This window comes from Clostridium sp. UBA7339, assembly GCF_002470865.1.
Taxonomy (GTDB): domain Bacteria; phylum Bacillota; class Clostridia; order Clostridiales; family Clostridiaceae; genus Clostridium_J; species Clostridium_J sulfidigenes.
In genome coordinates this window covers 519,044-576,714 of sequence record NZ_DKPI01000014.1, presented here as the reverse complement: position 1 = coordinate 576,714, position 57,671 = coordinate 519,044, and the positions used below count along the sequence as shown (strand labels likewise).

General features: G+C 29.4%; 52 protein-coding genes, 4 riboswitches and 1 other annotated feature (1 of these 57 cut by a window edge). Of the genes, 32 read left to right on the top strand and 20 right to left on the bottom strand.

The window, feature by feature from the left end; all coding sequences use genetic code 11:
- The first annotated feature begins 106 nt into the window (after window positions 1–106).
- The gene (locus B2S02_RS16975; RefSeq protein ID WP_346847612.1) at window positions 107–601 is read left to right on the top strand and encodes a hypothetical protein; all 495 of its coding nucleotides are present in this window, start codon (window positions 107–109) and stop codon (window positions 599–601) included.
- Between the two features lie 108 nt (window positions 602–709).
- Here B2S02_RS16975 and B2S02_RS16970 read toward each other — a convergent pair whose 3' ends face one another.
- Entirely contained in the window at window positions 710–1,465 is a 756-nt protein-coding gene (locus tag B2S02_RS16970; protein ID WP_346847611.1) for a creatininase, read from the bottom strand.
- Window positions 1,466–1,850: 385 nt separating this feature from the next.
- Between B2S02_RS16970 and zupT the strand changes: the two genes are divergently transcribed.
- The 6 genes from zupT (at window position 1,851) to B2S02_RS16940 (ending at window position 11,044) form a co-directional block, all read left to right on the top strand.
- A complete protein-coding gene (gene zupT / locus B2S02_RS16965; RefSeq protein ID WP_346847610.1) occupies window positions 1,851–2,675 on the top strand; it encodes a zinc transporter ZupT in 825 nt (274 codons plus the stop codon).
- A 21-nt stretch (window positions 2,676–2,696) separates the two neighbouring features.
- Window positions 2,697–3,944, top strand: a complete 1,248-nt coding sequence (uvsE, locus tag B2S02_RS16960) for a UV DNA damage repair endonuclease UvsE (protein WP_346921057.1) — start codon at window positions 2,697–2,699, stop codon at window positions 3,942–3,944.
- 140 nt (window positions 3,945–4,084) lie between these two features.
- Window positions 4,085–4,183: riboswitch (NiCo riboswitch) on the top strand.
- 99 nt (window positions 4,184–4,282) lie between these two features.
- Window positions 4,283–6,823 carry a cation-translocating P-type ATPase gene (locus tag B2S02_RS16955; RefSeq protein ID WP_346921056.1) on the top strand — a complete coding sequence of 847 codons (2,541 nt, stop codon included), beginning with the start codon at window positions 4,283–4,285 and terminating at the stop codon, window positions 6,821–6,823.
- 347 nt (window positions 6,824–7,170) lie between these two features.
- A complete protein-coding gene (locus B2S02_RS16950) occupies window positions 7,171–7,401 on the top strand; it encodes a hypothetical protein (protein ID WP_346878190.1) in 231 nt (76 codons plus the stop codon).
- A 286-nt stretch (window positions 7,402–7,687) separates the two neighbouring features.
- Window positions 7,688–9,628 carry a sigma-54-dependent Fis family transcriptional regulator gene (locus B2S02_RS16945; RefSeq protein WP_346876618.1) on the top strand — a complete coding sequence of 647 codons (1,941 nt, stop codon included), beginning with the start codon at window positions 7,688–7,690 and terminating at the stop codon, window positions 9,626–9,628.
- A gap of 336 nt (window positions 9,629–9,964) precedes the next feature.
- Window positions 9,965–11,044, top strand: coding sequence for a 2,3-butanediol dehydrogenase (locus B2S02_RS16940; RefSeq protein WP_346847607.1), 1,080 nt, complete (start codon window positions 9,965–9,967; stop codon window positions 11,042–11,044).
- A 111-nt stretch (window positions 11,045–11,155) separates the two neighbouring features.
- Here the strand turns inward: B2S02_RS16940 and ric are convergent, their stop codons facing one another.
- The 7 genes from ric to B2S02_RS16905 form a co-directional block, all read right to left on the bottom strand.
- The gene (ric, locus tag B2S02_RS16935) at window positions 11,156–11,872 is read right to left on the bottom strand and encodes an iron-sulfur cluster repair di-iron protein (protein ID WP_346878191.1); all 717 of its coding nucleotides are present in this window, start codon (window positions 11,870–11,872) and stop codon (window positions 11,156–11,158) included.
- Window positions 11,873–11,999: 127 nt separating this feature from the next.
- Window positions 12,000–12,707 (bottom strand): Crp/Fnr family transcriptional regulator, encoded by a 708-nt coding sequence (locus B2S02_RS16930; protein WP_346921055.1) that lies wholly within the window; start codon window positions 12,705–12,707, stop codon window positions 12,000–12,002.
- A 20-nt stretch (window positions 12,708–12,727) separates the two neighbouring features.
- Window positions 12,728–13,753 carry a fructoselysine 6-phosphate deglycase gene (gene frlB, locus B2S02_RS16925; RefSeq protein ID WP_346878193.1) on the bottom strand — a complete coding sequence of 342 codons (1,026 nt, stop codon included), beginning with the start codon at window positions 13,751–13,753 and terminating at the stop codon, window positions 12,728–12,730.
- Between the two features lie 20 nt (window positions 13,754–13,773).
- Window positions 13,774–14,514: a GntR family transcriptional regulator gene (locus tag B2S02_RS16920; protein WP_346878194.1), complete on the bottom strand. Its 741-nt coding sequence runs from the start codon at window positions 14,512–14,514 to the stop codon at window positions 13,774–13,776.
- The gene (gene frlD, locus B2S02_RS16915; RefSeq protein WP_346921054.1) at window positions 14,514–15,296 is read right to left on the bottom strand and encodes a fructoselysine 6-kinase; all 783 of its coding nucleotides are present in this window, start codon (window positions 15,294–15,296) and stop codon (window positions 14,514–14,516) included. Before frlD ends, B2S02_RS16920 begins: the two co-directional genes overlap by 1 nt.
- Window positions 15,297–15,308: 12 nt before the next feature.
- Window positions 15,309–16,061 (bottom strand): GntR family transcriptional regulator, encoded by a 753-nt coding sequence (locus B2S02_RS16910; RefSeq protein WP_346878196.1) that lies wholly within the window; start codon window positions 16,059–16,061, stop codon window positions 15,309–15,311.
- Window positions 16,062–16,292: 231 nt separating this feature from the next.
- On the bottom strand, window positions 16,293–16,901 hold the full coding sequence (locus B2S02_RS16905; protein WP_346878197.1) for a nitroreductase family protein: 609 nt from the start codon (window positions 16,899–16,901) through the stop codon (window positions 16,293–16,295).
- 134 nt (window positions 16,902–17,035) lie between these two features.
- Between B2S02_RS16905 and B2S02_RS16900 the strand changes: the two genes are divergently transcribed.
- The 6 genes from B2S02_RS16900 to bioA all read left to right on the top strand — a co-directional run bounded on the left by B2S02_RS16900 (window position 17,036) and on the right by bioA (window position 22,377).
- The gene (locus B2S02_RS16900; protein WP_346847599.1) at window positions 17,036–17,362 is read left to right on the top strand and encodes a helix-turn-helix domain-containing protein; all 327 of its coding nucleotides are present in this window, start codon (window positions 17,036–17,038) and stop codon (window positions 17,360–17,362) included.
- A 165-nt stretch (window positions 17,363–17,527) separates the two neighbouring features.
- Complete coding sequence (locus B2S02_RS16895) at window positions 17,528–18,421, top strand: AraC family transcriptional regulator (protein WP_346878198.1); 894 nt, start codon at window positions 17,528–17,530, stop codon at window positions 18,419–18,421.
- A 289-nt stretch (window positions 18,422–18,710) separates the two neighbouring features.
- On the top strand, window positions 18,711–19,271 hold the full coding sequence (locus B2S02_RS16890; protein WP_346878199.1) for a biotin transporter BioY: 561 nt from the start codon (window positions 18,711–18,713) through the stop codon (window positions 19,269–19,271).
- Window positions 19,272–19,295: 24 nt separating this feature from the next.
- A complete protein-coding gene (bioB, locus tag B2S02_RS16885) occupies window positions 19,296–20,279 on the top strand; it encodes a biotin synthase BioB (RefSeq protein ID WP_346921053.1) in 984 nt (327 codons plus the stop codon).
- Window positions 20,272–20,997: a dethiobiotin synthase gene (gene bioD, locus B2S02_RS16880; RefSeq protein WP_346847595.1), complete on the top strand. Its 726-nt coding sequence runs from the start codon at window positions 20,272–20,274 to the stop codon at window positions 20,995–20,997. The genes bioB and bioD overlap by 8 nt, the downstream gene beginning before the upstream one ends.
- A gap of 18 nt (window positions 20,998–21,015) precedes the next feature.
- Window positions 21,016–22,377 carry an adenosylmethionine--8-amino-7-oxononanoate transaminase gene (gene bioA / locus B2S02_RS16875; RefSeq protein WP_346847594.1) on the top strand — a complete coding sequence of 454 codons (1,362 nt, stop codon included), beginning with the start codon at window positions 21,016–21,018 and terminating at the stop codon, window positions 22,375–22,377.
- Window positions 22,378–22,644: 267 nt separating this feature from the next.
- Here bioA and B2S02_RS16870 read toward each other — a convergent pair whose 3' ends face one another.
- Together B2S02_RS16870 and B2S02_RS16865 are read right to left on the bottom strand one after the other, a co-directional pair.
- On the bottom strand, window positions 22,645–23,748 hold the full coding sequence (locus B2S02_RS16870; protein ID WP_346921052.1) for an anti-sigma-I factor RsgI family protein: 1,104 nt from the start codon (window positions 23,746–23,748) through the stop codon (window positions 22,645–22,647).
- Window positions 23,745–24,470: a hypothetical protein gene (locus B2S02_RS16865; RefSeq protein WP_346878201.1), complete on the bottom strand. Its 726-nt coding sequence runs from the start codon at window positions 24,468–24,470 to the stop codon at window positions 23,745–23,747. Before B2S02_RS16865 ends, B2S02_RS16870 begins: the two co-directional genes overlap by 4 nt.
- A gap of 171 nt (window positions 24,471–24,641) precedes the next feature.
- On the opposite strand from B2S02_RS16865, the gene B2S02_RS16860 reads away from it, so the two are divergent.
- Complete coding sequence (locus B2S02_RS16860) at window positions 24,642–26,345, top strand: ABC transporter ATP-binding protein (protein ID WP_346876611.1); 1,704 nt, start codon at window positions 24,642–24,644, stop codon at window positions 26,343–26,345.
- Window positions 26,346–26,385: 40 nt separating this feature from the next.
- Complete coding sequence (locus tag B2S02_RS16855; RefSeq protein ID WP_346876610.1) at window positions 26,386–28,128, top strand: ABC transporter ATP-binding protein; 1,743 nt, start codon at window positions 26,386–26,388, stop codon at window positions 28,126–28,128.
- A gap of 142 nt (window positions 28,129–28,270) precedes the next feature.
- Here B2S02_RS16855 and B2S02_RS16850 read toward each other — a convergent pair whose 3' ends face one another.
- A complete protein-coding gene (locus B2S02_RS16850) occupies window positions 28,271–29,587 on the bottom strand; it encodes a hemolysin family protein (protein WP_346847589.1) in 1,317 nt (438 codons plus the stop codon).
- A gap of 245 nt (window positions 29,588–29,832) precedes the next feature.
- Window positions 29,833–29,938, top strand: a riboswitch (SAM riboswitch).
- 89 nt (window positions 29,939–30,027) lie between these two features.
- A riboswitch (SAM riboswitch) is annotated at window positions 30,028–30,145 on the top strand.
- Between the two features lie 113 nt (window positions 30,146–30,258).
- Between B2S02_RS16850 and B2S02_RS16845 the strand changes: the two genes are divergently transcribed.
- The 9 genes from B2S02_RS16845 (at window position 30,259) to B2S02_RS16805 (ending at window position 40,422) form a co-directional block, all read left to right on the top strand.
- Window positions 30,259–31,557: an O-acetylhomoserine aminocarboxypropyltransferase/cysteine synthase family protein gene (locus B2S02_RS16845; RefSeq protein WP_346847588.1), complete on the top strand. Its 1,299-nt coding sequence runs from the start codon at window positions 30,259–30,261 to the stop codon at window positions 31,555–31,557.
- A gap of 4 nt (window positions 31,558–31,561) precedes the next feature.
- Window positions 31,562–32,446, top strand: a complete 885-nt coding sequence (locus B2S02_RS16840; protein WP_346878203.1) for a homoserine O-succinyltransferase — start codon at window positions 31,562–31,564, stop codon at window positions 32,444–32,446.
- A 40-nt stretch (window positions 32,447–32,486) separates the two neighbouring features.
- On the top strand, window positions 32,487–33,713 hold the full coding sequence (locus B2S02_RS16835; RefSeq protein ID WP_346876607.1) for a homoserine dehydrogenase: 1,227 nt from the start codon (window positions 32,487–32,489) through the stop codon (window positions 33,711–33,713).
- A gap of 35 nt (window positions 33,714–33,748) precedes the next feature.
- Complete coding sequence (metF, locus tag B2S02_RS16830) at window positions 33,749–34,636, top strand: methylenetetrahydrofolate reductase [NAD(P)H] (RefSeq protein WP_346847585.1); 888 nt, start codon at window positions 33,749–33,751, stop codon at window positions 34,634–34,636.
- A 36-nt stretch (window positions 34,637–34,672) separates the two neighbouring features.
- A complete protein-coding gene (locus B2S02_RS16825; RefSeq protein ID WP_346921051.1) occupies window positions 34,673–35,353 on the top strand; it encodes a methionine synthase in 681 nt (226 codons plus the stop codon).
- The gene (locus B2S02_RS16820) at window positions 35,343–37,721 is read left to right on the top strand and encodes a homocysteine S-methyltransferase family protein (RefSeq protein WP_346847583.1); all 2,379 of its coding nucleotides are present in this window, start codon (window positions 35,343–35,345) and stop codon (window positions 37,719–37,721) included. Before B2S02_RS16825 ends, B2S02_RS16820 begins: the two co-directional genes overlap by 11 nt.
- 111 nt (window positions 37,722–37,832) lie before the next feature.
- Window positions 37,833–38,064: a binding site (T-box leader), on the top strand.
- Between the two features lie 131 nt (window positions 38,065–38,195).
- The gene (gene epsC, locus B2S02_RS16815) at window positions 38,196–38,717 is read left to right on the top strand and encodes a serine O-acetyltransferase EpsC (protein WP_346847582.1); all 522 of its coding nucleotides are present in this window, start codon (window positions 38,196–38,198) and stop codon (window positions 38,715–38,717) included.
- 36 nt (window positions 38,718–38,753) lie between these two features.
- Window positions 38,754–39,683 (top strand): cysteine synthase A, encoded by a 930-nt coding sequence (gene cysK / locus B2S02_RS16810; protein ID WP_346921050.1) that lies wholly within the window; start codon window positions 38,754–38,756, stop codon window positions 39,681–39,683.
- A 154-nt stretch (window positions 39,684–39,837) separates the two neighbouring features.
- The gene (locus tag B2S02_RS16805; protein WP_346847580.1) at window positions 39,838–40,422 is read left to right on the top strand and encodes a hypothetical protein; all 585 of its coding nucleotides are present in this window, start codon (window positions 39,838–39,840) and stop codon (window positions 40,420–40,422) included.
- A gap of 223 nt (window positions 40,423–40,645) precedes the next feature.
- Here the strand turns inward: B2S02_RS16805 and B2S02_RS16800 are convergent, their stop codons facing one another.
- The gene (locus B2S02_RS16800; RefSeq protein WP_346921049.1) at window positions 40,646–41,125 is read right to left on the bottom strand and encodes a TspO/MBR family protein; all 480 of its coding nucleotides are present in this window, start codon (window positions 41,123–41,125) and stop codon (window positions 40,646–40,648) included.
- A gap of 170 nt (window positions 41,126–41,295) precedes the next feature.
- Between B2S02_RS16800 and B2S02_RS16795 the strand changes: the two genes are divergently transcribed.
- The 4 genes from B2S02_RS16795 to B2S02_RS16780 all read left to right on the top strand — a co-directional run bounded on the left by B2S02_RS16795 (window position 41,296) and on the right by B2S02_RS16780 (window position 45,893).
- On the top strand, window positions 41,296–41,817 hold the full coding sequence (locus tag B2S02_RS16795; RefSeq protein ID WP_346921048.1) for a hypothetical protein: 522 nt from the start codon (window positions 41,296–41,298) through the stop codon (window positions 41,815–41,817).
- A 102-nt stretch (window positions 41,818–41,919) separates the two neighbouring features.
- The gene (locus B2S02_RS16790; protein ID WP_346921047.1) at window positions 41,920–42,780 is read left to right on the top strand and encodes a rubredoxin-like domain-containing protein; all 861 of its coding nucleotides are present in this window, start codon (window positions 41,920–41,922) and stop codon (window positions 42,778–42,780) included.
- Window positions 42,781–42,907: 127 nt separating this feature from the next.
- The gene (locus B2S02_RS16785) at window positions 42,908–43,558 is read left to right on the top strand and encodes an FMN-dependent NADH-azoreductase (protein WP_346921046.1); all 651 of its coding nucleotides are present in this window, start codon (window positions 42,908–42,910) and stop codon (window positions 43,556–43,558) included.
- 346 nt (window positions 43,559–43,904) lie between these two features.
- Window positions 43,905–45,893, top strand: coding sequence for a methyl-accepting chemotaxis protein (locus tag B2S02_RS16780; protein WP_346847575.1), 1,989 nt, complete (start codon window positions 43,905–43,907; stop codon window positions 45,891–45,893).
- An 81-nt stretch (window positions 45,894–45,974) separates the two neighbouring features.
- Here B2S02_RS16780 and B2S02_RS16775 read toward each other — a convergent pair whose 3' ends face one another.
- From B2S02_RS16775 to B2S02_RS16765, 3 genes are read right to left on the bottom strand one after another with little or no spacing between them, the layout of a single operon-like run.
- On the bottom strand, window positions 45,975–46,739 hold the full coding sequence (locus B2S02_RS16775; RefSeq protein ID WP_035132043.1) for an ABC transporter ATP-binding protein: 765 nt from the start codon (window positions 46,737–46,739) through the stop codon (window positions 45,975–45,977).
- Window positions 46,739–47,827, bottom strand: a complete 1,089-nt coding sequence (locus B2S02_RS16770) for an iron ABC transporter permease (protein ID WP_346876712.1) — start codon at window positions 47,825–47,827, stop codon at window positions 46,739–46,741. The genes B2S02_RS16775 and B2S02_RS16770 overlap by 1 nt, the downstream gene beginning before the upstream one ends.
- An 8-nt stretch (window positions 47,828–47,835) precedes the next feature.
- Window positions 47,836–48,861 (bottom strand): ABC transporter substrate-binding protein, encoded by a 1,026-nt coding sequence (locus tag B2S02_RS16765; protein WP_346847573.1) that lies wholly within the window; start codon window positions 48,859–48,861, stop codon window positions 47,836–47,838.
- A 133-nt stretch (window positions 48,862–48,994) separates the two neighbouring features.
- Window positions 48,995–49,163, bottom strand: a riboswitch (cobalamin riboswitch).
- 255 nt (window positions 49,164–49,418) lie between these two features.
- Here B2S02_RS16765 and B2S02_RS16760 point away from each other — a divergent pair.
- Together B2S02_RS16760 and B2S02_RS16755 are read left to right on the top strand one after the other, a co-directional pair.
- Window positions 49,419–49,739, top strand: a complete 321-nt coding sequence (locus tag B2S02_RS16760) for a (2Fe-2S)-binding protein (RefSeq protein ID WP_346847572.1) — start codon at window positions 49,419–49,421, stop codon at window positions 49,737–49,739.
- A 159-nt stretch (window positions 49,740–49,898) separates the two neighbouring features.
- Entirely contained in the window at window positions 49,899–50,075 is a 177-nt protein-coding gene (locus tag B2S02_RS16755; RefSeq protein ID WP_035132038.1) for a (2Fe-2S)-binding protein, read from the top strand.
- A gap of 77 nt (window positions 50,076–50,152) precedes the next feature.
- Here B2S02_RS16755 and B2S02_RS16750 read toward each other — a convergent pair whose 3' ends face one another.
- Complete coding sequence (locus B2S02_RS16750) at window positions 50,153–50,434, bottom strand: hypothetical protein (protein ID WP_346847571.1); 282 nt, start codon at window positions 50,432–50,434, stop codon at window positions 50,153–50,155.
- 535 nt (window positions 50,435–50,969) lie between these two features.
- Between B2S02_RS16750 and B2S02_RS16745 the strand changes: the two genes are divergently transcribed.
- Window positions 50,970–52,331 carry a short-chain fatty acid transporter gene (locus tag B2S02_RS16745; protein ID WP_346876602.1) on the top strand — a complete coding sequence of 454 codons (1,362 nt, stop codon included), beginning with the start codon at window positions 50,970–50,972 and terminating at the stop codon, window positions 52,329–52,331.
- A gap of 193 nt (window positions 52,332–52,524) precedes the next feature.
- Here B2S02_RS16745 and B2S02_RS16740 read toward each other — a convergent pair whose 3' ends face one another.
- From B2S02_RS16740 to B2S02_RS16725, 4 genes are read right to left on the bottom strand one after another with little or no spacing between them, the layout of a single operon-like run.
- The gene (locus B2S02_RS16740) at window positions 52,525–53,439 is read right to left on the bottom strand and encodes a DUF4097 family beta strand repeat-containing protein (protein ID WP_346878211.1); all 915 of its coding nucleotides are present in this window, start codon (window positions 53,437–53,439) and stop codon (window positions 52,525–52,527) included.
- Window positions 53,440–53,467: 28 nt separating this feature from the next.
- Window positions 53,468–54,184 (bottom strand): hypothetical protein, encoded by a 717-nt coding sequence (locus tag B2S02_RS16735; protein ID WP_346921045.1) that lies wholly within the window; start codon window positions 54,182–54,184, stop codon window positions 53,468–53,470.
- A gap of 9 nt (window positions 54,185–54,193) precedes the next feature.
- Window positions 54,194–54,961, bottom strand: coding sequence for an ABC transporter ATP-binding protein (locus B2S02_RS16730; RefSeq protein ID WP_346878212.1), 768 nt, complete (start codon window positions 54,959–54,961; stop codon window positions 54,194–54,196).
- 2 nt (window positions 54,962–54,963) lie between these two features.
- On the bottom strand, window positions 54,964–55,329 hold the full coding sequence (locus B2S02_RS16725; protein WP_150841796.1) for a GntR family transcriptional regulator: 366 nt from the start codon (window positions 55,327–55,329) through the stop codon (window positions 54,964–54,966).
- Window positions 55,330–55,720: 391 nt separating this feature from the next.
- On the opposite strand from B2S02_RS16725, the gene B2S02_RS16720 reads away from it, so the two are divergent.
- A protein-coding gene (locus tag B2S02_RS16720; RefSeq protein ID WP_346876599.1) for a PAS domain S-box protein crosses the window boundary here: on the top strand, window positions 55,721–57,671 show its 5' portion. It continues 467 nt past the right edge of the window; only the first 1,951 of its 2,418 coding nucleotides appear in the window; its start codon is at window positions 55,721–55,723; its stop codon lies beyond the right edge, outside the window.

Here is a 57,671-nt window from a genome sequence, read left to right as displayed (position 1 = left end):
AGGTTTATTAAGTTAATAAGATTTAGCACTTATTTCTTTGTAACACAAGTTTTTTCAATCCATAATATAATAACAACACAGTATGTTATTATATGGAGGAATAATAGTGAAAGAATTTTTAAGTATTGAAGGAGTAGTTAAAAGTATAGAAGTGATGAAAACATCAGTAAATGACACATCGGCATGTACAATGATAATGTCAGTAAGAGGAAGAAGAGATGATGATTTTAACTTAGTAGTTAGCCGAGATACTTACTTTGTAGACCATGTTAATATAAGACCTGGTGATTATATAATTGGATTTTATGATGCATTGGCGCCTGTTCCATTAATATTTCCACCACAGTATAGAGCTATTGTTATAGCCAGAAAATCAAAAAAAGAAAATGTCAAAGTGTCTCATTTCAATAGAAGATTAGTCAGTAGAGATGATTCACTTAGACTTAATATTAGTAATAGAACACAAATATTACTTGAAAATGGCCAGAGCTTTTTGGGCAATATAGAAAATAGAAATCTTGTGGTTGTATATGGAATGAGTACCAAGAGTATACCTGCAATTACAACACCATCACAAATTATAGTTTTATGTGATAATTAGATATTTTATAAATAAGTTTGCCTAGTATGAATAATTATAATACTAGGCAATTTTATTATATTAAATAGAAGCATAATAATTTTATAAATTAAGCGATAATTCTTAAATTTATCTGAAAGCTTCTTCAACTATTTTAACAATGTTTGGAATAACGTCATCTACAATTATTTTTCCTCTTGCAGCTGAAGAGGATTTAGCTGATGCAAGTATTCCAGTTTCGGGAACGATATCTTTTTCTATAGGATATCTAAAATAAGTTGTTGGACTAGCATTTTCAGTATCTAATATTTTATCTTCTCTAACAAGCTCTGGTGCAAAGTACATCATTAATGAGGTCTCTGTAACGGCAGCATGTTCTAAAGCCCATCCTGGGAATGGTACTTCATCAAAAACTTTATCAATTACATCAGGTGACATTGGATCCCACCAGTTAGTAAGAAGAAGCTTTACCTTGTCTCCATATTTTGCAGAACATAGATCCATAGCTTCTACAATAAATGCTTCATTTTCAAAGTGAGCACTCAAAATAAATATTTTTGTAAAGCCATCACGAACAAATTCATCTATTATATCCATTACTAAGGCTTGTAATGTAGCACCATTTAAGTCAATAGTTCCAGGAAATAATGGGCCACCACCACTTAATGGTTTTGATTTATATCCATAAGAAATTGTTGGAGCAACTACTCCATTTATTTTTTCAGCTATGCGGTAAGCAAACTCTCTTGCTAATACAGAATCTACACAGGTAGGTAAGTGAGGGCCATGTTGTTCTGTAGCACCTATTGGTAATATAATTACATCATCTTTTTTCTTTGCAAACTCTTGCCATGTCATATTTTCCATTTTAACATTTTCGTACATAATTAATGTCTCCTATTCTTAAGTGTAATAAAGTTTTTTGCTAAGTATTTATATAATAAAAATAAAGTTTACATAATATTATTGTAACATAAGTATGCTTTTACATAATATCCATATTATAAACAAAAATATAAATAGAACTATTGAAATACTAGCATAAGTATTATTTTATATAGAATAGCATAGTAGTGATTTTTAAATTGATTATGATATAATAATTATACTATTAAAGGAAAATAGAGTAATTCATCCTATGAAAATAATTAGGTTTAATTAGGGTGAAAGTTAGTAAAAGTTGCAGTAATTGATATTGTATTGATTAAACAAGTTTGTGTAAGTTATTGATAAGTATATGAATAAAATATAGGAATTAGGGGGAAAAGATATGGAACAGGTTTTTATTGCCTTTGCATTAACGTTATTTGCAGGGCTATGTACAGGAATTGGAAGTGCTCTTGCGTTTTTTGCTAAAAAGACCAATACAAAATTTTTATCAATTAGTTTAGGATTTTCTGCAGGAGTTATGATATATGTTTCTATGATAGAAATTTTTGTTGAAGCTAGGAACTTATTATCCGTTGAACTTGGATTTAAATTGGGTTCTTGGGTTACAGTAGGAGCTTTCTTTTTTGGTATGTTAATTATAGCGATTATTGACAAACTTATACCAAGTGGTGAAAATCCTCATGATATTTATAAAATTGAAGAATTAGAGGGAACGGAAAATGAAAATTTAAAAGATACATCAAAAGATAATACAAAATTGCTTAGAATGGGATTACTTACAGCACTAGCAGTGGCTATTCATAACTTTCCAGAAGGATTGGCTACTTTTATTTCTGCATTACAAGAACCATCAATAGCCATACCTATAACAATTGCTATTGCTATTCATAATATTCCTGAGGGTATCGCAGTATCAGTTCCAGTATTTTATGCTACGGGTAGTAGAAAAAAAGCTTTTCTATATTCTTTTCTATCTGGACTGTCAGAGCCCTTAGGTGCTATTATTGGTTATTTGGTATTGATGCCATTTATTAATAATATTACCCTTGGAATTATTTTTGCTATAGTTGCTGGTATTATGATATTTATTTCTCTTGATGAATTACTTCCATCGGCAAGAGAATATGGTGAACATCATTTATCTATCTACGGACTAGTAGCGGGAATGGCTGTAATGGCAATTAGCTTATTACTTTTCATTTAAGTAAAAGGATGGTGTTGTAAGTTGCTTGAAAAAAATAGAATTGGATATGCATGTACACCTGCATCTATTCCATATAAAACTTCAAGAAGCTTTTTATTAAAAAATTTTAGTGATAATGTTTTTAATCAGTGTGTTAGAAGTAACATTGATGATTTAATGAATATATTAAAGTGGAATATAGAAAATGCAATATATTTATTTAGGATAAGTTCAGATATAATTCCCTTTGGTAGTCACCCAATTAATAACCTAAAGTGGTGGGAGACCTATAATAAAGAACTTACAGAGTGTGGAGAATTTATAAAAAATAATAATATTAGGGTTTCTATGCATCCTGGTCAATATACAGTTCTAAATTCTCCTAATGAGGAAGTTGTTGAGAAAAGTATTATGGATCTAGAGTATCATTGCAAATTTTTAGATAGTTTAGGTGTGGACTATTCTAACAAAATTATACTTCATGTTGGAGGGGTATATGGAGATAAAATTTCTGCCATGGAACGATTTAAGCATAATTTTAATAGACTATCAAACTCTTTGAAAAAAAGATTGGTAATTGAGAATGATGATAAAAGTTATACCATAGAAGATGTATTAAATATTTGTAATGATATTAAAATACCAGCAGTGTTTGATAATCTTCATCATCAGCTCAATCCTTGTTTTTTAGAGTGGAAGGATATTTTATACTCTGTTAAAAATACATGGAAGGTTGAAGATGGTCCAGTAAAATTCCATTATTCTGATAGAGATATAAGTAAAAAAGGAGGAGCTCATTCTAAGTTTGTTGTTACTAGTAATTTTTTAGATTATATGAAAAGTATTTCAGAAATTAATTCAGATGTCATGCTTGAAGTTAAGGATAAGGAAATATCAGCAATGAAGTGTATTTACACTCTTAATGAAGACTTGCCAATTTCAATAAGGACAGAGCAATGGGCGAAGTATAAGTATTCTTTAATGGAAAAGGATTATTCTTATTATAAAAAATGTAGTAGCTTAGTAAATTCTCCTATACCAATGAGAGAAGTGTATATGTATATAGATCAGTGTTTAGAAAAGCCTTTTAGTAGAGGAAATTTTATTAACACAGCACAACATGTTTATGGATATATAAAAGATGAAGCAACATTAAAAGAAAAGAACAGATTTAATGAACTTTTAAAAAATCCAGATGAAAATAATATTAAGGTAAAAACTTTGTTAAAGAAACTAAGCGAAAAATATGGAGTGGATTACATCAATAATTCTTATTATTTTATTTATTAGATTTAATTTTAAATGTAGAGTCAAGGTAAGAAATGTGCTTATTATTTATAATTAGCATATATCTTATTTTAAAATTTATTTACAAATCATAGTATGCATGTTATTATTAAGGTATATCTATTTGCACTGCATATAAATCTACAGTACAAACTGAGCAGGCGATGAACTTTTTGGGAGTTCGTGGGGCCGGGCCTTAATTGGCAACAGGATAATTATGATTATATACCTGTGGGACAGTAAAATGTTCTACAGGTTTTTTTTGACCAATTTTAGAACATTTCTGAGGTTTGCAATGCCATAGAGCTATCTTAAATAATTTTAAATTGGAGGTAACTAGTATGACAGAACAACAAATCAAAGCTATGGAAGGGATTACAAGTGATGAGGCACATTACCGTCAGAAAAAATATGGAAAGAATGAACTTATATCAAAAAAGAAAGAGGGCTTTTTAAACAAAATCTTAAAGGTTATTAGTGAACCAATGTTTTTATTACTAATTGTTGCAGCTGTAATATACTTCATCTTAGGAGAACCGAGAGATGGTAGTATTATGCTTATCTTTGTCGTTGGAATTATTAGTATTGAAGTAATACAGGAATGGAAAACTGATAAAACCTTGGATGCATTAAAAGATTTATCAGCACCTCATATAACTGTATGTAGGGATGGAGTTAAAAAGGTAATTAAGAGTGAAGATTTAGTTCCTGATGATATAATGTACATTGAGGAAGGTATTAAGATACCAGCAGATGGCATAATTTTAAAAGAAAGTACACTATGTATTGATGAGTCATCTCTTACTGGAGAATCGGAAGGTGTATGGAAAATATCTAAACAAGATGATAGAGTAGAAACTAATGATTATTGGCGACGTGATTATTGTTATGCTGGAACATTAGTTATACAAGGATCAGGTACAATATTAGTAGACAAAATAGGGTTATCTACTGAATATGGAAAAATAGGAAAGGATATTGTGGAAGCATCAGATAGCCCAACTCCACTCCAAAAGCAAACGGGTAAATTAGTAAAGTTATGTGCATTAATAGCAGCAGTTCTATTTATATTTGTTGGAATAGTAACTTATTTTAACATTTCAGACCATGCTTTTATGGATAGAATTATAGAAAGTATTTTATCTGGTGTCACTCTTGCAATGGCTATGATACCAGAAGAATTCCCAGTTATTCTAACAGTATTTTTATCAATGGGAGCTTGGAGATTAGCTAAAAAGAACTCAATTGTTAGAAGATTACCTTCTGTAGAGACCTTAGGAGCAGTTTCTGTGCTTTGCGTAGATAAAACAGGGACGATAACAATGAATAAGATGAAAGTTAGAGATGCTTGGAGTTTTGATAATAATATAAAGTCAGTAGTTAGTACAATGGGAATGGGATGCAAAATAGATGCATATGATCCTATGGAAAAAGCGATGATATCCTATTGTGAGGAAAATGAAATTACTGAAGATATGATTTTTCATGGTGAATTAATTAAAGAATATGCTTTTAGTAATGAAGACAAAATGATGGGGAATGTTTGGTTAAAAAATAATCAAATAATGATAGCAGCTAAGGGATCACCTGAGAGTATCATTAAAATATGCAAGTTAACAGAGAAAGAACAAAAATTAATTCAAGATAAAATTATAGAAATGTCCAGAAAAGGACTTAGAGTTATAGCTATCGGTAGAACAAAATATGATAGCATAAGCAATGTACCAGATATTTTAAATGAGTGCGTTTTGCAATTTTGTGGAATAGTTGGACTTGCAGATCCTCCAAGAGAATCTGTAAAGGAAGACATAAAAACGTGCATAGAGGCTGGAATTAGAGTTGTAATGATAACAGGAGATAATGGTATAACTGCAAGCTCTATTGCTAATCAAATTGGAATGGAGAACATTGATAAAGTAATTACAGGTGATGACATTAACAGAATGAGTGACGAGGAGTTATGTGAAAAAGTTAAACAAGTTAGCATTTTTTCTAGAGTTGTGCCGGAACACAAAATGAGAATTGTTAAAGCTTTTAAGGAAAATGGAGAAATAGTAGCAATGACTGGAGATGGAGTTAATGATGCTCCCGCACTTAAACATGCAGATATAGGTATTGCAATGGGGAAACGTGGCTCAGAGGTTTCAAGGGAAGCTGCGGATTTAATATTACTTGATGATAACTTTTCTACTATAGTAGATACAATAGAAGATGGCAGAAGAATTTATGATAATATAAGAAAAGCTGTTGGCTATGTATTTACAATTCATATTCCTATAGCATTTGCTTCAGTACTTGCTCCTTTATTAGCAATAAGTCCTACAAGTCTTTTGTTACTTCCACTACATGTGGTTTTACTTGAACTTGTAATTGATCCTACATGTTCTATTGTGTTAGAGCGCCAACCAGCAGAGTATGATATCATGAAGAGAAAACCTCGTGATCCTAATGAAAAATTGTTAACGTCTAAAATGCTTTTTAAAAGCATACTTCAAGGGGTTATTATATTTGGAGCATCATTCGGAACTTATTTTACTTTTTTAAGTAAGTATCCCAATAATGCATCACTTGCAAGAGCAATGGGGTTAACTATTATACTGATGGCTAATATATTATTAGTTCAAGTTAATAGTTCAGATTCTGAATTGGCTATTAAATCTGTTAAGAGGTTAGCTAAAGATAAAATAATGTGGGGTGTAAGTTTGGGTACAATAGCAGGTCTTTTATTGATACTTTATACTCCAATAAATGTTTTTTTAAAGCTTTCACCTTTATCTTTGAAACAATTTGGGGTAGCTATTTTCATGTCTATAATTTCAGTAAGTTGGTATGAAATTGTAAAAGTAGTCAAGGCCACCAATAAAAATCATAAAACTATGTAAAGAGCGAATTAATAAGTTATAGTAGCAGAATACTTTATAAAGTTAGATGAAAAATAGAGTGCTACCATTATGGTAGTACTCTATTTTTCATTCGTAATTATACTAAAAGTTATAGGTTACTGCGACGTTTAAACTTAGCCTTCGATTAAGGATGTTGTTATATGTTATTTTAAATGCTCAATGGTACCATCATAGTATCTTATATTATCTATATTATGATTTAAAAACATGTTACATACTCAACAGAAACATTATTCAATATATTCAATTAGGATGATATTATAGAAACAAGTAGTTTAAAGAAAAATCAAGAAGAATTAGGTAATTTAGTAATAGTTAAATTAATAATGAAATTTTCTATTCCTGCGATTATAGGCATGGTAGTAAATATGATGTATAATGTGGTAGATAGAATTTATATTAGACCATTAATCCAAGGAACTTTATTTAATTTATGTACATTTGGATTAAATCACTCTATAAACTCTGATGGGAATCCTAATATATATATGTTTACAATGAGAATTGCAACAATTATAAATATAATTTTAGAACTTGTTTTCATATTTTGTTTGTGAAACAAGTTTGATTTTTTAGTTGGATATTTATACAAATATACCCTAACATACAATAAGCATGTTTAGTAACGATCTTAAACTGATAGAAATAGCTGTAATTATATCAGGCATTGTTATTTTTAGGGAAGTTAAGTCATTAGGGAAATATAAAAAAAAACGAGGATGGGTTTATGGATACGGCTATAAAGTACAGTTATATATTTTTTCTATGGTGATATAAAACAAATACTAAAATAATAAATTTATTGTTTTAAGTATATATTTCTTAAGGGGTGGGAGTGTAAGAATGGATAATTATACGGAATTAATTACAAAAGCATGGAATGAATTTGTGAAATACGGTATAGATAATAAAAAAGTTAAAAAAGATATAAGAGATTCATGGATAAGATGTAAAGAGTATAATGTAGACTATATGGATGGAAGAGGTGTTGAGAAATATAAAGCTCCTGTAGGAATTAAAGTTAAAGAGAATATAGATTTAGTTTCAGTAGCACATTCTATAATGGAGAATTTGTATAACACCATATCAGGTTCAGGCTTTGCTTTATTCCTTGCAGATAAAGATGGATATATAATAGATGTTATTGGTGATGATAGTATTTTAGAAAAAGCTAGGGATTTAAGATTTACAAAGGGAGCCTTATGGTCAGAAAAAGCAGTAGGAACTAATGCTATAGGAACTTGCTTATATCTAAATAAACCAATTCAAACTATTGGGGCTGAGCATTATGGTATACAACAACATTCTTGGACGTGTTCATCAGCACCTATACATGATAGTGATGGGAAAATAATAGGGTGTATAAATATGTCTGGCATATGCAAGGATGCACATCTGCATACTTTAGGAATAGTTATTGCAGCAGCTGAATCCATAAAGAAACAGTTAGAACTTATATTATCCTATAATTTATTAAATATAACTTTTGATTCCATTGTAGAGGGAATGATAGTAATAGATGAAAAATTTAATATTAAGAGAGTGAATCATAGAGCAGAAAATATTTTAGATATGAATCAAGATGAAATATTTGAAATAAATATAAAAGAAGCTCTAGGTAATTTAAATTTTGATTACATTATAGAAAATTATGAGGAAACGTATAATAACATAGAATGTGACTTTAATATTAATAATAAAAGAATAAAATGTATATTAAATGTTGTACCTATGAATGTTAATAATAGGTCCATGGGAGTAGTTATAACTTTTAGAGAAAGTAAATCTGTACATAGGTTTGTAAATAAAGTGGTAGGATATAAGGCTAACTATAAGTTTAAAGACATTGTAACTAGTAACGATAAAATGATAAATATGATAAATTTTGCAAAAAGGGCTTCAAGAAGTGATTGCAATATATTAATAGAAGGACCTAGCGGTACGGGAAAAGAACTGGTAGCTCAAGCTATACATAATTATAGTCAAAGAAGTGATGGACCTTTTGTAGCTGTAAACTGTGCTTCAATTCCTAGAGATCTAATGGAAAGTGAATTTTTTGGTTATGATAAGGGCGCTTTTACTGGAGCTGCTAAAGAGGGACATCCAGGGAAATTTGAATTAGCAGATGGTGGAACAATTTTCTTAGATGAATTAGGAGAACTTCCTTTAGATATGCAATCGAAATTATTAAGAGTTTTAGATAACAATACCATAGTTAGAGTAGGCGGAAATTACGAAAAGAAATTAGATGTAAGAATAATAGGAGCAACTAATAAAGAGTTAAAAGAAGAGATAAGTAAAAAAGCTTTTAGAGAAGATTTGTATTACAGGTTAAATGTAATGAATATAAAAACCATCCCTTTGAAGGAAAGAAAGGAAGATATAGAGACACTAGCAAGACACTTTGTTAATAGTCTTAATTTTAAAAATAAAGCTAAATATAAACTAATAACAACAGATTATATAAATGAACTAAAAAAACATGATTGGCCTGGAAATGTAAGAGAACTTAGAAATGCTATAGAAAGGGATTATTATTCTAGTGAAAAGGATATAATTTGTGTACAATCTTTGGAAAAGTCACAAATAATAGAAGCTAATTTTAATAATGAGAAAGCAAGTGATGTAGATGAAATAGTACCTATAGATATTTTAGAAAGAGAAAGTATAATAAAAGCTATTAACTTTTGCGGAGGTAACATATTAAAGTCTGCGGAAATGCTAGGTATAAGTAGAGCTACTATTTATAGAAAGATAAAAAAATATAACATAAATGACCTATAAATTACTTTGTTTTTTTATTATCAATGATTAGAATTATATATGTATCAAAATGAGAATTTAAAATAGTAAATCTCAAGATGAGACACTGAGTTGTGTATCATTTTGAGATTTTTTAGTTTGCTATATAAATTAAATTTTTGAATAAGGTTTAAAGTAAATTTAATTAGAAATGTAGAATGGGACTCAATGTAGTCATTTTCATAGCTGCAGGCAAAATAGGATGAATAATGTTTTAAAAAGTATTTTAAACAATGATTTTGGCATAAGTCTTGCATAATAAATATGTGAGAATATTAACAATATATTAGATTATATTTTTTAGGAGGTACTTTTATTATGAAAGCAGCATTATGGTATGCTAAGAAAGATATTAGAGTTGAAGAGGTAGATGAACCAAAGGTTACTAAAGGAAATATAAAAATTAAAGTTAAATGGTGTGGAATATGTGGTTCAGATTTGCATGAATATTTAGGAGGACCTATTTTTATACCTGTTGGACAACCTCATCCTTTAAGTGGGAATATAGCACCAGTAGTTCTAGGGCACGAATTTTCAGGGGAAGTTGTAGAAGTAGGAGAAGGAGTAACAAAGTTTGAAATAGGTGATAGAGTTATTGTAGAACCTATAGTGGCTTGTGGAGAATGTCCAGCATGTAGAGAAGGTAAATACAATCTGTGCTCTTCATTAGGATTTCACGGACTTTGTGGTAGTGGTGGAGGACTTGCAGAATATACTGTATTTCCAGAAGAATATGTGCATAAAATGCCAGAGGGGATGACTTATGAACAAGGAGCTTTAGTAGAACCAATGGCGGTAGCACTTCATTCTATTAGAATTGCTAATTTTAAAACAGGAGATACTGCCATAGTACTTGGTTCAGGACCAATAGGTCTTGCAACTATTGAATGCTTAAAAGCAGCAGGAGCAAAATTAGTAGTAGTGTTACAAAGAAAATCAATAAGACAGGAATATGCAAAGAGGGCAGGAGCAGATGTTGTTCTTGATCCAAATGAAGTTGATATAGCTATGGAGGTTAAAAAACTCACTGGTGGAACAGGTGTAGATGTTGCCTTTGAAACTACAGGAGCAAAGATAGGCTTTGATATAGGCATAGATAGTCTAAAATATGAAGGAGTTATGGTAATAACAAGTATTTGGGAAGATGAAATAAACTTTAACCCTAATGTCTTAGTATTTTCTGAAAAGAAAATAGTAGGAACTTTAGCCTATAGACATGAGTTTCCAGCAACAATTGCGCAAATGAGCGATGGAAGAATTAAGGCAGAAGGATATATAACTAAGAAAATAGCACTTGAAGATATAGTTGAAGAAGGATTTGGAGCTTTGACCGGTCCTGAAAAGAAAAAACATGTGAAAATTCTTGTAACTCCAGATAAAGCTCTTTTAAATAAATAAGAAATCAGAGAAAATGTAAAGATATAAAACAAGTATGGAATAAAATGATAAAAAGCCTAAGGAAATAAATTATCCTTAGGCTTGTAAATTTTTTTATTTTAAGAAAGTTACTTATTGATGTTTGTTAATATCCAAGTTCATTCTCTTAAATAGAATATTGTTTTCAAGGTGAATATGCTGGAATAAATCACTCTCTAGTTCTTCAATAATTTTAAAGGTTATAACATAGGTATTACAACCGTCATTAGGAACTTTGAAATCATTGGTAATTTTTCTAAGTTCCTTTAAAATATCTCCAGCACCTTCATGCTCCTCTTCGATTTCATTAATTACTTCATTAATTTTTTGAAGTTGATTAACACTTGGATTTTTATCATATTCTTTAATTAATGGGAAAAGAATTTGTTCTTCTTTAAGCAAATGTTGCTCTAACTCAGTTTTAAGCATTGAAAAGAGCTTATGGACTCTGAATAGTACATTATGGTTTATACCATGAACTCTCATTATTTTTGTTGTTAACTCTCCTAATTCAGGAAGTACTCTCTTAGTATAGGCATGATGAGTATTTTCAATATGGTCAATTAATTCACTTGATGTCAATGCCCTAAAATCTATGAATACTTCTTTTGTATTATTACTTTCTTCAAAAATCTCATTTATTTTATTTAATATTAGATTTTCATCAAGATGTAATTCATAGAGTACCTCTTCAAGGGGTCTATTACCTCCACAGCAAAAATCAATTTTATATTGTTTGAAAATTTCACTAGCCTTAGGCACAATTGAAACAATTTCTCCTACGGTTTGAGAACTATTAAATTTATTCATATATATTCCTCCAATACAGTGTTATTTAAAGATTTCTTGTTTATAACTCTATAATATATTAGTTATATAAAATATTCTGTGACTGGAGTCATAGTTTTAAAACAAACTATCTAATTATTTTTATTTTTTAATTCATTAAAGCATCTATATCTCGTATCAAAATCTGTTTATTTCCTATCATATCAATGACACCTTCATTTTGTAGTACGCTTAATTTCCTACTAACCGTTTCTCTAGCAGTACCTATATAATTAGCTATTCCTTCACGGCTTAATGGGAGCTCTACAATAACACCATTAGGATGTTTTTTACCATACCTTTCTGCAAAGTCAAGAAGTAGTGAATTTATACGCCACTCTATGTTTTTAGTACCCATATTTTGCACTGAGCTCTCTATTTTATCCATTCGACTACATAATTCTTCTATGATTTTAATCCCTATTTTAGGATAATTAATTAAAAGTTTTTGAAAGTCATTTTTATTTATCATGCAAATATAAGTAGTTTCTAATGCTTCAACATTATAGGTAGATTGTTGATTATTTAAGAGATTTTTTTCACCAAAGAAGTCACCGTGATCAAATATATATAGAATCTGCTCTTTGCCTTCAATAGTATAACGAAATACTTTTACCTTACCATTATCTATAATGATTAGATTTTCTAAATAACTTTCTTCCATTATAATTAGCTCACCTTTTTCATATTGCTTTTTTACAATTAAGGTAGCTACTTTACTTAATTCTTCAGAATTTAAACCAGAGAAAATTGGAACTCTTTCTACACATAATTTATGAAGACAATTATCGCAGTTACATTTTTTATATTCGCTCATGAATAATCACATCCTTATTTTTAGTATTTAACAATACCTCCATAATATCTTCTATCATCTGGATTGTGATCTTTATAAATTGAAAGATAATAGAAAAACCACTCAAGAGGGACAAAAAGTACAAAAGGTGATAGCATAGGATGAAGGTCTTTAGCTATTTCTTTATAATCAAAGACAATATAATCCTTATCTAATTTCTTAACAAAATTTATAGTTCTTTCAGTAGTGTGTCTAGATTCATCTGTACCTAATAGAAAAATAAAAGGTACTCCTTCTTCAACAATTTCTAAAGGTCCATGGCGGAATTCACTACTATTTATATTTGCTCCATGAGTCCAAGCAAATTCCATCATTGTAATAACTCCTTCTTTATAGGCTAAAGGAGTTAGTGGACCTGCAGCCACAGTATATATTATATCCCAATTAGAAGCTTTTTCACCGAGGGTTCGTCCTTTAGATTCCCAACTTGTTACTAATGTTCCTAAAAGGTTAGGAAGTTTTAATATGTCTTCTTGAATTCTAGTAATTTCAAGGCTTGGTGTAACTTTATTGATAAGTTCTAATGCAAAGGTATAAGTAATTAATAAGTGAATTTCCCAGATGCATTCAGCTTCATAGGCTACTAAATAGTCACCTACAGGGGCTAATAAGTTTCCAGAAGGATCACGAGTAACGCTGACAGTAAGGGCACCAGTAGCTTTAGCCTTTTTTAAAGCTTCTACTACTTCTTCAGTGTTTCCAGATTGAGATAGAGCAATCACTGCTGTTTTTTCATCTAAATTATAAGGTGTAAAATCTAAAAAGTCATAGCCACTATAAGCTTTAGAAGTAATATTTGAGTATTTTTCAAATAACATAGAAGCAGTTTCACAAGCACAAAGAGGTGAACCACAAGCTGTAAAATAAACTTTGTTAATTCCTCTTTTAACCATTTCATCAACTATGGTTCTAATTTTAGGAACGTCCTTTTCTAATACTTTTTCAATTTCCGTAACCATGTTTTCTGTAACAAGAAAATCTACAGTGGACTTATCAATATTTAACATATAAATACCTTCTTTCTATATTATTTATTAAAATGTACATTATAGTTACATTTATCTCCTCTTGTATAGGTCTTTGTAAATTCTATAACTCTTCCAGTATTATCATAGCTAGTACACTCAAATAACATTACCCATGAAGGGGTATCTAGAGATAAAAGTTTGCTATTCTTATCATCTAGTCGAACGATTTCCAAGGTTTCATCTGCAGTAACAAGGTTTATATTATAAACTTCAAAGAGTTCATATATTGAAAAAAAAGATAGGTTAATTTCACCTAAATTAGGTAGTATATATTTGGGAATATGAATATATTCTATGGATATAGGTTCTTTGTTGGCATAACACAGTCTCTTTATAACATAAATATCATCATCTTCATTTATATTGAATTTTTTACTCAAAAGTTTCCCAGCAGGCTTGGTAGTTTTATTTAGTATAGTGGTTTTTGAAGGTGTATTTTTATCCTTCATAGTTTTAGTAAAACCTCTTAAGGTGTATAAGTCTCTTTCAATTTTAGAATTAAGAACAAATACCCCCTTACCTTTAATACTCTTTAACAATCCTTCACGGATAAGAATGGATATAGCATTACGTACTGTTAGACGGTTTATTCCATAGGTATTAGATAATTCATTTTCAGAGGGAATTGCTGTACCAACCTTAAATTCACCACTGATAATTTTATTTCTTAGAATGTCCCTTAGTTGAGCATATAAAGGAGAGGAACCACTTAGTTGTTTTTTTGAATTATTCTCAGTCATTACCAAGCACCAAAATATTTTAAGGTTTTAGATGCAGTTTTAGCACCAAGAAGCATAGATTCATTTATGGAGCTTTTATTAAGAATACCCTTTAAAAAACCTGCTATGAAAGAGTCTCCAGCACCTAAAGTGTCAACGACCTTTGTTTCTATGATGTCTTGAAAAATAAATTCTTTACCATTGTAGGCAACACTGCCCTTATCGCCAAGAGTTACAACTACTATTTTAGGTCCTTTACTATGAATATCCTTCATAAAATTTTCTATATAGTAATCTCTTTTAGAATAAGAAAAAAATGCATAGTCTACATAATGGATAGTTTTATTAATAAGAGAGTCTTCTAATTTAGTAGCATAATCAAAAGAAATAGGAATATTTTTTTCTTTGATGTGGCAAAGGTAGTTTTCAGTTTTACCCCAATAGGCTGTATGAAAAAGATCATGGTTACAAATGAAATCTAAATCGTCATTAGTAAGTGTAAATTTACTTAATACACCTTCATAATAATTTCCCATGACTCTATCTCCATTTATTAATGCAACCTCTGTTATAGCTGTAGCTCCTTCTAATACCCGAACATGAGAAGTATCTACCCCTTTAGAATTAATGGAATTAATCATTAATTCTCCATATTTATCATTACCAACCACTCCAACATAGGAAGAGATTTCATTTAATTCTTTCATATATACTGCTACATTTACGGGATTTCCACCAGGATAACTTTTACCTAAGTTTAAATATACATCCATACAATTGTCACCTACAGTAGCTATTTTCAATATAATCAACTCCTATCTTGTTAATACACTTTTTAGTTTCACTCTATCTGCACGTATTACAGAGTAGAAAAATTCTACGGGAAAACCTTTTTCTTCTAGAACAGTACCCTTGAGGTAGAAAAGGGGGAAACCTTCTTCAACTTTTAAAAGTTCTGATTCTAAGGCTGTAGCATAGGTCATGGATATTTCTTCCCAACCACTCTTTAAATTTAGATTAAAATCCTTTTTTAAAACCTCATATAAAGAAGTTTTTTCAAAATCTTTTCTAATTAGCTCATCATAATATTTGGAAGATAGATAACTATTTTCTATAGCAAAGGGCACGGAGTCTACTGATCTTAATCTAATTAGTTCACATAAATTGTTATTAGAACTTTCCTTTAGGTTTTCATAGGCTAAAGTATTATCATTTAATAGCTTTAATGAAAGTAATTTGGTAGATAAATTTAAAGAATTTTCATCTATAAATTCATGGAAAGAGTTTAGACTTTGTAAATTTTTTTCAAGTTTAGGCTCTGATAAAAAAGTTCCTGAGCCTTTCTTTTTATATAATTTACCATGATTAATTAATTGGTCTATAGCTTTTTTTAAGGTAGTTCTATTACAATCCCACATACTACAAAATTCTCTTTCGGAAGGAAGTTTGGTATTAGGTAATAAATTACTATCAATAATATAGCATTGAATTTTTTCCATAAGTTTTTCTCTATTGAGAAGGAGTGAATTATCCATAACATTATCCTTTCTACAAGTTTCTATTTTCATATAAACAAGTTCACATAAAAACTATACCACTTATAATATAATATACTATTAAAATATTAAAAAGTAAATATTTACTTTTAAATACATAAAATAAAAAATAAAAGGCTATATGAAAATGATATAGTAATATTACTATTTCACTTTTATATAGTCTTTTAATTATATTTGAAGATATGTTGAATAGATAAATTTAATATAACTATTAAGTCTTAATAATTATATTACTCAATACTATATTTCTTTTAAAAGCACTTCATTATAATCTAATCTTGGTCTTTGCTTAGGAGTTTGGTCAGGATATCCTATAGGTAATAAGGCCAAAACATCATATCTGTCTTCAAGATTTAGAAGTGCTTTAACTTTTTCTTTATCAAACATCATAACCCAACAGCTTCCGAGTCCTAAATCTGTAGCTCTAAGAGTGATATGATCAATAGCTATAGCTACATTTAAGTTTAGATAAGCTTTTAAGGAAGCAGTATCAATGCTTTGTTTCCCTTTATTATAATTTTCATCTGCATTATTTAGAGGGGTATCAACAAATGCTTGAGCTTCTTTAAGTTCCTTCATTCTTTCTCCAGTCGATGTGATAGAATTAGTATCAACACAACAAGCAATTATAGCTGGAGCAGCAGAAACAAAAGGTAAAGGAGTACAATCTTTTAGCTTAGTTCTTGCCTCCTCACTTTTTATTACTATATATCGTGCAGGTTGAAGATTTGTACCAGAAGGTGCCAATCTTCCAGCTTCAATTAATTGGTGAATGTACTCTTCAGGTACTTCATCGGGCTTAAATTTTCTTATACTTCTTCTGTTTTGTATTACTTCTAATAGTTTCATAGAAACACTCCTTATATTTTAAGTAGATTGTAATAAACTTATTTATTTTATATACTAATTATATATTTGCGTAATTAGTTTTAATAGTATGCACTTTTGTGTAAGATACTATATAAAAGGAGAGTAATGTTGAAATGTCTGGTACAAATAAAAATAAATATAAGTGTCCATTAGAATATACTCAAAAGTTAATTGGAGGAAAGTGGAAGCCTATTATTCTTTGGTATTTATCTACAAAAGGTATAATGAGGTATGGGGAGTTAAAAAGAGCTCTAACAAATATATCACATAAAATGTTATCTCAACAGCTTAAGGAGTTGGAAGGAGATAAATTAATTCATAGAGAGGAATACCATCAGATTCCACCCAAAGTAGAATATTCTATTACTGATAAGGGAAGGACATTACTTCCCTTATTGGAGCTTATGCATAAGTGGGCTGTAGAAAATATTGAAGAATGAAATCATATAGACAAATATAAATATTAATATTAGTATGTATAGAAAGTATGCTTTTAAATGAGCATACTTTTTTTATATAGATTAAGATTTTAGCAAATTAGGAACAGCTTAAATTTTAAAGTCTTGATATAATAAAGATACCCTAGGGAAAAGGTCGTGATAAAAGTGAATTACAGTAAGGATATTGATAGGTGTATTGAATTTATAGAAAATAATATTAAGGAAGTTATTACTGTGAGTGAAGTTGCTGAATATGTGGGATATTCTGTAAACCACTTTTGTAGAGTTTTTACTTTATGTAAAGGTATATCTATAATGGAGTACCTTAGAAAACGTAAGCTATCATTAGCAGCAATAGAACTATTTAAAGGAAGAAAAATTATTGATATTGCCCTTGAATATGGATTTGAAACACCTAGTGGATTTTCAAAGTCCTTTCGGAAAACTTTTGGATATAGTCCAACACAATATATAGCTAGAATGGATGGATACTTCAATAAGGGAATAACATTTAAAATTGGAGGTTATATTATGAAGCCTGTTATTGTTAAAAAGCCAGCTTTTAAGGTAGCTGGATATGGAATAAATACTAATATTGGAGGAACAAGTTATACAAAGGATATTGCATCATTTTGGAGCAATTATGATGGAGAAAATTTAGAAACAAAGATGTATAAAATCTTAAATCCTCCTAATCATGGTGAAGTTGGTCTATGCGTTCCAACTGATAAAGGGGGAAATGTATGCTATCTTTTAGGAGTCATTGTTGAGGATTTCTCTAAAGTTACAGAGGATATGATTACAGTGGAAGTACCAGAGGCGGAGTATGCAGTATTTACAACTCCTCCAGTGGATGTTACTGTAGACCCTAACCAAGATAAGTTTTCAGAAGTGATTAAAGAAACTTGGAAATATATATTTGAAGAATGGTTTAAAGATAGTGGATATATATATGACGAAGATAAATTAGATTTTGAATTTTATGATGAGCGTTGTCATTATCGAACAGATACGATTATGGAGATTTATGTTCCAGTAAAAAGGCTACTTGAAAATTAGTTAAATATTAAAGTACAGGCTAAACTTTTGGTGAAAATCAGAAAAGAATTTTGAATTAGAGCCTATGAAAAATAATAGATATAATACTTGATAAATTAGAGAGCATTGCTATATAAAGAGCATGCTCTCTAATTTTTATGTACTTGTTAATAATACCTAATGTATTTTTAGTTCAGGTAATGGAATATATCTACAACAAAATTGTAAACTATAATAAATTTATAGGTTGACAATAAAAGAATTCTTAATTATAATTTCACTATAAAGTAAACATTCTAAGGAGAGAATTATGAAAACTACCAAGAATACGAGAAATTTGATTTTAGTAGCTATGTTTGCAGCCTTAAGTGCTATTGGTGCATTTATTAAAATACCAATACCTTATGTGCCTTTTACTCTTCAATACTTATTTTGTGCTTTAGCAGGAGTTATCTTAGGATCTAAACTCGGCGCACTATCCCAAATAATTTATGTTATGGTTGGACTTGCAGGTGTACCAGTATTTACTGAAGGGGGAGGGCTTAGCTATGTATTTAAACCTACCTTTGGATATCTTATAGGATTTATAGTGGCAGCTTATGTCATAGGAAAGATAAGAGAAATGATTAAGGAATTAAGTTTTATTAAAGCTATGGGGATGCTTTTAGCTGGACTGTTTTTTATTTATTTATTTGGAGTTATATATCTTTATGTTAGCTATAACTTATATCTAGGACAACCAATGTCACTATATTTTGCATTTTTTAATGGCTTTGTGCTATGCATATCTGGAGATTTGATTTTAACAGCCTTAGCAGCGTATGTAGCAATAAAAATAGTACCTATATTCAAAAGGTTTGGATACATTTAATAAAAGTGAAAGAAGGCTTGAAGTATGAAAAGTTTTATTAAGGATTTAGAGATAAGAATTTTATCAGGTGAATACATAAATTTTCAAGAAGCAATGACATTAACAGAGCTTAGAAATAATGATGAGATTGAACAATTATGTCTTAGTGCTAATAATATAAGAAAAACTTTTTGTGGTAATAAGGTAGATCTTTGCTCTATCATGAATGCAAAGTCAGGTAGATGTTCTGAAGATTGTAAATTCTGTGCTCAATCTGTTCATTATAATACTAATGCAGAAATCTATGATTTAGTATCAAAGGAAGTAGCATTAAAGTTAGCAAAGGAAAATGAATCAGAGGGAGTAAATAGATTCTCCTTAGTTACTAGTGGTAGGGGTATTACAAGTAATGATTTTGAGAAAATTTTAGATATATATGAAAAACTTAATAGAGAACTAAAGATGAAATTATGTGCCTCTTTAGGAATACTTGAGTACGACAAGCTACTTAAGTTAAAGGAAAGAGGAATAACTATGTATCATCACAACTTAGAAACAAGTAGGGAATTTTATAAGGAAATATGTACAACTCATAGTTATGCAGAAAGAATAGATACCATAAAGGCTGCACAGAAGGCAGGTATACCTGTATGTTCAGGAGGAATTATTGGACTTGGTGAAAGTTGGGTTGATAGAATCAATCTTGCTTTTGAATTGAAAGAACTAAAGGTTATGTCTATTCCGGTGAATGTACTTAATCCTGTAAAAGGTACTCCCCTAGAAGATTCTAAAAATTTAAGTCAAGATGATATTTTAAAGACCATTGCTATTTTTAGGTTTATAAACCCTAAAGCTTTAATCAGATTAGCTGGTGGTAGAAATTTCATTAGGGATTTGGGGAAAGAATGCTTTAACTCAGGTGCAAATGCTACTATTACTGGAAATTATTTAACCACTTCTGGTAATAAAATATGTGATGATAAGAAAATGATAAGTGAACTAAAGTTGAAGGTTAGAAGTAATGGCTAAGGGTATATTTATAGTTGGAACGGATACAGATGTAGGAAAAACTGTTGTAACTGCAGGACTGCTTCATATCCTTAGAAGTAAAGGGCACAGAGCAATATATTTTAAGGGAGCTTTAAGTGGGGCTATAGAAGACGGTAATAAACTGATTCCTGGGGATACTGACTTAGTAAGCCAGGTTAGTGGATTAAAGGAAACCTATGAAAATATAACTCCATATATATTTAAGACAGCCATATCTCCACATTTAGCTGCCCAAATAGAAGATAAACCTATAGATCTAAATATTATAAAGGCTAAATTTGAGAAGCTAAAAGAAAAATATGATTTTATAATTGCGGAAGGTAGTGGTGGTATAATATGTCCTCTAATTAATAGGGATGAAGAAATATATACACTAGGTGACCTTATTAAGGATTTAAATATGAGTACCGTGGTTGTAGCTAGAGGTGGAGTGGGAACAATAAACCACACAGTACTTACTGTGAAATTTATAGAGTCCATGGGAATCAAAGTAAAAGGAATTATTATAAATAATTATGAAGACAATTATATAACTAAAGACAATATTAAGGTTATAGAAAAACTTACTGGAATTTCTATTGTAGGTAAATTTAAAACTATAGATAACTTGGATAAAGGTAATATAGATAATATAAGAACTGCTGCATCAAGGATTTTTAATGATAAAAGTATTATAGAATGGATGGAAGAATTGTAGTAAAGGGTAGGTGTTTATATGAAGGATTATGTAAAAAGAGATTTAGAATATATATGGCATCCTTGTGCACAGATGAAGGATTACGAAGAGCTTAATCCTATAGTTATTGAAAGAGGAGAAGGTGTTTGGCTTTATGATATTCATGGAAACAAGTATTTAGATTGTATATCATCTTGGTGGACAAATACCTTAGGCCATAGCAATAAAAGAATAAATAAAGCCATAAAGAATCAAATTGATGAAATAGAACATGTTATCTTTGCTAATTTTTCAAATAAACCGGCTATTGACTTAGCAGAAAAGTTAGTAAGCATAACACCAGAAGGATTAAATAAAGTATTTTATTCAGATAATGGATCTTCTGCAGTGGAAATAGCTTTAAAGATGAGCTTTCACTATAATGTGCAAAGAAATAAAACTAAAAAGAAGAAATTTGTAGCTTTAAGTGATGCCTATCATGGAGAAACTTTAGGTGCTCTATCTGTGTGTGATATTGATGCATTTAATATGATATATAAACCCTTACTTTTAGATACTCTTAGGATTGATGGACCAGATTGTTATAGGTGTAAATATGGTTGTACTAGAGATAAATGTAGTGCTAGATGCTTTGAAGCTATGGAAAAATGTTTAGTTGAAAATCATGAAGAGATAAGTGCTGTAATAGTTGAGCCAATGGTTCAAGGTGCAGCAGGAATGAAAATTTATTCACATATTTATCTTAAAAAGCTTCGTAATCTTTGTGATAAATATGATGTACATTTGATAGTAGACGAAATTGCCATGGGATTTGGAAGAACAGGAGAGGTGTTTGCATGTAATCATGCAGATATAAGCCCAGATTTTATGTGCCTTTCAAAGGGTATTTCTGCAGGATATATGCCAATGTCTGTAGTTATGACTACTAATGAAATATATAATTGTTTTTATGGTGATTACTCAGAAAGAAAATCTTTTTTACATAGTCATACCTATGCAGGAAATGCTATGGCTTGTGCTATTGCTTTAGAAAATCTAAAAATATTTGAAGAAGAAAATATAATAGAAAATAATAAAGTTAAGGGAAGATTAATAGAAAAACTTACAATAGAAAGAGCAAAGAATTGTAGTCATATAGGAGAAGTAAGAAGTATAGGCATGATAACTGCTATTGAAATAGTAAAGGATAGAGGTACCAAGGAGAGATATTCTTGGCAAAGTAGAGTAGGTTATGAGATTTATAAAATAGCATTGAAGAAAGGGTTACTATTAAGAGCTATAGGTGATGTACTTTATTTCATACCTCCTTATGTAATAAGTAAAGATGAAATAGAGTTTATGATAGATACTTGCTTTGATAGTATAGAAGAATATTTTAGGTATAATGCTAAAATAGAATAACAGTAAAATAAATATACAAATATAAAATTAGTATTCTATATAGATATTTAACTATTTAACTAGTTAAATAGTTGTTCTGTTCATGCGGGTTTAAGAGGTATTTATATGCATATAAAAAATACAAAGAGTATGGGGGCATTAGGGGCATACTCTTTGTATTTTTCCGTACTTTACGATGTTTTTATCTTTAGTTTATTTAAATTATGTTTTTATCTTTAGTTATATAAGTAATATATATAAAAACTATTATTAGTTTTTATTTGATTTTTAATTACCCTTTTTTCCTGGATTTTCAGGTTTATTAGGTGTTTTTTCTTTAGATTTCTCAGGTTTGTTAGGTATTTTTTCTTTAGGTTTTTCAGCATTGTTGCTATTTTTTTTCTCAGTTACTTCAGATTTTTTATTAGCTTTATTCTCAGTCTTTTCAAGCTTGTTAGTAGCTTTTTCTATTTTATTCTGAGATTTTTGGCTAGATCTTTCCTGAGTAGCTTTAGTATCATTGGTATTTTCAGCTTCTTTAGTTAGGGCTTTATCAGTTTTTATTTCATCTGCCACTTCTGTACTATCTGTAGTTGATTCTTCAGTAGATTCATCTTCATCAGAAGTTTCAGTTTGTTCTATTTTAGCTTTCTTATTTTCCTTGATAGCACTCATAATTTCTTTAACAGGTTTGTTTAACCACTCTTCAAGAATAATGCTTTCTGGATTTGAAGAACTATTTTGTAGTTTTTCAACTAAATTTAGTTTACCAGGTGTTACACCCAGTTCTTTGGCTTTTTGTACTCGTTCAAATCCAACACTTATAGTTTCAAGGGTAATATCTCCACCTATTTCTTCAATTTCAGTTTCTAAACTTTCTTGTAGTTTTTCAGCAAGTTCATCTGATTTTTCTTGATTTTCACCAGAAGTTGCAATAATAATTCCACCATCAATGTCATTATCAATGCTATTATCAAAATAACCATCTTCACTAATTTGATTAACGGTTTCAGCAACTGCATCTTCAATTTTTTGATTTTCAAGCTTGTTCAATTCAAGTTCATTAAGAATTTCCTGACCATCATCATTAACTGCAGTTACACTAATTACCTTGTCAAAACGATTTAAAGAATATTCAATAGAAGGATTTACATCTAAACTCACATAGGAGTAAGGTGTTTTATAGGCCCATAGTGTTATGCCTCCTACAATTGCAATCATAGCTGTTAAAGCAGAACACATTACTAATTTATTTATATTTTTTAAATTGCTACTTTTCATTTCAATCACCTGCCCAATGATATAATTTTTATCTTTTACCTTTGATATGCAGCCATCTTCAGAAAGGACTGCAGCATAGCCAGCCTTGATTTCTACAACAACAGATTTCATTTATTAATCTCCTCTCTGATGTACCTGAAATAGTAAGCTAGATTTGGATACTCTCCGGATAGTATCTCTACTGCTGCTATTATATATTTTCGGTGACGTTCTAATATTTTTCGGGGTACATTTAAATTTTTTTCAATTATTTTTAATGGTAGTTGTTTTGAACTTTGTAATTCATTAATTAATATCGGGTTATTGAGTAAATATACTACAACTTTTGCACAGGACGATTTTGTCTTTTTAGCTTTAGGTGAACATATAGATAAATCTAAAAAAGAAAAGCCATAATAGAAAAATACTTCATTTGCAGCTTCAATCTCAAATTTTAGTGTATAATTTTCTTGGTGAATTATCTTTTCTGCTACTGCAAGTCCAAGTGCAATATCTTTATCATTTTCATTTTCGTCTAACTGACAATTAAATATGGCAGGATTTACGGACAATTCTAAGTTATATTTCTTCTGAAGCCTAAGATAATCAATAAGACGCCTACGAATTATAAGCTCGGCAAAACTGAGAAAATTTCCTTTAATTAATTCGTAGCCTTTAATTGCTTGTACAAATGCCTGAAGTGAAACAGACCATTCATCATCACTTTTAGTTATGTATTTTCGGGTTATTCTTGATGTACATTTCAAAATAAACAATTCATTTTGCTCAATGAAACTATTTAATAGATCCTGATTATTAGCAGCATCTATAGCCATATAATCTATTTCTCTCAACATGGCACCTCCTTATTCTTATTATTCTATCATCTAAAAATTATTAGGTAAACCTTTAGAACTATAAATTGCTAAAGCAAATTTCTCAATTTTAAAATAGATTTTTTAAAAACTTTAAGATATAATATATTTAGGAAAACGAAATATATTATATCTTAAAGGTGGAATATTATGAAGCAAATATTTAAGTATTTAAAACCTTATAGAGTAAACATGCTTATAGGATTTTCAATAAAGTTTACTGGAACTATTGTAGAACTAGCAATTCCATGGATTTTGTCTTATATGATTGATGAAATTATTCCATTAAAGCAGGTATCTCTAATTTTAATTTGGGGTGGAATTATGCTTTTATGTGCCATTTGTGCAGTAACTTTCAATATATTAGCTAACAGAATGGCTTCAAAGGTGGCAAGAGATACCACAGAGCGAGTTAGAAATGATTTATTCTCTAAAATGATATGTCTTTCTGATAGACAAGTGGATGCTTTTACACTACCTTCTTTAATTTCTAGAGCTACCACGGATACTTATAACATCCATCAGATGGTGGGAATGATGCAAAGACTAGGTATTAGGGCTCCAATAATGCTTATTGGTGGAATAATTATAACATTGACATTAGATCCATTACTAACTTTAGTAATGATTTCAGTAATGCCTATTATTTTTATCACTATTATGTACATATCAAAAGTAGGTATCCCTATGTATTCAATTGTTCAGAAAAAAGTAGATGATTTTGTACGTGTAGTTCGTGAAGATGTTACAGGAATTCGTGTAATTAAGGCTTTATCAAAGGAAGAACATGAGAAGGAAAGATTTAATGCTCGCAATGATGCTACAGTAATTCAAGAAAAGAAGAGTGGTATGGTTATGGCTATACTAAATCCAGTAATGAATCTTTGTTTAAATGTGGGGACAGTATTTGTTATTTTGGCTGGAGCTTACAGAGTAAATAGTGGAGCCATTAAACCAGGAGCAATAATTGCATTTTTAACATATGTAACTTTAATATTAAATTCCCTTTTATTTATTTCTAGAGTATTTACTAATTACTCCAAAGCAAGTGCTTCCGCAAAGCGTATTACCGAAATACTAAATGAGAAAGAAGAATTACCAATTAGGAACATACCAATTATAAATACAGATTATGCTATTGAATTTAGAAATGTCTCTTTTTCTTATAATCATAAAGAAGAAAATGTGAGTAATATAACCTTTGGAGTTAAAAAAGGTGAAACTCTAGGTATTATAGGGGCTACAGGCTCAGGAAAATCTACTTTAATTAAATTATTAATGAGATTTTATGATGTAGATCAGGGTTCTATTTATATAAATGGACAAGATATTAGATCTATTAATATGAAAAAATTAAGAGAAAAGTTTGGAGTGGTATTTCAAAACGATTTTATAAGCACGGATACAATTTATGAAAACATTAGGTTTGGAAGAACTCTAGAGAATAGTGATATAAGATCAGCAGCAGATTATGCTAAGGCAACTGAGTTTATTGAAGGCAAGGCAGAAGGCTTTAATACTAAAGTTGCAGTAAGAGGTGCAGATTTAAGTGGTGGACAAAAACAAAGAATGCTTATAGCCAGAGCCATAGCAGCACACCCAGAAATATTAATTTTAGATGATTCTTCTAGTGCTTTAGATTATAAGACAGACGCTGTACTAAGAAAAAATCTTACAGAACATTTTAAAGATACTACAACTATAATGATTGCTCAAAGAATTAGTTCAATTTTTAATGCAGACCACATCTGTGTATTAGAAGATGGTTATGTTGTAGGGTATGGAACTCATGAAGAACTTATTGAAAGTTGTGATGTATATAAAGAAATTAATAAGTCTCAGATGGGAGAATAAGTTATGGAAATCAAAGTAAAAAGGAGGACATTTTTAATTTATGAAGGATAGAAAAAAGAATACATTAAAAAGAGTAATGTCCTATTTATTTGAATACAAGATATTAATTATCATAGCAATTATATTATCCATAGGTTCTAACGTATTTGCCTTAATCGGTCCAATGTTATCAGGTTATGCTATAGATAATATTAATGTTGGAAGAGGGGCAGTAAATTTTTCTAAGATATATTATTACTGTGGACTTATGATTGGATTCTACATTTTATCTTCTATTTTAGCTTATATTTTATCAGTACTTATGCTAGAAATTAGCAAGAGAATATCCTATAGACTAAGAAAAGATTTATTTGATAGATTATTATCTCTTCCAGTAGGATATTTTGATACCCATGCAACAGGAGATATCATAAGCAAAATTTCCTATGATGTGGATACTTTAAATTCTACCTTAACATCTGATTTAGTGAGCATTTGCTCAAGTATAATTACTGTGATTATATCCTTTGGGTCTATGGTTATGATATCTGAAAAGTTAGTTTTAGTATTTGTATTTACAGTTCCTATGTCTATTATACTTACTAAAAGAATAACTAGGGTAACAAGACCAATGTTTCGTAATCGTTCAAGAAAATTAGGGGAACTTAATGGAATGGTAGAGGAGTTTGTATCAGGTCAAAAGACTTTAAAGGCTTATCATCAAGAAGATAACACAAAGAAAAAATTTGCAAGTAAAAATGAAGAAGCAGTAAATGCTTATTATCGTGCTGATTATTATGGTTCTATGGTTGGTCCTTCAGTTAACTTTATGAATAATTTATCACTAACTCTTATCAGTATTTTTGGTGCTATTATGTATCTTTTTGGACAAATGACTTTAGGAAACATATCTTCCTTTGTACTGTATTCTAGAAAATTTTCAGGACCTATTAATGAAGCGGCTAATATCATGGGAGAATTTCAATCGTCCCTTTCTGCTGCTGAAAGAATTTTTCAATTAATGGATGAGCTATCGGAGCTAGCAGATAAGGAAGGAGCTAAAGAGCTTGTGGATATGGAAGGAAATGTGAAGGTAGAGAATATTTCCTTTGGATATAATAAGAATAAGATTATTCTTAAGAATCTTAGTATGAATGTACCTGCTGGAAGTATGATTGCTATAGTAGGCCCTACAGGGGCAGGAAAAACTACTTTAATTAATCTTCTCATGCGATTCTATGATGTTAATGAAGGGGATATTAAGGTAGATGAAAATTCAATATCACAGGTTACACGTAAGAGTTTAAGAAAAGCTTATGCTATGGTACTTCAAGATACATGGCTATTTGAAGGAAGTATATTTGAAAATATTGCTTATGGCAATGAAAATGCAACTATGGAAGATGTTGTAGAAGCAGCTAAGGCAGCTAAAATTCATTCATATATAAAAAGACTTCCTAAGGGTTATGATACAGTAATTACTGATGATGGAGCTAATGTATCTAAAGGACAAAAACAATTGCTAACCATAGCAAGGGCTATGCTTTTGGATGCAAAGATGCTTATTTTAGATGAAGCAACTTCTAATGTTGATACTAGAACAGAAGTTCAAATTCAGCAAGCCATGAGAAACTTAATGAAGGATAAAACCTGCTTTGTAATTGCACATAGGCTTTCTACCATAAGGAATGCAGATCATATTCTAGTGGTTAATAATGGGAATATAGTTGAACAAGGAAATCATGTGGAGTTATTAAAACAAAAGGGTTTTTATAGTCAATTATATAATTCTCAGTTTGAATAATTAATAAAAAAGGCTATCTTCAAATAATTATCTAATACTATAAAAATAAATTTGCACTTAGCAATATAAGTGTAAATTTATTTAATGGTATTAGTTCTTTTAGATAGCCAAATTTATATTCAATTTAATTATTTACTTTAAATTAAAATTCAATGCTGTTGCTTTTATTTATTATAAGATGAATCTTATCTATTCTTCTATCATCTAAGGCTAAAAGTTTTAGGGTTACATTATCTATTTGAACTTGATGGTTATTTGTGTCCTTAGGGAAAGTTCCAAAGGTTTCAAGGAATAAACCACCTATGGTATCTGCAACCTCTGAATCTAAAGAGAGATTTAAAAAATCATTCAAATCAGATAGAGTAAGTAATCCACTAACTATATAGTTTTCCTCATCTACTTTTTCTATTTCAGGTTGTTCATCATCATATTCATCACAAATTTCTCCCATTACTTCTTCAATAATGTCTTCTATGGTAACAATACCTGAAAATCCACCATATTCATCTATTAATATAGCCATGTGATTCCTATTTGTCTGAAGTTCTCTGAATAAATTATCAATAGAATTTGTCTCAGGAACAAAATAAGGTTTTTTCATTATATCTTTAATAGAAATATTATCTATGCCCTTTTCTACTATGCTTGCAAATATATCTTTCATATAAAGCACGCCTACAATATTATCAAAGTCCTTATCATAGACAGGTATTCTAGAAAAACTTTCACTCAGGATATAACTTATGTTGTCTTTAATGGAATCATTTACTTCTAGTAGATAAGCCTCTGTTCTTGGTGTCATAATTTCTTTAGCCATGGTGTCATCAAACTCAATTATACCATCAATCATCTCACGTTCTATCTTATTAATAGCGCCCTGTTCTTGGCCAATTTCAATAAGACTTCTGATTTCTTCTCTTGAAACCTGATCTTCCATACCATCTGTCTTAATTCCAAAGAGTTTCATTATAAGATTAGTGGAGCAAGATAAAAACCATACGAAAGGTTTAGTAAATTTAGCTATAAGAACTATAGCTTTTATAGAAAACATAGCTACCTTCTCTGAATTTTGAAGAGCTATTCTCTTTGGAACTAGTTCTCCTAGAACTAACGTTAGATAAGATATAAGCAAGGTTATTGCAACTAGAGCTATTTTATCACTGTATGGTATACCAAATCCAGATAGTGTATCTGAAAAGCCTACAGAAATAGATGTAGCTGCTGAAGCAGATGCAAAGAAACCTGCAAAGGTAATTCCTACTTGGATAGTAGATAAGAAATTATTAGGATCCTTTAAAATTTTTTGAAGAAGTAAGGCCTTCTTATTACCTTCATCCGCTAAAAGATTTAGTTTAGTTTTGTTTAAAGATACAATTGCCATCTCTGCAGATGCAAAGAAAGCATTTATTAAGATTAGTAAAAAGATTAGAATAAAACTGCCACTGGGGCTCCCGTCCATTCTTATATTCCCCCTTATTTTAAATGTAGTGAGCTTATTATAGCATACTAATTTATAGGTAATCAAATAACAGACTTAATTATTTAAGGTTAAATATGGCAAAAGAATCAAGTCTCCTTATTAAATCTATGGATATATAGTATTTACTTTAATACTCTATGGTTTAATTAGCTATTAAATAAAAAAGCTATTGACATAGATATTCATAGTCATTATAATGATATGTAATAAAATATTTAATATAATACTTATCAAGAGAGGTGGAGGGATAGGCCCTATGAAACCCAGCAACCAATGTGTTCATCTACATATATGGTGCTAAATCCTACAGTATGAGCTGAAAGATAAGAAGACGATTGTTAAAACCTCTTTCAGCGAAAGAGGTTTTTTGTTTTCAAATTGTTTTTAGAAATTATACTATTTAAAATTTAATAATGAAACTCTTATCAAGAGAGGTGGAGGGATAGGCCCTATGAAACCTCGGCAACCTTCAGACCCATTTGTCTGAAAAGGTGCCAATTCCTACTCTAATTTTACAAATTTAGAGAAAGATGAGAGGGAGCTATAACATGGGTACCCTTGTATGTAAATCCCCTTTCATCTAGATTATTTAGATTTAGATGAAAGGGGATTTTATGTTATCTAATAAAATATTTTAAGGAGAGATTAAAATGGGAGAAAGAAAATTTAAATTTGATACATTACAAGTTCATGGAGGTCAGGAAGTAGATAGTGCAACAGGCTCTAGAGCAGTTCCCATATACCAGACTACATCCTATGTTTTTAATAGCGTTGACCATGGAGCTAATCTATTTGCTTTAAAGGAAGAAGGAAATATTTACACTAGAATAATGAATCCAACAACGGATGTTTTTGAAAAAAGAGTGGCAGCTTTAGAAGGGGGTGTGGGTGCTCTTGCAGTTGCATCTGGTTCTGCTGCAATCACATACGCAATAATTAATATAGCAGGAGCAGGAGATGAAATAGTTGCAGCTAGCACTTTATATGGAGGCACATACAATCTTTTATCTACAACTCTTACTAAATTAGGTATTAAAACCGTATTTGTAAATCCAGATATCATAGAAGATTTTAGAAAGTCTATAAATAACAAAACTAAGGCTATTTATTTGGAAACTATAGGAAATCCAGGGATGAATCTTATTGATATTGAAGAGGTAGCCAACATTGCTCATGAGCACAATATACCACTAATTGTAGATAATACATTCGGGACACCATACCTTATACGTCCAATAGAACATGGAGCTGATATTGTAGTTCATTCTGCAACAAAGTTTATAGGGGGACATGGAACTTCAATAGGTGGAATAATTGTAGATTCTGGAAAATTCCAATGGTTGAATAACCCGAGATTCCCTGAGTTTAACAAACCAGATTCTAGTTATAACGGTATAGTATATGCAAAAGATATAGGAGCAGCAGCTTATATTGTAAAAGCTAGAGTGCAACTTTTAAGAGATACAGGAGCATCCTTAAGTCCTTTCAACTCATTTTTATTTTTACAAGGACTGGAGACTCTTTCATTGAGAGTAGAAAGACATGTGTCAAATGCTAAAAAGATTACGGAGTTTTTACAACAACATCCACTTGTATCATGGGTAAATTATCCTAGTTTAGAAGGTAATAAATATTATGCTCTTTCACAAAAGTATTTTCCAAAGGGTGTTGGTTCCATATTTACATTTGGGATAAAAGGTGGAGTAAAGGAAGGAGTAAGATTTATTGAATCACTTAGCATATTTTCTCATCTTGCTAATGTTGCAGATGCAAAATCTCTTGTAATACACCCAGCAAGTACTACTCATGCTCAATTAAATGAAAAAGAACAATTAAATGCCGGAGTTACATCAGATATGATAAGACTTTCTATTGGAATAGAAGATGTGGATGACCTTATAGAAGATATAGATCAAGCTCTTAAAAAAGCAGTTTTAAAGGAATGGTGATGGAATGTCCTTAATAATAGATAAAAATCTTTTATCAGTAAATAAGTTAATTGAACATGGAATCCAAATAGAAGATGCTTCTCACAGTTACCATTCAGACGTGATACGTATTTTAATTGTAAATTTAATGCCTAAAAAGTGTGAAACAGAATTTCAGTTTTTAAGTATATTTGGCAATATGAATACAAGTATAAAGGTAGATTTCTTGTATATGAAAACCCACACACCACGAAATACAGATAAAACCTATTTAGAGAAACATTATAAATCCATAAGTCAGGTAGCAAATAGTAATTATGACGGTGCTATTATTACGGGAGCTCCCTTAGAATTTTTAGATTTTAATGATATCGAATACTGGAAGGAACTACAGAGAGTAATTGATTATTCTAATAAAAAGGTTAAGTCTACATTATATATATGTTGGGCAACAATAGCAGGATTATATCACAATTTTGGAATAAATAAATGTGTAACAACAGAAAAGATCTTCGGAGTTTTTCCTCATGTAATTGTAAATAAAAAGGAGCCTCTATTAAAAGAGCTTAGTGATGGATTTATAGTTCCTCATTCAAGATATGGGAGAGTTAGAAAACAGGATATAGAAAAAATAAAAGAATTAGAAGTCCTATGCGAATCAGAAGAATCAGGTATCTATATAGTAAGCACTAGAGATAAAAAACAAATTTATATTACAGGACATCCTGAGTATGAGAGCTGTACTTTAAAAAAGGAATATGAAAGAGATATAAAAAGTGGATTTAATATAAGCGTACCTAAAAATTATTTTCCAAGTGATGATTCTAGCCAAGAAATTAACTTAGATTGGAGTAGTAATTCACAGCGTTTATTCTCAAATTGGGTAAGAGAATGTTTAGTAAAAAGTTAAAATATGCAACTAATTATATTAAAAGAGGAGTGATATTTTTATGAATATAGGATTATTAGGATTTGGAACTGTAGGCACAGGAGTTTATGAAATTATATATAAAAGAAAAAGGATTTTTAGAACATTAGTGGGTGATGAACTATCTATAAGTAAAATTCTTATTAAAGATATAAATAAGGATAGGAGTATAAAGGAGTGTAAAAATAAACTAACAGATAATCCTTATTTTATTTTAGATGATCCAGATATAGATATAGTCATAGAAGCAATAGGTGGAATAAAAGAAGCTTATGAATATATAAAATATGCTTTAACAAAAGGGAAACATGTTATAACTGCAAATAAGGCGGTGGTTGCAAGGCATATGAAGGAACTTATAGATTTAGCAAATAAAAATAAAAGAGCATTTTTATATGAAGCTAGTGTGGCAGGTGGGGTTCCTATTGTTAAACCTTTAAAACAACAAGTAACCTTAAATGATATTAAAGAGATAAATAGTATATTAAACGGTACTTCTAACTTTATATTAAGTAAGATGATTAAAGAAAACCTAGACTTTTCACAGGCACTAGATATTGCTCAAAAGTTAGGTTATGCGGAAGCGGATCCAACGGATGATATTGACGGATATGATGTTAGAAGAAAATTAGCAATTTTATCTACCATAGCTTTTAAAAGAGAGATAAAAGAAGAAGATATTTACTGTAGAGGCATTAGAACTATTAAGTCAGTAGACATAAAGGCAATAAAGGAACTAGGATATACGGTAAAACTATTAGCAAAGGCTTCATTTAAAGAAAATAATTATTATTTATCTGTAGAGCCCAATATTTTGTCTAAGGATTCATTTTATGCAAAGATAGAAGATGCTAATAATTTAGTGTCTATTATTGGGAATGATATAGGAGAGCTGAAATTTTATGGTGCAGGTGCGGGTAAACTACCTACAGCAAATGCTGTGGTAAGTGATGTTCTTGATATTATATATAATAATTATGGAAGTTGTGGAATAAATCAGGAAGAAGATAAATTATGCAATAATACAGATTTAGTTAAAGATATATATTATATAAGAATAAGTCCTAAATATGGATTAAATGAGAAGGTATTAAACCTTATTAAAGAAGAAAAAATAGTTGATAAAATGATAAAAACTGGTGAAAATATTATATTTACCTCTAAAGATATAGATTATGTGAAAATAAGTAAATTTATTAGTAACATTAAAAACTTCATTAATGATGAGTTTTATGCTGTTATTAGATAACAAATATTATATTATTCTAAGAGGGGGTATAGTAAATGCATATAAAAGAGTTATTTAAGGAAAAAGAAGTAGTTTTTTCTTTTGAAATATTTCCACCTAAACTTACATCGCCAATAGAGACTGTATACAATACTTTAGAGGGATTACAAGGTTTGAATCCTGACTATATTAGCATTACCTATGGAGCAGGTGGAAGTGTTAATAATAATAGAACATGTGAGTTATCATCTTTAGTTAAAAATAAATATGGTATAGAGGCATTAGCACATTTAACGTGTATAGGTTCTACTAAAAGTGAAATAAATGAAATTTTAGAAAATTTGAATGAAAATGGAATCGAAAATATATTAGCTTTGAGAGGAGATGTTCCTGAAGGAAATCCCTCAATAGGGGAGTTTAATAATTCTCAAGAACTAATAAACCACATAAAGGAAACCAAGGAATTTGGAATAGCAGCAGCTTGCTATCCTGAAGGACATATTGAAAGTAGAGATATAGAGAGGGAAATTGAAATATTAAAGTTAAAGGAGAATGCAGGAGCAGAGTATTTAATTTCCCAGTTATTCTTTGATAATAAGTATTTCTATAAATTTTTAAATTCTGTAGAGAAGAGTAATATAGAGATACCTATTCAAGCAGGTATTATGCCAGTAACCAATAAAAAACAAGTTGAAAGGATAGTTTCTCTTTGTGGAGCTAATCTACCCTCCAAGTTCATAAAAATAATAAATAGATATGAGCATGATAAGGATGCACTGAGGGATGCAGGAATAGCCTATGCATTAGAACAAATAGTAGATTTAGTTTCTACTGGTGTAAGGGGAATACATCTTTATACAATGAACAATCCATATATAGCTAAAAGAATTACTAGTAGCATTGGCTCAATACTAAATTCTATAAATAAAAGACAAGTAATTTAATATATAATTAATGAATAAGGGAGGTGGAGCTTGCCCATGAATAAATTTCTACAAAATAAAGATGAGGTTTTAAGATATTTAGGCTATAAAAATCAAGTTTTAGATAAAGTTACTAATGATTTAATTGATGAATTAATGGATGAAATGAGAAGTTTAATTAAAGCTAGATATGTATATAAATTCTTTAACATTAGGAAAGAGAAGGATAGAATATGTATTTTAAATAGCAATTTTAGTATAGCAGGAGAAGATATTAGAAAGCACTTGAATAAATCAGAAGTCTGTATCTTAATGGCTGCAACTCTAGGAAATAGTGTAGATGAAAAAATAAGATATTATGAAAAGATAAGCATGACTAAGGCATTAATACTAGATGCTTGTGCTACAACAGCTATAGAAGAACTATGTGATAGAATATGTGAAGAGTTGGAGGAAGTTGTACAAAATGAAAACAATACACTAACATCTAGGTATAGTCCTGGATATGGGGATTTACCCATAGATATACAAAAAAGATTTCTCGCTATGCTCAGTGCAGAAAAATCTATAGGGCTTACTGCATCCTCTAATAGTATTTTAATACCAAGAAAATCCGTTACAGCCATAGTAGGGGTTGTTAAAAGAGAGAATAATAGCATAAAAAGAATAAGCTGTTTACAGTGTAATAAATATTCTAATTGTATGTTTAGAAAAGGGGATGATAGATGTGGAAATTGAAGAAAGATTGAAAGAAGGAATTTTAATTTTTGATGGTGCTATGGGTACTATGTTGCAAAGTAGTGGATTACAGTTAGGTGAATTACCAGAAATATTAAATATTACTGATTCAAAAATAATAATTGAAATACACAAAGCTTATATTGAAGCTGGTGCAAATGTTATTACTACCAACACCTTTGGAGCTAACGAAATTAAGTTTGAAAATAGTAATTTTAGTGTAGAGAAAATAATTCATTCAGCAGTAGAAAATGCAAAAATAGCTACTAAGAATAAACAAGCATATATAGCTTTAGATATAGGTCCCATTGGTGAACTATTAGAGCCCATGGGGACTTTAACCTTCGATGAAGCCTATAGTATTTTTAAAAGGCAGATTATTCAAGGGGTAAAAAGTGGTGTTGATTTAATATTAATAGAAACCATGACAGACTTATACGAAGCAAAGGCCGCAGTATTAGCAGCTAAGGAAAATTCAGATTTGCCAGTATTTTGTACAATGAGCTTTGAGTCAGACAAGAGGACTTTCACAGGGTGCAATGCCACATCTATGGTAATGGTACTAGAAGGGTTAGGCGTAAATGCTCTTGGAGTTAACTGTTCTTTAGGACCTAAAGAAATAGAACCTATAATAGATGAAATATTAAAAATATCTAAAGTGCCTGTAATGGTCCAACCTAATGCAGGATTACCTAATATTATAAAGGGTGATACGATATTTAATATTTTACCAGAAGAATTTGCAGTTTACGGAGCAAAGTTTAAAGAAAAAGGTGTAAAAGTAATAGGAGGATGCTGTGGTACAACAGATAGACATATAGAAAGTTTAGTAAAAGCTTTAAAGAAAGTAAAAATAAAAGACAAGAAATATAGTCCTTTAAGTGGTGTATGCACTCCTACTAAAGCAGTAATTATTGATCAGGTCAAAGTAATAGGAGAAAGGATAAATCCTACAGGTAAAAAATTATTTAAGGAAGCATTAAGAAACGGAGATATAGATTATATTCTAAGGGAGGCTATAGCTCAAGTTGATGCAGGAGCCCATATTCTAGATGTTAATGTAGGTCTTCCGGAAATAAATGAAGAAGAAATAATGGTTAAGGTTATTAAAGAAATACAATCCATATTAGACGTACCTCTTCAGATAGATTCTACAAATGCTAAAGCTATAGAAATGGGATTAAGATATTATAATGGTAAGGCTATAGTTAATTCAGTAAATGGAGAAAATAAAGTGTTAGAAAATATATTACCTATAGTAAAAAAATATGGAGCTGCTGTAGTGGGGCTTACTTTAGATGAAAGAGGAATACCTTCAAGTGGGGAAGAAAGATTTAGAATAGCTGAAAAAATAGTAAAAACAGCAGAAAGTTATGGTATAGATAAAAAAGACATATATATAGATTGCTTAACATTAACAGCTGCTGCCCAACAGAAAGATGTTAAGGAAACTTTAAAAGCACTTTCTTTAGTAAAAGAGAAGTTAAATGTAAAGACTGTACTTGGAGTATCCAATGTATCTTTTGGACTACCTAATAGGGAAATTCTAAATAAAACATTTTTAGCAGCAAGTTTATTTGCGGGTTTAGATTTACCTATAATAAATCCCTTAAATAAAGATATCATGGACACAATAGTAGCCTCTAAAGTTTTATGGAATGAAGATAAGGGAGCAAAGGAATATTTAAAATATAATAAAAATACATCTAAAGAGCAAACACCTATAAAAAAAGATGTAAACAATATTCAAGATGATTTATTTAAAATAATATTAAAAGGTATTAAAGAAGAAGCCCAAATAGCTACAGTGAAGTTATTAGAAAATAAACAGCCACTAGAAATTGTAAATGAATATATAATTCCTACCTTAGATATTGTAGGAGAAAAATATGAAAATGGACATATATTTCTTCCACAACTAATCCAATCTGCAGAAACAGTAAAAGAATCCTTCAAGGTTATAAAAGATAAGTTAAGCAAAGGAACTGATGCTGAGATTTCAAAAGGAAAGATAGTATTAGCTACTGTAAAAGGTGATATACATGATATAGGAAAAAATATAGTAAAGGTACTTCTGGAGAATTATAACTATGAGATTATCGATTTAGGAAAAGATGTTTCTAAGGAGAAAATAGTAGAAGCTGTTATTAAAAATAATGTTAAGCTAATAGGACTTAGTGCACTAATGACTACTACTGTTAAAAATATGGAAGAAACCATATTCGAACTAAAAAGGACTAAGCCAGATTGTGTAGTTATGGTGGGTGGAGCGGTACTTAATGAGGAATATGCAAATATGATTAAAGCAGATTTTTATGCTAAAGATGCAAAGGAATCTGTAACCATAGCTAGGAAAGTATTGGGATAAAGCAAGTTACATCTTATTAAAAATTAATAATAATAAAATATATGTACATAAATAAAATAAGTTGACATTTTTTATTTATGTGCATATAATAAAATATAATAATTTAAATATACAAATACATTGAAGAAGGAAAGTAGTATTTAATGAAGATTCAGAGAGAATATCCATTAGCTGAAAGGATATTTATTAGAATTGTATATGAAGTGCCCTTTGGAGTACGATACCGAATTAAGTAGGCTATCGCGGTTTTAACCGTTATATTAATAGAGTATGATAGTACTTGAAGAGTGGGGTTATTTTTTTACCAAATAGAGTGGAACCGCGGATATTATCCGTCTCTAAGTTTATCTTAGAGGCGTTTTTTTTAACTCCAAAATCGCTTAAAGATAGTATGAAGTTAATTATTTAGATTAAAAATAAGTATATTGTTGATTTATGGTTTTACAATTGAAAATTTTATGGAGGAAATATATTATGAACTTTTTAAAATCGCTTAAATATGATATAGACTCAGTTTTTCCAAGAGATCCTGCAGCTAGAAGTAGGATTGAGATATTTTTATTATATCCTCACATAAAGTCTCTTATATTTTATAGAATATCTAATTTTTTATATAGAAAAAAATTATTCTTTTTAGCACGATTTATTTCAAATGTCAGTAGATTTATTACAGGCATAGAAATACATCCAGGAGCTAAAATAGGAAGAGGTTTATTTATTGATCATGGAATGGGGGTGGTAATTGGTGAAACAGCAGAAATTAAAGATAATGTAACTATGTATCATGGAGTTACACTTGGTGGAACGGGTAATGAAAAGGGAAAACGGCATCCAACTATAGGAGAGGATGTAATTATTGGAGCTGGTGCTAAGGTTCTAGGAAATATATATATTGGTAAAGGAACTAAAATAGGAGCTAACTCAGTAGTACTGCAATCTACAGAAGAAAATTCAACTGTAGTAGGAATAGCTGCAAAACCTTTAAATAAAAAATAGTATTAAATTTTAGTAAAATATAGGGAGGAATTACTCATGAAAAAGATTTATAGGAGTTTAACAGAATTAATAGGAAATACACCATTGCTAGAGCTTTCGAATTATAATAAAAAGCATAATTTAAAAGCAATTATAGTTGCAAAATTAGAATACTTTAACCCAGCGGGAAGTGTAAAGGATAGAATTGCAAAGGCAATGATTGATGATGCAGAGGCTAGGGGAATTTTAAATGAAGATTCCGTTATTATAGAACCAACTAGTGGAAATACTGGTATAGGGCTTGCTTCAGTGGCATCAGCAAGAGGATATAAAATTAAATTAGTGATGCCAGAAACTATGAGCATTGAAAGAAGAAACTTGATGAAGGCTTACGGAGCTGAGATTGTGTTAACTGAAGGTGCTAAAGGAATGAAGGGAGCCATAGCTAAGGCTGAAGAGTTAGCTAGTGAAATTCCAAATTCATTTATTCCCGGACAATTCGTAAATCAAGCTAATCCAGCAATTCATAAAGCAACTACAGGACCAGAAATTTGGGAAGATACTGATGGTGAAGTAGATATTTTTGTAGCTGGAGTTGGAACAGGTGGGACTATAACTGGAACGGGTGAATTCCTAAAGTCAAAAAATTCAAATGTGTCAGTTGTAGCAGTAGAACCAGAAGATTCACCTGTGTTATCAGAGGGTAAAGCAGGACCTCATAAAATTCAAGGAATAGGTGCTGGATTTATTCCAGAAACTTTAAATAAAGAAGTTTATGATGAAATCGTAAAAGTATCTAATGATGATGCTTTTGATACAATTAAGGAACTAACAAAGACTGAAGGATTGTTAGTTGGAATATCTTCAGGAGCTGCATTAAAAGCAGCTACAGAATTAGCTCTTAAGCGAGAAAATGAAGGGAAAATTATAGTTGTTTTACTACCGGATACTGGAGAAAGGTATTTATCAATTCCAAACTTTATATAGAGTATAATAAGGTAAGGAGAAGGGATAAATTTATGCCCTTCTTTTTGTTAATTGAAATTTAAATAATTCATATTGTATTGAAATAATATTTAATATAACATTATATATAGAAATAAATGATAATAGTTAAATTAAGTGTTAGGGGCGAGGTCTAGTGGCAGATAAAAATGGAGATGAATATGTAGTTTTATCCTTAAACCAATTAATAATAGATAATGAGGGAAAAACGGGGATACCCTTCGAGGTACTGAGAAAGGTTTTTGGGTTTTCCATAAATGTAAAGGGACCTCATATTTATATAAAAAGTGCCTCAGATAAATTTGAAATTGCTAAAGATAAATATAATAGTAAAGAGGGCTCTACAGATAATTTTTTAGAAGACTTTAAATTTTTAAAGGAGAAATTTTCTTTTAAAGAATATTACCAGGGCTCTCTAATATATAGCTCAGATTTAAGGGGACTTAAGCACTATGATGTATTAATTACGGAAAATTCAACTTGGTGTAATATAACCCTAAGAGGAGACTATGTGAATTATTGTGATTTCTCAAGTAATAAAAACATAATAGCTCCACTTATGAAATTTTATTTTCCTAAGGGTTATGATAAAATTCTTAAGGATATTTTAGAAAAGGAAAATGCAAGATACATATGTGATGAAAGAGATGTGCTTATAAGAAAGGATTTTGATGGTAATACCAAAGAAATCGTATTTTCTCAGTTAGGTGGAAGTTTGTAAAATAAAAAGAGATTTTTTAGTAGAATTTCAATAAGAAATAAATAGGATTGATTTTAAATTTGAAACTTAGGGAAAATACAAAATAAGGAATACTCTTATATGGTATTCCTTGTTTTGTCAGAAAATGTTTATATTTAATCTTATTTTTATTTGTTCTTACGTGATAAGTTCAAAATTGATGAAATGCAAAATAAAAGAGTGTAGCAATTATAATTTGAATATATTAAATGTTTAAAAGAATTATATTAAAATTTAAGTACGCAGCAAATATTAGCCATAAAAGATATGGTATCTGTAAATATGCAGCACATTTATTTATCTTGTAAAAATTAAATATCATAAAGGAAACTAATACTATCAATACCAAAATCCAAATGAATGCAAAGGTAAATTGATTTAAGTTGAAAAATATTATAGACCAGAAGAAGTTGATTATCAGTTGAGCTATATAAAGTTTAAGACTATAATCTTTATATGGAGAATTTGATTCATAAACTATATAGGCAGAAGTACCCATAAGTATAAAAAGAATAGTCCATACAATAGGAAAGACAATAGCTGGAGGAGCTAAATCAGGCTTTATAAGATTAGCATAAACTTCTCTACTATTCCTTGTAAGTAGTGAAGAAAGAAATCCGGTTCCTAAACTGAGTATTAAACTAATTATTAGTGGTTTTAATTTAATGGTATATATATTTGACATATTTTCACCTCCTTAATGCTATAGAATTTAAGTTTAGAGTTTATATAAAGTATATTAGAACTATTATAAATTAGTACTTATATAATAATCATATTATTATAAATATATTTTAGATATATTTACATAATCTTTATTTGTTAGTAAAACTCATATTATAGAAGGGGATTAAGATGAACAATTTATTATATCCAGTAAGTGAGAATAAATTCAAAGAAATAGTTAATATAAGATTTAACAATATTAATGAAGGATTTAATAATTATAAGAGTGCAATGTTAGAAAGTAAAACTTTAGAGGAAGCTGAAGAAAATATAATTAAATTTATGGAGGAAGTTATAATATTAAATGGTGAGGATAATTCCTTTGTAGATTTATATTTTTCTACTTTAGAAAAAGAAGATAAAGAAAGACTAATAGGGTTATTGGAAGAAAAAGATAAAGAAATAATGGAAAGTATTAAGGACACTTTACATGGAGACACAATTTATTTTAGGTTAACAAAAGACATCATACCATTTATAACTAGATTAAGTACTAGAGAAGTTCTATTCTGTACTATATATTTCACAAAATACCCATTTACTATATGGGGTAACTATAATAAAAAATTTCCATGTTTTTATAAGGCCGATAAAGTATTGGATTTATATAATAATATTGCAAAGGAATGCGATGTTGAAATTATTGTTTAATAATAGCTATTATTGACTAATTTGTAAGTTAGTAATACTATAAGTATATAGCTATAAGGAAGATTACAGTTATAATATAGGGTATATATGGAGGAATTTAACATGAAAAAATTTATTTGCAAAGTATGTGGATACATATATGAAGGTGAAAAATTACCAAGTGATTTTGTTTGTCCAGTCTGTGGCGTGGGATCAGAGATGTTTGAAGAATTGAAGGAAAGTAATTTATTTAGTAAATTTAAAGTACTTAATAAGGTGAAAGAAAATGATGTAGTTACATCTTTTTATTTAACTTCTATAGATAAAAAAGTTTTAAAAACACATAAGGCTGGACAATTTATTTCTATAAAACCAATAACTGAAGGGGATAAATCTAGTGAGGTTAGACAATATTCCTTGTCTATGAAGCCAGGAGAAGATTTTTATAGAATAAGTGTTAAGAGAGAAGATAAAGGATTAATTTCCAGATATCTTCATGACAATATAAATGTAAATGATGAAGTAGAAATAACAGAACCATTAGGTGAATTTATATTAAAGGATAACAGTAAACCCTTAGTGCTTATAAGTGGTGGAATTGGAATAACGCCTATGATGTCTATGCTTTATAAGGCTATAGAAGAAGGACGAAAGGTAAAATTTATTCAAGCAGTTATAAATTCAAATGTTCATACTTTTAAAAATGAGCTAAGGGATTTAGCTAAAAAATATGATAATGTAGACGTAGAATTTTTCTATAGTAAGCCATTAGACAATGATAAACTTGGAGAAGATTATCAATTTGAAGGATATTTAACTAAGGAATGGATTGAAAAAAATCTATCAAAGGATGAAGAATTTTATTTCTGTGGACCTTTAGGATTTATGAAAATGATATATGATGCCTTAAAGGCAATGGGAGTGTCAGAGGATTATATAAATTATGAAATGTTTGGTCCATCTTCTGACTTATCAAAAATGTAGTTTACAGGGATATTTCAAAGTATATTTGAAGTATCCTTGTATTTTTTTATATTCTCCTAAATAGTTATGAATATTTTAAGCTTTAAAGCAAAGAATAGCATTATTAATAATTATAGAGGTGAAATTTATGAAAAAGTTATTGTATATAACTGTAAACTCTAAACCGGAAGAGTTATCTGCTAGTAAAACAGTAGGTAGAGCATTTGTAAATAAATTTTTAGAAAAGCATAAGGAGTTTATACTAGAAGAATTAGACCTTTATCAGTGTCACATACCTAGACTTGAGTATGAATACTTTGAAAAAAGAAATTGTATGATTAAGGAAGAAGATTTTAGTAAGTTGAATGAAAAACAACAAGAAGAAGTTCATAAAATTGTAAAACTTGTGGAGCAATTCAAAGAAGCTGACTTATATGTAATAGCAGCACCAATGTGGAGTCTTTCCTTTCCAGCTCCATTAAAGGAATATATTGATTGTATAGTTATGGATGGAAAAACTATAAAAATATCAGAAAACAAAATGGAAGGACTATTAAATGACAAACCAAGGGCTATGGTATATATCCAATCATCAGGGGCACCTATTCCATGGATGTTAAGGTCTATTTTTAATAAAGGACTTGATTATGTAAGAGATATAATGAAGTATATAGGAATTAAGAAATTTGAGGAACTATTGGTGGATGGAACAGGTTTTACTGAAGAAGAAAGAAGAGAAGCTATAGAAGAGGCTAACAAAGAAGTAAATAAACTTATAGAAGAAATTTGGGAAAAATAATTAATATATCACAAAAACTGTTAATATTCTACATATTAATAGTTTTTTTGCGTATACATAGGATGTTTTTTTTACTAAAGTGTTTATTATAATTCTGTTGATACGATTATAATTGTGTAACCTTTAATAAACAAATAAATTATATATTTTTATTAATAAGATTACTATTTAATTTTAATATAGTTATATATTATAGAATATTGAAGAAGTTTAAAATTAGACCAAGAAAGGAGATGGATATGAAATATATGCTTGTAGAAAAAATAATATATAAAAAGTAAAATTGCATGTGTTGAGTAAGCAATGACTTATATGTAAGACTGGAATTAATTATAGGGGGAGAATTATGTTTAAGTTTAAGCGTTTAGGAACTAAAATGACTGTGTTTATAGTAGGCATAGTGTTAGTTGGAATGTTAACAACTCAATTAACAACTACTATAATAATGAAACAAAATCTTAAAGAAGATACAAGTGAAAGAGGAACTACAGTAGTAGCGGAATTAGGAAAGTCCTTTGAAAAGGAGCTATTACAGTATGAAAAAGATTTAAAATTAATTGGAGAAGAAAGTGCTTTTAATAAGGAAGTGCTTAAGGATTCTGTAGCTTTAGAAGAGGTATCATCATTATTTAAGAATTATACTGAATCTAACTCACAGATATTAAGCATATATGTAGGATTTCAAGATAAAAGTATGCTTGCAGAACCTACATGGGAAGTGCCAGCAGACTATGATGTAACCCAAAGAGAATGGTATATAGAGGCATCAGGAAGCCCAGAAGATGTAATATGGACAGAACCATATATTGATGCCGACAATAATGTTCCAGTAATTACAGCAGCAAAAGCTATAGTTGAAAATGGAAAAGTAAAGGGAGTATTAGCTGTTGACTTATCTCTAGAAAACTCTTTAAACAATGTTAAAGAGCATAATGTAGGATACAAAGGTTATGCATTTTTAGTTAGCAATGAAGGAGTTGCACTATACCATCCAAAATTAATTAATGAAAACCTAAAAGAGCAACCTATGTTTGGTGAGATTTTCAAATCAGAATCAGGTTCTTATAAATTTAATGAAGGTAAGGAAGATTTAGAAGTATATTACTATACTATACCAAACTTCAATTGGAAAGTAGGAGCTGTATATAGTGAGAAAGATATGCAAGCTAGTATAATTGAAATTAATAATTTTACTATGGCTATAACTTTTGTAGTGATGCTAGTATTAGCTATAATATTGTTTATACTTATAAAAAGAATATCTAATCCTTTAGTTAAGTTATCCAAGGAAGCAAAGTTAGTAGCAGAAGGTGATTTAACAGTAGATATAAAATCTAAATTGAAGGATGAAATTGGACAAGTAACTAATAACTTTAATAGCATGGTTAAGGATATTAATAATATAGTATCTAATGTACAAAAATCTATATATCAAATCAATAGTGCTAGTGAAAATCTAAGTGCTATATCAGAAGAAACTACAGCTTCAACAGAAGAGATAAATGCTGCAGTTGCAGAAATAGCTAGAGATACCTCAAATCAAGCAGAGACTATTGTAGGCATAGTAGACAAGGTAGAAAAACTTAATGAATCCATTGAAGATATTAATAATATTATCAATAAAATGAATGAACTATCCAATTCTTCTACAGCAGCATCGGAATTAGGCTTAGAAAATGTAAGTAATTTAAATATAAAAATTAATGAAAACACTACTGAACTTAATAAGGTAAATGACATATTCCAGGGATTAGTTTACAAGCTACAAGAAATAGATAAGGTTATCGATATGATAACTAATATATCTGATCAAACTAACTTACTAGCCCTTAATGCAAGTATAGAAGCAGCCAGAGCTGGAGATGCTGGAAAAGGATTTGCTGTGGTAGCAGAAGAAGTTAGAAAATTAGCAGAGCAATCTAGTGATGCAACAAATAAGATTAAGGAATCTTTAACTAATATAAATAAAGAAACTAATAATGTGAAAAGTGCAATACTTTATGCTAATGATATAAACAAAGAAACTGCAAGTGCTGTATTAAGTACAGAACAATCTTTTAATTCTATTAATGATGAGTTACAAGAAATAGTTGAATTAATAAGAGAAACAAGTCATAGAACAGAAGATATTAATAACTATAGTGGAAATATCTTAGGTGGAGTAGAAGACATTTCAAATAATGCACAACAGAATGCATCTACCGTTGAAGAAGTTAGTGCTTCTATAGATGAACAAAGCGTTGTATTTGGAAGTATAGCACAACACTCTGAAGAATTATCACAATCTTGTCATGATTTATCACAATTAATTAATCACTTCAAAGTAAGTAAATAGAAATATTTATTAAACCATGATAATGAAATAAATTATGGATAAAATAAAGGGTATCTCAAGTTTTGGAGATACCCTTTATTGTTACATAGGGTTATAACAAATATTTAATAAAGTAGTTGTAGGATTTTCTATAATCACTGAATCAACTCCATAAACATCTTTAATTAACTTAGAAGTAAGAATTTCTTTAGGTGTACCATAAGCAACGATTATACCTTCTTTTAAAACGTAAAGTTTGTCACAATACATTGCTGCAATATTTAAATCATGAATTGCAGCCACTACTTCTATGTTAAGATTTTTTACAATACTCATAAGCTGAATTTGATATTTTATATCTAAATGATTAGTTGGCTCATCCAAGATCAAACATTCAGTTTGTTGTGCTAATGCTCTAGCAAGAATAATACGTTGTTGTTCACCACCGGAAAGAGTTAAAAAGCTTCTATTTATAAAATTTACCATTCCTACTTTATCTAAGGCATCATAAATTATATCGTAGTCCTCTTTTGTATCTCTATCTAAAAATTTTTTATGTGGAGACCTACCCATGAGTAATATATCTTTTACAGAAAAATCAAAATTATAATTATTATGTTGAGAAAGAACAGCTAATTTTTTAGAGCTTTCTCTTACTGTAATTTTACTTAAGTCAATATCATCTAATTTTATTATGCCACTATTGGGTTTTAAGTTTCTATAGATACACTTTAATAAGGTAGACTTACCACTACCATTTGGTCCAATAATTCCTATGAATTCTTTATTATTAGCATTAATATTAATACCCTTTAGAATATCAGTATCGCCAATTTTAACTTTTATATTCTCTGTTGAAATATGCATTAATTGCTACCTCCAAATCCATAGGATTTTTTTATCATAAGCCATACAAAGCAAGGTGCACCTATCATAGAAATTAATATACCAATTGGAACCTCGGTGCCTTTTATTATAATTCTAGATAGTACATCTGCCCAAATTAGAAATATTGCACCTAGTATAGCGCCTATAGGAATTATTTTTTTATGATCTGTACCAAATAGTATTCTAACTATATGGGGGATTATAAGTCCAATAAATCCAATCATACCTGAGGAATATACTATTACACCAATCATTAAAGAAGTAATAATTAAATAAATGATTCTAAATTTATGTAAATCAGTACCTAAAGTAACAGATACTTCATCACCTAAAAGCATTAGGTTTAGAGTTCTATATTGGGTCATAAAGAATAATGTTCCTATAAAAATAATAGGAAGTATAAAAGAAATTTCATTCCAATTAGCACCAGCCAAACTACCCATAAGCCAAAAGCTAATATTTTTCATTCCTTGAGAATCATTGGTAATATAAACTATAAAGCTTGAAAATGCACTACATACAGAGCTGAGAGCCATTCCGGAAAGAAGTAATTTTACAGAATTCGTTCTTCCACCTATATTAGAAAGCATTAAAACTAGCATTGAGATAGAAAAAGCGCCTATAAATCCCATTATTCCAATATAACTGCTACCTAAACTTGCGCCAATGCCGAGTAGAATTGCTAAAGTAGCCCCAAGGGATGCTCCAGAAGATATTCCTAAAATATAGGGGTCGGCTAACGGGTTTTTAACAATGGCTTGCATTACAATTCCAATTACGGATAATCCCATTCCAACGGCTATAGCTAAAACTGTTCTAGGCATTCTAATCAACCATATAACATCTGTTTTAGCAGCACTTGTAGAGAGCTCACCTATATTAAAAAGTTTATAAAGAATAATCCCATATACTTCTTTCATGGATATATTTACTGAGCCAATAGTAACAGCTAGTCCTATTGAAAGAATAAGTATTATTAAAAGAACAAGAGAAGTACCTATATAAATAGGCATTCTCTTAAAAATATTAGAATATCTAGTTCCGTATAAATTTTTATTTTTAATCATCATAATTACTACTTACCTAAAGTTCCATATAAACCTTCAGAGAAAGTATTTATTCCATCTATAGTTCTGATGCCACTAGAATACATTTCTCCTAAAGATATAGGATATACTTTTTTATTTTTAATAGCTGAAAGTGTTTGAAGAGATTCATCTTTTAAAATTTTATCTACTTCTTGTTGAGGAATGTTTTCATCGCCTCTATCCATATAAACTACAAATATACAATCAGGGTTAAGAGTTATTAAATCTTCTTTGCCAATACTGTTTCCTTCGGGATTTAATAAATTAGCTCCAAGTTTTGTTATCATATCACCAGCTAAAGTATTAGCTCCATAAGTACTGATTTTATCATCAAAGAATTCTACAACTAAAGTATTTTGTTTATCTTTATTTTTAACTGAATTAGCAGTATTTTCAACGGACTCAGTAATTTTATTCACTAGAGCTTGTGCTTTATCTTCAACATTGAAAATTTTTCCTAAGTTTAAAATGTCAGTAATTTCATTATCAATAGTTTTTTCTATAGCGATACCACTATTTAAAGATATATATGTATTAGTGCCATTATCATTCCAATAAGATACATCACCAAGATTTTTATCCTTAAAAAGTGAATACCAACCAACAATGAAGTCTGGTTCAGACATAACCACAGTTTCTTTTGAAGGAGTAAATTCCTTTAAATAATTAATTTTTTCAAAAGCAGCTTTATATTCTTCCTTTACAGGATGGTCGAGACCAGCAGCAGCCACTATTTTATCTTCAAGACCTAAAGCAAGAAGGGTTTCTATAGAGTTTTGATATACAGCAAAAACTTTTTCTGGCGCTTTATCAAAAGTTAGTTTTATAGGTTCTTTTTTGAAGTTATAAGTTTCAATTGTTACTGGATAATGAGAATCTTTAATTTCATTTTGAGGTGGATTAGATTTCTCAGTAGAAGTGTTTTTATCAGATTTGCTATTACTACAACCTACTAGACTAAGGATAAGTAATACGCTCAATAGAAGTGAAGTAATTTTTTTAAAATGTTTCATTGTAATTCTCCTTTAACATTATAATTATAATCAGTTAAATATTATAATTTGTATGAATATAAGGATACTCTTGATAAAACCATAGACAAAAGCATAGTTGTCATGGCGAATATCACTCTTTACTCGAAGAGTATCGATATCTTTAATATTGGTAAGTATCCTGACTTATAGATCATTATATTAATTAACCTTCCCAAACAAAAGTTCAGTGGTATAAATAATTAATACTCCCTAATTACAGTAGCGGTACTGTGTGGAAATTTCATCCATCTTCCTTTGAAACCAATATCATTCATATACTATTATATTTCAACAATCCATACTTTATCATAGTTGAGAAAGGTTGTCAATGAATAGAAAGGAAAAACTCTTTAAATTTCCGGCAGACGCAAATATATTCTATACTGAATATATTATTTAAAATAACAAAGAATAGAAGTGTGGGTATATCAACCATGGAACACGAATAGTAAATATATAATAATAAATATTGATTAATAAAAACTATTAGGTTATAATGGAAATATATAAATAAGAGATTTAAGGAGGAATATGAAATGTCACTAGAACAAATCGTATGTTTATGTAATGGGGTTACTTATGCTCAAGTAAGAGAGGCTATGGCTCAAGGGGCTAGATCAGTAGAAGATATTCAAGCTGCTACAGGAGCAGGAGATGTTTGTGGAGGATGTATTGAAAGAATTGAAAAAATATTAGGCGATGTATGCACATGTAGAAATGTTTCTACTGAAGAGGTGGTAAAAGCAATACAAAATGGAGATACTACTGTAGAAAAAGTAGGTGTAACTACAGGGGCAGGAACAGCATGTGGAAAATGTAAATGTGTTATTGAGAGTTTAATTGAATCAAATAAATAATATATTTTAATGTTACAAACAATTTCATTAGCTGTAAATCTAAAATCTAAAAATATAGTGTATTGAAATGTAATTTATAGTAATACTATTATAGAATAATTACATTATATATGATTAATTATGTTAATCATATATGTCTATATTAAGGAGGAAGAATAAATGTCAGAAAATAGAATTATATGTACTTGTCAAGATGTAGACTATAATACTATAAAGAAAGCCATTGAAGATGGTGCTAAGACAGTAGATGATATAATGGAAGCTACAGGAGCAGGAACTGTTTGTGGAGGATGTATTAGTGAAATAGAAGAAATTCTTCAAGAAGTAAAAAAATAATTAATAGAAATTTTTAGGTCTATATTGATATATAAAGTAGTTATATCAATATAGACCTAAATTAATTTTCATGTTTATTAGTTTTTCATTTGATTTTTCACATCATTTTTTAATTCTTTAGCTATTGTTTTTCCTCCAACCATAGCTTTATTATACAGGTTTTTAGCTAATTGACCTTCTTCTCTAACTTCATCTTTCATTTGATTTTTAAGGTCGTGAACAAATTTCTTATTTGAAATAAATTCTTTAATATCTTCCTTTTTTTCACCATACTGAATTTTAACTTCAGTATACATATCCTTAACTTCACTAGTAACTTTATTCATACCTTCTTTAACTTCATCACCTATTTTATTCATAAAAATCTCCTCCCATAAAATTATTTCAAATGAACTTTAGTGTAATATATTAGAACTCATTATAAAAAATAAAAGTAAAATTTAATTCTATTTTCTATATAGTTTACTCAAATTACAAAATAATATTTAATGAATTTAATGGATATTTAATTTTTCGATTTACTAATAAATTTAAGTGATTCTATTGAAAAATATAGTAATAGAATGTACTCACTCCATGTACTAATAAAATAAAGAACCATAGATTAAAATGTATGAAAAAAGTATTATATATGTATTATTAAGTAATAAAATCTAAAAAAAGTAATATGTATATTTAAAAAATATTGAAAATATGGTATACTAAACATGAATTGAGTATACATGTGTTGAAGTAGAATAATCTTCATGTATAAAAATATGGTACAACCAATATAGTTAAAAATTTAACTATTCAAATGAAAGCAATATAATTGATAGCAACAAATAGCTACATAAAAAATATAACTATTTGCTGATATAAAGAAATCCATATATTTATTAAGGGGGAAAGAAAATGTTTAAAAAATTTACAAATGGTTGTGTTAAATTAGTTCAAAATTACCTACCAGATCCATTTTTATTTTGTATCATTTTAACTTTCATAATCTTTATTTCAGGTGTTTTATTCACAGGACAATCTCCATTATCTATGATTATTCATTGGACAAATGGATTTTGGAGTTTATTAGCATTTGCAATGCAAATGGCATTGGTTCTTGTTTTTGGTCATACCTTAGCTAGTGCACCAGCATTTAAAAAAATTACAAAGAAACTAGCTAGAATCCCCAAAACACCAACCCAAGCAATCTTATTAGTTACTTTTGTATCTTCAATAGCATGTATATTAAACTGGGGATTTGGATTAGTTATAGGAGCAATATTTGCAAAAGAACTTGCAAAGGAAGTAGATGGTGTTGACTATAGACTTCTAATAGCTTCAGCTTATTCAGGTTTCTTATTATGGCATGCTGGACTATCAGCATCAATTCCATTAACTCTTGCTACTGGTGGAGAATCTTTAGTTAAAGCTACAGCAGGAGCAGTAAGTGCTGCGGGAGTACCAACTAGTGAGACTATATTTTCAATATTTAATCTAGTTATAGTAGGCGTTTTAGTAGTAACTCTACCACTTATAAATAGAGCTATGCACCCAGATAAGGGCAGTGTTGTAGTTATAGATAAAGGATTATTAGAGGATGAAGAAGTGCTTGTAGAGATGCCAAAAGAAAATATGACTCCAGCTGATAAGTTAGAAAATAGTAAGATAGTTACTTGGTTAATTTCAATAATGGGATTTACCTATATAATATATTATTTTATTACTTCAGGATTTAATTTAAACCTTAACATAGTAAACTTTATATTTTTATTTTTAGGTATTTTGCTACATGGAACTCCTAAGCGATTTATAAATGCTCTAATGGATGGCGCTAAAGGAGCTGGTCCTATATTACTTCAGTTTCCATTTTATGCAGGTATAATGGGAATGATGACAGGAGCAAATGCAGAGGGGATATCTTTAGCTGTGTTAATGTCAAATGTGTTTGTAACTATTTCAAATAAAGTTACATTCCCAATGTTCTCATTTTTAAGTGCAGGATTAGTTAATTTCTTTGTACCATCTGGTGGTGGACAATGGGCTGTACAAGCGCCTATCATGATGCCAGCTGGAGCAGAACTTGGAGTAAGCACAGCTAAAACAGCAATGTCAATTGCTTGGGGAGATGCGTGGACAAATATGATTCAACCATTCTGGGCTTTGCCAGCACTTGGAATAGCAGGTCTAGGAGCAAAGGATATTATGGGATACTGTATAATAGATTTATTATACTCAGGAGTGATAATTGCAGTAGGCCTTACTGTTATAGGTATGTAGAATTATTTTATAAATCTATATACTTAGAATAAATGCTGTCTACAATATAATACAAAGGACTTTTATAAAAATATATAAATAATCTTATATAAAATATTGAGCATGTACTTTAATATTACGAAGCGCTTTAGCCTTAATAATATAAGTACTTGCTCAATATTTTTTCACACTAAGTTATTTTATGATAAATTAGTTAGTTTACAATCAGATTACCTACTCCTACATTTAGATCAAAGGTGTATATATCTTCACCAGAAGTTTTGGCATTTATATCTATGCTACCTATACCAGTAGAAGTATCTAGCTTTACAGGAGAGTTATTTGGAATAGATATAACAGTTTTACCTACACCACCATCATAAGTTAAGTCTCCTCCAACTTCAGCAAAGATAATTGAAAGATTACCTACACCACCATCAATATCTATATCACCACATTTGCTAGAAAGATCTATGGTTGTATTTCCAACTCCTTGTTCAAGCTTTAGATCTTGAAAAACTATATCTTTCAAGGTAAGATTTCCAGCACCACCTTCAACCTTTAATTTATTAATATTTATTCCATTAATAGAAATGTTACCAGCACCACCATGTAATTCTAAATCCTTATTAAAATCTTTAGGAATATTAATAGTAATTTCTCTAGATGTAGATTTATTAAAAAATCCTAAGTTTATAGAAGAATTTAAACCATGTTCTTTAATGTTGAGGGTATTTCCTATAACATCAATTGTGGTTTTATCTACAAAGGAACTAGATCCCCTGCAAGTTATAGTGAAATCTGAACTGTCAACAGAGTTAATATTTACATTAGAAGCATGGATTTCAATATCTATATCTTCTATATTTTTCATAGGAATGGTTTTGGATATGTCTTCATCATAGGTGGTCAAATTTCCATTATCATCAAAGTTATCAAAGTTATTACTAATATCATCTAAATTATCTAGAAAGTCTGTACCTAGATTTCCAAATAATTTATCATTATTAAAATTCACTGAATTACTATTCTTAGGTCGAGATTTCACACCAAACTCTACATTACAACCCACAAGAAGAGTAGTCGTAAGGATTAGAGTAGGAATTATAATAAAAAGTTTCTTCTTCATAAAAAACACCTCTATTTTAATAAATTAATTAAATTATATCTAGTTTTTTGTCTATTCTATTGGCAGCAACTATTTGAAGTATAATTAGGGCTAATATAGCTATAATTATTGCAAATATATCTAATTCAATAGCTCCATATTTACCTATGGTCATATACATATAAGGTAAAAAGTATAATATTAAATTAGCTATAAAGGAGTAAATAATATTTCCAACAATACTAGCACCTATTACGGCTAATACACATAAAGCAGTACTTCTAATATAGGAACCTAGTATTGCGATTAATGCAGTTATAATTAAATAACTTATAATAGTACCTAAGGACATAGATAATGAAATATTAAGAACTATGGATGGAAAATTGCCAGAGTTAACCATAGCACCTAAAGCTACAATTGTAGTAATAAAAAGATTTATAAAAATTAATTCTAAAAGATTACCTAGAATAAAATCTATACCAGATATAGGAGCTAAAAATAAAAGTCGCCCATATTCCTTTGATAATTGCATAGAAAATATTATGATATGAGCTATAAAATTCGTAGCGATAAGAATTGAAACAGCTGGTATTAGATCTAATCCTTGAGTGAACTTAGACAAAAATGAACTTGACCCAAGAGCTAAAACTAGGATAATAGCTTCTATTAAATACATAATTCTCAAGGTTCTAAAAGAATATTTAGCTATACTAAAAATGTTTTTCATTTTAATTGATTTATTTTTAATTATTTTATTTTCCATAATATTCACCTATTCTGCAAATACCTTTCTATATATTTTGTCTATAGACGTACCATACTTTATACGTAACTCCTCTGCATCACCTTTTTCAATTATTGAGCCATCACCTAAAAATATTACTTCATCAAAAATCTGCTCAAGTTCTCCTACATAATGAGTTGTAATTATCATTGAAGCATTACTATCTAAATTATCTATAATTGCATTAATTATCTTATCTCTACTTATAATATCAACTCCAGAAATAGGTTCATCAAGGATATATAAGTTACAATTTCTACTTAAGGTTAGGCTAAGAGCAACCTTTTCTAACATTCCTTTAGATAATGATTTAAGTTTTGCATCTGTTTGGATATTCATAAATTTTAATAAGCTTAAAGCTTTAGATTCATTAAAATCATAAAAGAAATCTTTATAAAACTTAAGAGCATCATTTACCTTCATCCACTTAAATAGATAATCTTTTTCCTGTAGGTATGAAACAAACTGTTTAGTTTCCCTTCCAACTGACATGCCGTTAATAGTTACAGTTCCTAGAGTGGGTTTAAAGAGTCCAGATATAACATTTAACAAGGTTGTTTTTCCTTGACCGTTTGGTCCAAGGATTCCAAGAACTTTTCCTTTTTTCAAGTTAAAACTTATCTCATTTAAAATATGCTTGGCTCCAAAATTTTTGGATAGAGTAGTTATTTCTAGTACATTATCACTTAATGTGTTTAAATCAACATTATTTAAAAGTTCATCTTTAGTTACTATGGTAGTTGCGTCATTCTTCAAGATTATTCCTCCTCATACATATTCATAATTAGTTCTAAAATTTCTTCTTTAGAAAACCCTAAGGTTTTACTTTTGTGGATAAAATCCCTTAGTAATTCTTTAGAATATTCTTTTCTTAGATTATCTATTATAGTTTCATCCTCTGTTAAAAATTTTCCGATACCCCTTTGAGTATTTATTAATCCTTCATTTTCAAGCTCAGAATAAACTCTTAATATAGTGTTTGGGTTAACTTTGAGTTCACTGGCATAATCCCTAACAGACAATAATCTCTCCCCCTTTTTAAGTTCTCCAGAAACAATTTTCATTTTCATGTAATTTTTTATCTGAATATATATAGGTTCCTTTGAGTTTAATTCTAACTCCATTTCATCACCTCATTTTATCAGTTATAGTGTCTTAATTACATGATACACTAGTACTGACTTAAATGGTATTGTTTAAAAGTGCCATATAATCTGATTAGAGTAAAATAGATATAAATTACTCTTGTTTTCTCTAATTTATAAGGAAATAAGTAATTTAAAAGATAAAATACTACAAAATAATCCAATATATAATAATTCATGTCATTAATTTGTTACTATATATTGTAATATATTACTTTAAAATGTATAATTGGTAGTGTGAATATACACTTGTAGAGAAATATGGAGATATAATATAAATAAATATACATATATGAAAAAGCTATAAAAATTAACTTTTATAATAATTTCAGTGCAGTGAAGAAAGATATAATAAGGGAGATGGAAGTTTATGGAACAGGTTTTTAATAGTCTGGATGATATGATATTAATAGTTGATAGTAAAGAAAAAGTTCTATTTGCAAACTCTAAGTTAATAGAACGGTTTGAATTAAATGAAAAAGACTTACAAAAATCTTATAGAGACATAGCTTTACAACAAGATAGGGATATACTAAGGGAACTTATATGTAATTTTGAAATGTATACTAATAGAGTTATAGAGTATACGCTTTCTTTACAAGGGTTAGGCAAAATTCACTGTGATGTAAATGTTAACAAAGGGATGTGGTACGGAGAGTCAGCTTTTTTTGTTACGTTAAAAGAAAAAGGAATATATAGTAAAAAAGATTTAGAAATACTTGTAGACAATCTACCCTATAGCATGTGGATGAAGGATGTTGAGGGCAAATATATATATGCAAATACTCAATATGTAAAAAACTTGGATGTTGATAAGGAGAGGGTTATAGGAGCTTATGACTGGAACTTTTGTGATGAAGACCAATGTGATTATTCAAGTGAAACAGATCATGAAGTAATTGTTGACAAAAGACCAATACTATATGAAAGAGTGATTCATAACTCAGAAGGTGATATTTGGCTTGAAACTTATAAGGCTCCAATATTAGACCAATATGGAGACGTAAAGTATATAATTGGTGTTTCAAGGGATATAACTTTTAACAAGAAGATAGAATCAGAATTGTTGGATAGCCATAAGCAATTTTATGCTTTAAATGAAGTAGTAAGCAATGGTTATAATGAAAGTAGTGGAAGATTTGATAATTTTAAAGAAGATATTATCCAAAAATTGGGTGTGGATGATATAAATATATGGACTTATGACGATAAGGAAGATAAACTTAATTGTAAATGTTATCTAGGAAAGTATAATGAAAGAGATATTGATAATATAGAACTTCCAATAACTTATGAAGAGTTGGAGGGATTTTTTAAAGAAGAAGGAGCAGAGGGAATAAAACTCTTATGTGATAGAAAAAACTATCCTAATAAAGATATATTAGAAAAAAAGGGTGTAAAATTTGTTGGAGTTTATAAGCTAGAATACAACAATAAGATTATAGGAGCTGTAAATTTTTTATATAGTAAAATGGATGATGCAAAATCAAGTAATGAAAAGTTCATAAGAATCTTATGTAATCAAATTGCGGTAATAATAAAAAATCATAGTTTATCTAAAGAGATTAAATTAGAACTTAAAAAACGTATGGAAACAGAAAGTGAATTACAATTATTTTTAGATACAGCCATTGATTTAATGGTTATAATTGGTGATAATGATAAACATAGAAAGTTAAATTCAGGGTGGGAAAAGACTTTAGGATGGAGCAAAGAGGAACTTTTAAAGATGAAGTGGACAGATATAATTCACCCAGAGGATTTAGAATTAAAGAATGAATTTATAAAAAAATTAAAAACAGAAGAAAAGATAATGAGTTTTAAGATTAGACTTATGTGCAAAAGTGGAGATTCAAAGTGGATTCAATGGAATAGTAGATATTTAAAAAGTAGAGGAATATCTATATGTACAGGTAAGGATGTAACAGAGCAGCATCAGTTAGAAGAGCAAAGAAAAAATTATGAGGAGGCAATAAAATTAGAGAAAATTAAAGGTGAGTTTTTCTCAAATATATCTCATGAATTTAAAACTCCTTTAAATATTATTCTTACAACTATGCAACTTATAAATAGTAATATAGAAAAAGAGCGTATTAGTGCTGACAAAGGCGTGGCTTTAAAAAGATACATGAATTCTATTAAACAAAATTCTTATAGATTATTAAGGCTTGTTAATAATCTAATAGATATAACTAAGATAGATGCAGGATATTATAAATTACAACTTGAAAATCATAATATTGTTAATGTGGTAGAGGATATTACTATTTCTGTAGCTCAGTATGTGGAAAATAAAGGAATTGAGTTAATATTTGATACAG

What these genes read in the sequence shown, in the direction of transcription:
- frlB (WP_346878193.1), bottom strand. Translation starts at nt 13,753, where the DNA reads ATGTTAAATATTGATAAGTCCACTGTAGATTTTCTTGTTACAGAAAAC.
- B2S02_RS16725 (WP_150841796.1), bottom strand. Translation starts at nt 55,329, where the DNA reads ATGGAGTTAGAATTAAACTCAAAGGAACCTATATATATTCAGATAAAA.
- B2S02_RS16765 (WP_346847573.1), bottom strand. Translation starts at nt 48,861, where the DNA reads ATGAAACATTTTAAAAAAATTACTTCACTTCTATTGAGCGTATTACTT.
- B2S02_RS16845 (WP_346847588.1), top strand. Translation starts at nt 30,259, where the DNA reads ATGGGAGAAAGAAAATTTAAATTTGATACATTACAAGTTCATGGAGGT.
- cysK (WP_346921050.1), top strand. Translation starts at nt 38,754, where the DNA reads ATGAAAAAGATTTATAGGAGTTTAACAGAATTAATAGGAAATACACCA.
- B2S02_RS16750 (WP_346847571.1), bottom strand. Translation starts at nt 50,434, where the DNA reads ATGAATAAAATAGGTGATGAAGTTAAAGAAGGTATGAATAAAGTTACT.
- B2S02_RS16800 (WP_346921049.1), bottom strand. Translation starts at nt 41,125, where the DNA reads ATGTCAAATATATATACCATTAAATTAAAACCACTAATAATTAGTTTA.
- B2S02_RS16955 (WP_346921056.1), top strand. Translation starts at nt 4,283, where the DNA reads ATGACAGAACAACAAATCAAAGCTATGGAAGGGATTACAAGTGATGAG.
- B2S02_RS16930 (WP_346921055.1), bottom strand. Translation starts at nt 12,707, where the DNA reads ATGAGCGAATATAAAAAATGTAACTGCGATAATTGTCTTCATAAATTA.
- B2S02_RS16850 (WP_346847589.1), bottom strand. Translation starts at nt 29,587, where the DNA reads ATGGACGGGAGCCCCAGTGGCAGTTTTATTCTAATCTTTTTACTAATC.
- B2S02_RS16740 (WP_346878211.1), bottom strand. Translation starts at nt 53,439, where the DNA reads ATGAAGAAGAAACTTTTTATTATAATTCCTACTCTAATCCTTACGACT.
- B2S02_RS16790 (WP_346921047.1), top strand. Translation starts at nt 41,920, where the DNA reads ATGAAAAAATTTATTTGCAAAGTATGTGGATACATATATGAAGGTGAA.
- B2S02_RS16735 (WP_346921045.1), bottom strand. Translation starts at nt 54,184, where the DNA reads ATGGAAAATAAAATAATTAAAAATAAATCAATTAAAATGAAAAACATT.
- B2S02_RS16905 (WP_346878197.1), bottom strand. Translation starts at nt 16,901, where the DNA reads ATGAAACTATTAGAAGTAATACAAAACAGAAGAAGTATAAGAAAATTT.
- bioB (WP_346921053.1), top strand. Translation starts at nt 19,296, where the DNA reads ATGAAAAGTTTTATTAAGGATTTAGAGATAAGAATTTTATCAGGTGAA.
- B2S02_RS16835 (WP_346876607.1), top strand. Translation starts at nt 32,487, where the DNA reads ATGAATATAGGATTATTAGGATTTGGAACTGTAGGCACAGGAGTTTAT.
- B2S02_RS16755 (WP_035132038.1), top strand. Translation starts at nt 49,899, where the DNA reads ATGTCAGAAAATAGAATTATATGTACTTGTCAAGATGTAGACTATAAT.
- ric (WP_346878191.1), bottom strand. Translation starts at nt 11,872, where the DNA reads ATGAATAAATTTAATAGTTCTCAAACCGTAGGAGAAATTGTTTCAATT.
- B2S02_RS16940 (WP_346847607.1), top strand. Translation starts at nt 9,965, where the DNA reads ATGAAAGCAGCATTATGGTATGCTAAGAAAGATATTAGAGTTGAAGAG.
- B2S02_RS16860 (WP_346876611.1), top strand. Translation starts at nt 24,642, where the DNA reads ATGAAGCAAATATTTAAGTATTTAAAACCTTATAGAGTAAACATGCTT.
- B2S02_RS16825 (WP_346921051.1), top strand. Translation starts at nt 34,673, where the DNA reads ATGAATAAATTTCTACAAAATAAAGATGAGGTTTTAAGATATTTAGGC.
- B2S02_RS16870 (WP_346921052.1), bottom strand. Translation starts at nt 23,748, where the DNA reads ATGAAATCTGTTGTTGTAGAAATCAAGGCTGGCTATGCTGCAGTCCTT.
- B2S02_RS16890 (WP_346878199.1), top strand. Translation starts at nt 18,711, where the DNA reads ATGAAAACTACCAAGAATACGAGAAATTTGATTTTAGTAGCTATGTTT.
- B2S02_RS16950 (WP_346878190.1), top strand. Translation starts at nt 7,171, where the DNA reads ATGAAATTTTCTATTCCTGCGATTATAGGCATGGTAGTAAATATGATG.
- B2S02_RS16785 (WP_346921046.1), top strand. Translation starts at nt 42,908, where the DNA reads ATGAAAAAGTTATTGTATATAACTGTAAACTCTAAACCGGAAGAGTTA.
- B2S02_RS16910 (WP_346878196.1), bottom strand. Translation starts at nt 16,061, where the DNA reads ATGAAAATAGAAACTTGTAGAAAGGATAATGTTATGGATAATTCACTC.
- B2S02_RS16855 (WP_346876610.1), top strand. Translation starts at nt 26,386, where the DNA reads ATGAAGGATAGAAAAAAGAATACATTAAAAAGAGTAATGTCCTATTTA.
- zupT (WP_346847610.1), top strand. Translation starts at nt 1,851, where the DNA reads ATGGAACAGGTTTTTATTGCCTTTGCATTAACGTTATTTGCAGGGCTA.
- B2S02_RS16945 (WP_346876618.1), top strand. Translation starts at nt 7,688, where the DNA reads ATGGATAATTATACGGAATTAATTACAAAAGCATGGAATGAATTTGTG.
- B2S02_RS16920 (WP_346878194.1), bottom strand. Translation starts at nt 14,514, where the DNA reads ATGACTGAGAATAATTCAAAAAAACAACTAAGTGGTTCCTCTCCTTTA.
- bioA (WP_346847594.1), top strand. Translation starts at nt 21,016, where the DNA reads ATGAAGGATTATGTAAAAAGAGATTTAGAATATATATGGCATCCTTGT.
- epsC (WP_346847582.1), top strand. Translation starts at nt 38,196, where the DNA reads ATGAACTTTTTAAAATCGCTTAAATATGATATAGACTCAGTTTTTCCA.
- B2S02_RS16775 (WP_035132043.1), bottom strand. Translation starts at nt 46,739, where the DNA reads ATGCATATTTCAACAGAGAATATAAAAGTTAAAATTGGCGATACTGAT.
- B2S02_RS16780 (WP_346847575.1), top strand. Translation starts at nt 43,905, where the DNA reads ATGTTTAAGTTTAAGCGTTTAGGAACTAAAATGACTGTGTTTATAGTA.
- B2S02_RS16840 (WP_346878203.1), top strand. Translation starts at nt 31,562, where the DNA reads ATGTCCTTAATAATAGATAAAAATCTTTTATCAGTAAATAAGTTAATT.
- bioD (WP_346847595.1), top strand. Translation starts at nt 20,272, where the DNA reads ATGGCTAAGGGTATATTTATAGTTGGAACGGATACAGATGTAGGAAAA.
- B2S02_RS16770 (WP_346876712.1), bottom strand. Translation starts at nt 47,827, where the DNA reads ATGATTAAAAATAAAAATTTATACGGAACTAGATATTCTAATATTTTT.
- B2S02_RS16760 (WP_346847572.1), top strand. Translation starts at nt 49,419, where the DNA reads ATGTCACTAGAACAAATCGTATGTTTATGTAATGGGGTTACTTATGCT.
- metF (WP_346847585.1), top strand. Translation starts at nt 33,749, where the DNA reads ATGCATATAAAAGAGTTATTTAAGGAAAAAGAAGTAGTTTTTTCTTTT.
- B2S02_RS16745 (WP_346876602.1), top strand. Translation starts at nt 50,970, where the DNA reads ATGTTTAAAAAATTTACAAATGGTTGTGTTAAATTAGTTCAAAATTAC.
- B2S02_RS16970 (WP_346847611.1), bottom strand. Translation starts at nt 1,465, where the DNA reads ATGTACGAAAATGTTAAAATGGAAAATATGACATGGCAAGAGTTTGCA.
- B2S02_RS16900 (WP_346847599.1), top strand. Translation starts at nt 17,036, where the DNA reads ATGTCTGGTACAAATAAAAATAAATATAAGTGTCCATTAGAATATACT.
- B2S02_RS16795 (WP_346921048.1), top strand. Translation starts at nt 41,296, where the DNA reads ATGAACAATTTATTATATCCAGTAAGTGAGAATAAATTCAAAGAAATA.